The organism is Nocardioides sp. NPDC057767, assembly GCF_042798275.1.
Classification (GTDB): domain Bacteria; phylum Actinomycetota; class Actinomycetes; order Propionibacteriales; family Nocardioidaceae; genus Nocardioides.
This window is the reverse complement of record NZ_JBHVKJ010000048.1, coordinates 1-44,548: the sequence shown is the minus strand read 5'-3', so window position 1 is coordinate 44,548 and position 44,548 is coordinate 1. Positions and strand designations below refer to the sequence as shown.

The 44,548-nt window shown below is 67.8% G+C and carries 42 protein-coding genes and 1 tRNA gene; 11 read left to right on the top strand and 32 right to left on the bottom strand.

Going from position 1 to position 44,548, the window contains the following annotated elements; all coding sequences use genetic code 11:
- Positions 1 to 52: 52 nt before the first annotated feature.
- The 15 genes from ACFVDI_RS21905 to rplJ form a co-directional block, all read right to left on the bottom strand.
- Positions 53 to 3,928, bottom strand: coding sequence for a DNA-directed RNA polymerase subunit beta' (locus ACFVDI_RS21905; protein ID WP_378910140.1), 3,876 nt, complete (start codon positions 3,926 to 3,928; stop codon positions 53 to 55).
- A gap of 86 nt (positions 3,929 to 4,014) precedes the next feature.
- Positions 4,015 to 7,485: a DNA-directed RNA polymerase subunit beta gene (gene rpoB / locus ACFVDI_RS21900; RefSeq protein WP_378910137.1), complete on the bottom strand. Its 3,471-nt coding sequence runs from the start codon at positions 7,483 to 7,485 to the stop codon at positions 4,015 to 4,017.
- 332 nt (positions 7,486 to 7,817) lie between these two features.
- Positions 7,818 to 8,759, bottom strand: a complete 942-nt coding sequence (locus ACFVDI_RS21895) for a J domain-containing protein (protein ID WP_378910135.1) — start codon at positions 8,757 to 8,759, stop codon at positions 7,818 to 7,820.
- Positions 8,756 to 9,376: a hypothetical protein gene (locus ACFVDI_RS21890; RefSeq protein ID WP_378910133.1), complete on the bottom strand. Its 621-nt coding sequence runs from the start codon at positions 9,374 to 9,376 to the stop codon at positions 8,756 to 8,758. The genes ACFVDI_RS21895 and ACFVDI_RS21890 overlap by 4 nt, the downstream gene beginning before the upstream one ends.
- 141 nt (positions 9,377 to 9,517) lie before the next feature.
- Positions 9,518 to 10,786, bottom strand: a complete 1,269-nt coding sequence (locus ACFVDI_RS21885; protein ID WP_378910131.1) for an MCE family protein — start codon at positions 10,784 to 10,786, stop codon at positions 9,518 to 9,520.
- Positions 10,783 to 12,267 carry an MCE family protein gene (locus ACFVDI_RS21880; protein ID WP_378910129.1) on the bottom strand — a complete coding sequence of 495 codons (1,485 nt, stop codon included), beginning with the start codon at positions 12,265 to 12,267 and terminating at the stop codon, positions 10,783 to 10,785. Before ACFVDI_RS21880 ends, ACFVDI_RS21885 begins: the two co-directional genes overlap by 4 nt.
- Positions 12,268 to 12,302: 35 nt before the next feature.
- On the bottom strand, positions 12,303 to 13,445 hold the full coding sequence (locus tag ACFVDI_RS21875; RefSeq protein WP_378910126.1) for an MCE family protein: 1,143 nt from the start codon (positions 13,443 to 13,445) through the stop codon (positions 12,303 to 12,305).
- Positions 13,446 to 13,524: 79 nt separating this feature from the next.
- A complete protein-coding gene (locus ACFVDI_RS21870; RefSeq protein ID WP_378910124.1) occupies positions 13,525 to 14,499 on the bottom strand; it encodes an MCE family protein in 975 nt (324 codons plus the stop codon).
- Positions 14,496 to 15,548, bottom strand: coding sequence for an MCE family protein (locus ACFVDI_RS21865; RefSeq protein WP_378910122.1), 1,053 nt, complete (start codon positions 15,546 to 15,548; stop codon positions 14,496 to 14,498). The genes ACFVDI_RS21870 and ACFVDI_RS21865 overlap by 4 nt, the downstream gene beginning before the upstream one ends.
- Positions 15,545 to 16,906, bottom strand: a complete 1,362-nt coding sequence (locus tag ACFVDI_RS21860) for an MCE family protein (RefSeq protein ID WP_378910120.1) — start codon at positions 16,904 to 16,906, stop codon at positions 15,545 to 15,547. Before ACFVDI_RS21860 ends, ACFVDI_RS21865 begins: the two co-directional genes overlap by 4 nt.
- Positions 16,903 to 17,730, bottom strand: a complete 828-nt coding sequence (locus tag ACFVDI_RS21855) for an MlaE family ABC transporter permease (RefSeq protein WP_378910117.1) — start codon at positions 17,728 to 17,730, stop codon at positions 16,903 to 16,905. Before ACFVDI_RS21855 ends, ACFVDI_RS21860 begins: the two co-directional genes overlap by 4 nt.
- 13 nt (positions 17,731 to 17,743) lie before the next feature.
- Positions 17,744 to 18,529, bottom strand: coding sequence for an MlaE family ABC transporter permease (locus ACFVDI_RS21850; RefSeq protein ID WP_378910114.1), 786 nt, complete (start codon positions 18,527 to 18,529; stop codon positions 17,744 to 17,746).
- A complete protein-coding gene (locus ACFVDI_RS21845) occupies positions 18,529 to 19,512 on the bottom strand; it encodes an ABC transporter ATP-binding protein (protein WP_378910111.1) in 984 nt (327 codons plus the stop codon). Before ACFVDI_RS21845 ends, ACFVDI_RS21850 begins: the two co-directional genes overlap by 1 nt.
- Before the next feature lie 392 nt (positions 19,513 to 19,904).
- Positions 19,905 to 20,291: a 50S ribosomal protein L7/L12 gene (gene rplL / locus ACFVDI_RS21840; protein ID WP_008362878.1), complete on the bottom strand. Its 387-nt coding sequence runs from the start codon at positions 20,289 to 20,291 to the stop codon at positions 19,905 to 19,907.
- Positions 20,292 to 20,384: 93 nt separating this feature from the next.
- A complete protein-coding gene (gene rplJ / locus ACFVDI_RS21835) occupies positions 20,385 to 20,966 on the bottom strand; it encodes a 50S ribosomal protein L10 (RefSeq protein ID WP_165110521.1) in 582 nt (193 codons plus the stop codon).
- A 247-nt stretch (positions 20,967 to 21,213) separates the two neighbouring features.
- Between rplJ and ACFVDI_RS21830 the strand changes: the two genes are divergently transcribed.
- Together ACFVDI_RS21830 and ACFVDI_RS21825 are read left to right on the top strand one after the other, a co-directional pair.
- Positions 21,214 to 22,203: an aldo/keto reductase gene (locus ACFVDI_RS21830; protein ID WP_378910108.1), complete on the top strand. Its 990-nt coding sequence runs from the start codon at positions 21,214 to 21,216 to the stop codon at positions 22,201 to 22,203.
- Positions 22,204 to 22,431: 228 nt separating this feature from the next.
- The gene (locus ACFVDI_RS21825) at positions 22,432 to 23,685 is read left to right on the top strand and encodes an MFS transporter (protein WP_378910105.1); all 1,254 of its coding nucleotides are present in this window, start codon (positions 22,432 to 22,434) and stop codon (positions 23,683 to 23,685) included.
- Here ACFVDI_RS21825 and ACFVDI_RS21820 read toward each other — a convergent pair.
- From ACFVDI_RS21820 to ACFVDI_RS21810, 3 genes are all read right to left on the bottom strand, one after another.
- Positions 23,630 to 24,340 (bottom strand): maleylpyruvate isomerase family mycothiol-dependent enzyme, encoded by a 711-nt coding sequence (locus ACFVDI_RS21820; protein ID WP_378910102.1) that lies wholly within the window; start codon positions 24,338 to 24,340, stop codon positions 23,630 to 23,632. The genes ACFVDI_RS21825 and ACFVDI_RS21820 overlap by 56 nt on opposite strands.
- A gap of 32 nt (positions 24,341 to 24,372) precedes the next feature.
- On the bottom strand, positions 24,373 to 25,251 hold the full coding sequence (locus ACFVDI_RS21815; RefSeq protein ID WP_378910099.1) for a phosphotransferase family protein: 879 nt from the start codon (positions 25,249 to 25,251) through the stop codon (positions 24,373 to 24,375).
- A 74-nt stretch (positions 25,252 to 25,325) separates the two neighbouring features.
- Positions 25,326 to 25,874, bottom strand: a complete 549-nt coding sequence (locus ACFVDI_RS21810; protein WP_378910095.1) for a CGNR zinc finger domain-containing protein — start codon at positions 25,872 to 25,874, stop codon at positions 25,326 to 25,328.
- Positions 25,875 to 25,929: 55 nt separating this feature from the next.
- On the opposite strand from ACFVDI_RS21810, the gene ACFVDI_RS21805 reads away from it, so the two are divergent.
- Entirely contained in the window at positions 25,930 to 27,102 is a 1,173-nt protein-coding gene (locus tag ACFVDI_RS21805) for an MFS transporter (protein ID WP_378910093.1), read from the top strand.
- Positions 27,103 to 27,120: 18 nt separating this feature from the next.
- Here the strand turns inward: ACFVDI_RS21805 and ACFVDI_RS21800 are convergent, their stop codons facing one another.
- From ACFVDI_RS21800 to rplK, 5 genes are all read right to left on the bottom strand, one after another.
- On the bottom strand, positions 27,121 to 27,888 hold the full coding sequence (locus ACFVDI_RS21800; protein ID WP_378910089.1) for an amino acid ABC transporter ATP-binding protein: 768 nt from the start codon (positions 27,886 to 27,888) through the stop codon (positions 27,121 to 27,123).
- On the bottom strand, positions 27,888 to 28,700 hold the full coding sequence (locus tag ACFVDI_RS21795; RefSeq protein ID WP_378910085.1) for an amino acid ABC transporter permease: 813 nt from the start codon (positions 28,698 to 28,700) through the stop codon (positions 27,888 to 27,890). Before ACFVDI_RS21795 ends, ACFVDI_RS21800 begins: the two co-directional genes overlap by 1 nt.
- Positions 28,697 to 29,488, bottom strand: coding sequence for a transporter substrate-binding domain-containing protein (locus ACFVDI_RS21790; RefSeq protein WP_378910081.1), 792 nt, complete (start codon positions 29,486 to 29,488; stop codon positions 28,697 to 28,699). Before ACFVDI_RS21790 ends, ACFVDI_RS21795 begins: the two co-directional genes overlap by 4 nt.
- Positions 29,489 to 29,748: 260 nt before the next feature.
- Entirely contained in the window at positions 29,749 to 30,465 is a 717-nt protein-coding gene (rplA, locus tag ACFVDI_RS21785; protein ID WP_378910078.1) for a 50S ribosomal protein L1, read from the bottom strand.
- Positions 30,466 to 30,527: 62 nt separating this feature from the next.
- The gene (gene rplK / locus ACFVDI_RS21780) at positions 30,528 to 30,956 is read right to left on the bottom strand and encodes a 50S ribosomal protein L11 (protein WP_008362894.1); all 429 of its coding nucleotides are present in this window, start codon (positions 30,954 to 30,956) and stop codon (positions 30,528 to 30,530) included.
- 237 nt (positions 30,957 to 31,193) lie between these two features.
- Between rplK and ACFVDI_RS21775 the strand changes: the two genes are divergently transcribed.
- Entirely contained in the window at positions 31,194 to 32,369 is a 1,176-nt protein-coding gene (locus ACFVDI_RS21775) for a lytic murein transglycosylase (protein WP_378910074.1), read from the top strand.
- A gap of 25 nt (positions 32,370 to 32,394) precedes the next feature.
- Here the strand turns inward: ACFVDI_RS21775 and ACFVDI_RS21770 are convergent, their stop codons facing one another.
- The 5 genes from ACFVDI_RS21770 to ACFVDI_RS21750 form a co-directional block, all read right to left on the bottom strand.
- Entirely contained in the window at positions 32,395 to 33,558 is a 1,164-nt protein-coding gene (locus ACFVDI_RS21770) for a hypothetical protein (RefSeq protein ID WP_378910072.1), read from the bottom strand.
- The gene (locus tag ACFVDI_RS21765) at positions 33,555 to 34,034 is read right to left on the bottom strand and encodes a SigE family RNA polymerase sigma factor (protein WP_378910069.1); all 480 of its coding nucleotides are present in this window, start codon (positions 34,032 to 34,034) and stop codon (positions 33,555 to 33,557) included. The genes ACFVDI_RS21770 and ACFVDI_RS21765 overlap by 4 nt, the downstream gene beginning before the upstream one ends.
- 297 nt (positions 34,035 to 34,331) lie before the next feature.
- The gene (gene nusG, locus ACFVDI_RS21760) at positions 34,332 to 35,126 is read right to left on the bottom strand and encodes a transcription termination/antitermination protein NusG (RefSeq protein WP_378910067.1); all 795 of its coding nucleotides are present in this window, start codon (positions 35,124 to 35,126) and stop codon (positions 34,332 to 34,334) included.
- A 62-nt stretch (positions 35,127 to 35,188) separates the two neighbouring features.
- Positions 35,189 to 35,464 (bottom strand): preprotein translocase subunit SecE, encoded by a 276-nt coding sequence (gene secE, locus ACFVDI_RS21755; RefSeq protein WP_378910062.1) that lies wholly within the window; start codon positions 35,462 to 35,464, stop codon positions 35,189 to 35,191.
- A gap of 16 nt (positions 35,465 to 35,480) precedes the next feature.
- Positions 35,481 to 35,553: transfer RNA gene (locus ACFVDI_RS21750), tRNA-Trp, on the bottom strand.
- A 128-nt stretch (positions 35,554 to 35,681) separates the two neighbouring features.
- Between ACFVDI_RS21750 and ACFVDI_RS21745 the strand changes: the two genes are divergently transcribed.
- The 5 genes from ACFVDI_RS21745 to rlmC are packed head-to-tail and all read left to right on the top strand — an operon-like array spanning position 35,682 to position 40,234.
- Positions 35,682 to 36,965, top strand: coding sequence for an aminotransferase class I/II-fold pyridoxal phosphate-dependent enzyme (locus ACFVDI_RS21745; RefSeq protein WP_378910060.1), 1,284 nt, complete (start codon positions 35,682 to 35,684; stop codon positions 36,963 to 36,965).
- A complete protein-coding gene (locus tag ACFVDI_RS21740) occupies positions 36,962 to 38,026 on the top strand; it encodes an adenosine deaminase (RefSeq protein ID WP_378910057.1) in 1,065 nt (354 codons plus the stop codon). Before ACFVDI_RS21745 ends, ACFVDI_RS21740 begins: the two co-directional genes overlap by 4 nt.
- Positions 38,027 to 38,041: 15 nt before the next feature.
- On the top strand, positions 38,042 to 38,716 hold the full coding sequence (locus ACFVDI_RS21735; protein ID WP_378910054.1) for a DUF4190 domain-containing protein: 675 nt from the start codon (positions 38,042 to 38,044) through the stop codon (positions 38,714 to 38,716).
- A gap of 3 nt (positions 38,717 to 38,719) precedes the next feature.
- A complete protein-coding gene (locus ACFVDI_RS21730) occupies positions 38,720 to 39,118 on the top strand; it encodes a DUF4190 domain-containing protein (protein ID WP_378910051.1) in 399 nt (132 codons plus the stop codon).
- 3 nt (positions 39,119 to 39,121) lie between these two features.
- Positions 39,122 to 40,234, top strand: coding sequence for a 23S rRNA (uracil(747)-C(5))-methyltransferase RlmC (gene rlmC, locus ACFVDI_RS21725; protein ID WP_378910049.1), 1,113 nt, complete (start codon positions 39,122 to 39,124; stop codon positions 40,232 to 40,234).
- A gap of 88 nt (positions 40,235 to 40,322) precedes the next feature.
- On the opposite strand, the gene ACFVDI_RS21720 is transcribed toward rlmC, so the two are convergent.
- Positions 40,323 to 40,697, bottom strand: coding sequence for a DUF6223 family protein (locus tag ACFVDI_RS21720; protein ID WP_378910047.1), 375 nt, complete (start codon positions 40,695 to 40,697; stop codon positions 40,323 to 40,325).
- Between the two features lie 170 nt (positions 40,698 to 40,867).
- On the opposite strand from ACFVDI_RS21720, the gene ACFVDI_RS21715 reads away from it, so the two are divergent.
- Complete coding sequence (locus ACFVDI_RS21715) at positions 40,868 to 41,977, top strand: sensor histidine kinase (protein ID WP_378910044.1); 1,110 nt, start codon at positions 40,868 to 40,870, stop codon at positions 41,975 to 41,977.
- Positions 41,974 to 42,639 (top strand): response regulator, encoded by a 666-nt coding sequence (locus tag ACFVDI_RS21710; RefSeq protein WP_378910040.1) that lies wholly within the window; start codon positions 41,974 to 41,976, stop codon positions 42,637 to 42,639. Before ACFVDI_RS21715 ends, ACFVDI_RS21710 begins: the two co-directional genes overlap by 4 nt.
- On the opposite strand, the gene ACFVDI_RS21705 is transcribed toward ACFVDI_RS21710, so the two are convergent.
- Genes ACFVDI_RS21705 through ACFVDI_RS21695 form a run of 3 tightly spaced genes read right to left on the bottom strand, consistent with a single transcriptional unit; the run spans position 42,617 to position 44,464 of the window.
- Positions 42,617 to 43,645 (bottom strand): UDP-N-acetylmuramate dehydrogenase, encoded by a 1,029-nt coding sequence (locus ACFVDI_RS21705; protein ID WP_378910037.1) that lies wholly within the window; start codon positions 43,643 to 43,645, stop codon positions 42,617 to 42,619. The two genes, ACFVDI_RS21710 and ACFVDI_RS21705, sit on opposite strands and share 23 nt — an antisense overlap.
- Positions 43,638 to 44,057 carry a MaoC/PaaZ C-terminal domain-containing protein gene (locus tag ACFVDI_RS21700; protein WP_378910034.1) on the bottom strand — a complete coding sequence of 140 codons (420 nt, stop codon included), beginning with the start codon at positions 44,055 to 44,057 and terminating at the stop codon, positions 43,638 to 43,640. Before ACFVDI_RS21700 ends, ACFVDI_RS21705 begins: the two co-directional genes overlap by 8 nt.
- Positions 44,057 to 44,464 (bottom strand): MaoC family dehydratase N-terminal domain-containing protein, encoded by a 408-nt coding sequence (locus ACFVDI_RS21695; protein WP_378910031.1) that lies wholly within the window; start codon positions 44,462 to 44,464, stop codon positions 44,057 to 44,059. The genes ACFVDI_RS21700 and ACFVDI_RS21695 overlap by 1 nt, the downstream gene beginning before the upstream one ends.
- Between the last annotated feature and the right edge of the window lie 84 nt (positions 44,465 to 44,548).

Here is a 44,548-nt window from a genome sequence, read left to right as displayed (position 1 = left end):
GGCCTTGTCTTGCTCGATCTGGTTCCCTTAACCAGTCCTGCGGGCTTCGCCCTCAGGACTGGTAGGAACCGAAGTCGAAGTCGTCCAGCGCGACGGCCTGGCCGCCGGTGTTGCCGAACTCGTAGTCGTAGTTGTCGTAACCGGTCACGGAGTACGCCGCGGCACGAGCCTCATCGGTCGGCTCGACCTTGATGTTGCGGTAGCGCTCCAGGCCGGTGCCGGCCGGGATGAGCTTACCGATGATGACGTTCTCCTTCAGACCGCGCAGCGAGTCGGAGCGGCCGTTGATGGCCGCGTCGGTGAGGACGCGGGTGGTCTCCTGGAAGGAGGCCGCCGACAGCCAGGACTCCGTGGCCAGCGAGGCCTTGGTGATACCCATCAGCTCCGGACGACCCGAGGCCGGCTTGCCGCCCTCGGAGACCACGCGCCGGTTCTCCGACTCGAAGTCGATGCGGTCGGCCAGGTCGGACGGCAGCAGGTTGGTGTCACCGGACTCGAGCACCGTGATCCGGCGCAGCATCTGCCGCACGATGATCTCGATGTGCTTGTCGTGGATGGACACACCCTGCGACCGGTAAACGGCCTGGACCTCGTCGACGAGGTGCTGCTGCGTCTTGCGGACACCGAGGATACGGAGGACCTCCTTGGGGTCCGGCGTACCGATGGTCAGCGGCTGGCCGACACCGATGTGGTCGCCGTCGGCGACCCGCAGACGCGAGCGACGGGAGACGACGTACTCCTTGACGTCCGAACCGTCGTCCGGGGTGACCAGGACCTTGCGGGCCTTGTCGGTCTCCTCGATCTCGACGCGACCGGCGACCTCGGAGATCGGCGTGACACCCTTCGGCGTACGCGCCTCGAAGAGCTCGACGACACGCGGCAGACCCTGCGTGATGTCGTCGGCCGAGGCCACACCACCGGTGTGGAACGTACGCATGGTCAGCTGGGTGCCCGGCTCACCGATGGACTGGGCGGCGATGATGCCGACCGCCTCACCGATGTCGACGAGCTTGCCGGTGGCCAGCGAGCGGCCGTAGCACTTGGCACACGTACCGGTGCGGGCCTCACAGGTGAGGACCGACCGGACCTTGACCTCGATGATGCCGGCGCGAACCAGCTCCTCGATCTTGACGTCGCCCAGGTCCTCACCGGCGACCGCGAGAACCTCGCCGGTCTCCGGGTGCTCGATGTCGACGGCAGCCGTGCGAGCGTACGCAGCGGTCTCGGCGTTGTCGTCCTTGACGACGACGCCGCCCTGGTCGACGCCGATGACCTTCGGCAGACCGCGCTCGGTGCCACAGTCGTCCTCACGGATGATGACGTCCTGCGAGACGTCCACCAGACGACGGGTCAGGTAACCCGAGTCGGCGGTACGCAGCGCGGTGTCGGCCAGACCCTTACGAGCACCGTGGGTGGAGATGAAGTACTCCAGGACGGAGAGACCCTCGCGGAAGTTCGACTTGATCGGCCGCGGGATGATCTCGCCCTTCGGGTTGGCCACCAGGCCTCGCATGGCGCCGACCTGGCGGATCTGGTTGAAGTTACCCGACGCACCCGAGGTGACCTGCATGAAGATCGGGTTCTTGCGGTCGAACGCCTGCTCCATCGCAGCACCGACGACCTTGGCGGCCTCGGTCCAGATCTCGACGAGCTCCTGACGGCGCTCCTCGTCGGTGACCAGACCACGCTCGAACTGCTTCTGCACCTTGGCAGCCTGCTTCTCGAACGCCTCCAGGATCTCGGCCTTGTTCGGCGGCGTGGTGACGTCGTCGATGGAGACCGTGACACCCGAACGAGTGGCCCAGTGGAAGCCGTTGTCCTTGAGCGCGTCCAGCGACGCCGCGACCTCGACCTTGGTGTAGCGCTCGGCCAGGTCGTTGATGATCGCGCCGAGCTGCTTCTTACCGACCTCGTAGTTCACGAAGGGGTAGTCGGCGGGGAGGGTGTCGTTGAAGATCACCCGGCCCAGCGTGGTCTCGACCACGAGCGGCTCGCCCAGGGTCCAGCCCTCCGGCACGTCGTAGCCGGTCGGCGGGACGATGTCGTCGAGACGGATCTTGATCTTCGACTGCAGCGTGATCTCGAGGTGGTCGAAGGCCATGATCGCCTCGGCCGGGGACGAGAACGCACGACCCTCGCCGACCTCACCGTCGCGGTCGGAGGTGAGGAAGTAGAGACCGATGATCATGTCCTGGGTCGGCATGGTGACCGGACGACCGTCGGACGGCTTGAGGATGTTGTTGGTCGAGAGCATCAGGATGCGAGCCTCGGCCTGCGCCTCCGCCGACAGCGGCAGGTGGACAGCCATCTGGTCACCGTCGAAGTCCGCGTTGAACGCGGTGCAGACGAGCGGGTGCAGCTGGATGGCCTTACCCTCGATCAGCTGCGGCTCGAAGGCCTGGATGCCGAGGCGGTGCAGGGTCGGCGCACGGTTCAGCAGAACCGGGTGCTCGGTGATGACCTCTTCGAGGACGTCCCACACGACCGGACGGGCACGCTCGACCATCCGCTTGGCCGACTTGATGTTCTGAGCGTGGCTCAGGTCCACCAGGCGCTTCATCACGAACGGCTTGAACAGCTCCAGGGCCATCTGCTTCGGCAGACCGCACTGGTGCAGCTTCAGCTGCGGACCCGACACGATGACCGAACGACCGGAGTAGTCGACGCGCTTACCGAGCAGGTTCTGACGGAAGCGACCCTGCTTGCCCTTGAGCATGTCGGAGAGCGACTTCAGCGGACGGTTGCCCGGCCCGGTGACCGGACGGCCACGACGGCCGTTGTCGAACAGCGAGTCGACGGCCTCCTGCAGCATCCGCTTCTCGTTGTTCACGATGATCTCGGGGGCACCGAGGTCGAGGAGACGCTTGAGGCGGTTGTTGCGGTTGATCACACGACGGTAGAGGTCGTTGAGGTCGGAGGTCGCGAAGCGGCCACCGTCGAGCTGCACCATCGGGCGCAGGTCCGGCGGGATGACCGGGACGGCGTCGAGCACCATGCCGGTCGGCTGGTTGCCGGTCTTGCGGAAGGCGTCGACGACCTTGAGGCGCTTGAGCGCACGGACCTTGCGCTGACCCTTGCCGGTGGCGATGGTCTCGCGCAGGTTCTCGACCTCGGCGTCGATGTCGAAGTTCTCGAGGCGCTTCTGGATCGCCGTGGCGCCCATGTGGCCCTCGAAGTACTTGCCGAACCAGGTCTTCATCTCGCGGTAGAGCAGCTCGTCGCCCATGAGGTCCTGGACCTTCAGGTTCTTGAAGGTGTCCCACACCTCGTCGAGACGGTTGACCTCACGCTCGGTGCGGTCGCGCAGCTGCTTCATCTCGCGCTCGGCGCCGTCCTTGACCTTGCGCTTGGCGTCGGACTTGGCGCCCTCGGCCTCGAGCGCGGCCAGGTCGGTCTCGAGCTTCTTGGCGCGGTCGTTGATCGCCACGTCGAGCCGGCCGGTCAGCATCTTGCGCTGCTGGTCGACCTTGGCCTCGAGCGAGGACAGGTCGCGGTGACGCGCGTCCTCGTCGACCGAGGTGATCATGTACGCAGCGAAGTAGATGACCTTCTCCAGGTCCTTCGGGGCGAGGTCGAGCAGGTAGCCCAGCCGCGACGGAACGCCCTTGAAGTACCAGATGTGGGTCACCGGAGCGGCGAGCTCGATGTGGCCCATGCGCTCGCGGCGTACCTTGGAGCGGGTGACCTCGACGCCACAGCGCTCACAGATGATGCCCTTGAAGCGCACGCGCTTGTACTTGCCGCAGTAGCACTCCCAGTCCCGGGTGGGACCGAAGATCTTCTCGCAGAAGAGGCCGTCACGCTCGGGCTTGAGCGTGCGGTAGTTGATGGTCTCAGGCTTCTTGACCTCGCCGTGGCTCCACGCGCGGATCTCGTCCGCGGTGGCCAGGCCGATCTTGAGCTGATCGAAGAAGTTGACGTCGAGCACGGTGGCTTCCAGTTCCTTCGTTAGTTCTTGGAAAGTTAAAGGGGACTGAGGGAGGGAGGTGCGCCCGCAGGCGCACCTCCCGCTCGTCAGACTTCCTCTACGGAAGAGGGCTCGCGGCGGGACAGGTCGATGCCGAGCTCCTCGGCGGCGCGGAAGACGTCCTCCTCCGCGTCACGGAGCTCGATCGCCGAACCGTCCTGGCTCAGAACCTCGACGTTCAGGCACAGCGACTGCATCTCCTTGACGAGAACCTTGAACGACTCCGGGATACCCGAGTCGGGGATGTTCTCGCCCTTGACGATCGCCTCGTACACCTTCACGCGGCCAGGCACGTCGTCCGACTTGATGGTCAGGAGCTCCTGCAGGGCGTAGGCGGCGCCGTACGCCTCCATCGCCCAGACCTCCATCTCACCGAAGCGCTGGCCACCGAACTGGGCCTTACCGCCGAGCGGCTGCTGGGTGATCATCGAGTACGGACCGGTCGAACGCGCGTGGATCTTGTCGTCGACCAGGTGGTGCAGCTTCAGGATGTACATGTAGCCCACGGCCACCGGCTCCGGGAACGGCTCGCCGGAGCGGCCGTCGAAGAGGCGGGCCTTGCCGTCGGTGCCGACCACACGCCGACCGTCCCGGTTCGGGAGGGTCGCGCTGAGCAGACCGGTGATCTCGTCCTCACGCGCACCGTCGAAGACCGGCGTGGCCACCTTGGTGCCCGGCTCGGCCTTGTCGGCGTGGATCTTGATCAGGCGCTGCTTCCAGGCGCTGTCCTCGGGGTCGTCGGAGAGGTTGAGGTCCCAACCCTGCTTGGCGAGCCAGCCGAGGTGGAGCTCCAGGACCTGTCCGATGTTCATACGACGCGGAACACCGAGCGGGTTGAGCAGGACGTCGACCGGGGTGCCGTCCTCCATGAACGGCATGTCCTCGACCGGCAGGATCTTCGCGATGACACCCTTGTTGCCGTGACGGCCGGCGAGCTTGTCACCCACGGAGATCTTGCGCTTCTGCGCCACGTAGACCCGAACCAGCTGGTTCACGCCCGGGGGCAGCTCGTCGCCCTCCTCACGGTCGAAGACCCGGACACCGATGACGGTGCCCTCCTCGCCGTGCGGAACCTTCATCGAGGTGTCGCGGACCTCGCGCGCCTTCTCACCGAAGATCGCGCGGAGCAGACGCTCCTCCGGGGTGAGCTCGGTCTCGCCCTTCGGGGTGACCTTGCCGACCAGGATGTCGCCGGTGGTGACCTCGGCGCCGATGCGGATGATGCCGCGCTCGTCGAGGTCGGCCAGCATCTCCTCGGAGACGTTCGGGATGTCCCGGGTGATCTCCTCCGGACCCAGCTTGGTGTCGCGGGCGTCGACCTCGTGCTCCTCGATGTGGATCGAGGTGAGGTAGTCCTGCTGCACCAGACGCTGGGAGAGGATGATCGCGTCCTCGTAGTTGTGGCCCTGCCACGACTGGAAGGCGACCAGCAGGTTGGCACCCAGCGCCATCTCGGCACCCTGGGTCGCCGGACCGTCGGCCAGCGGGGAGCCGACCTCGACCCGGGCGCCCTCGTCGACCAGTGGCTGCTGGTTGACGCAGTTGCCCTGGTTGGAGCGCTCGAACTTCGCGAGCTTGTAGGTGGTGTAGGTGCCGTCGTCGTTGAGGGTCTCGATGACGTCGGCGGAGACCTCCTTGACGACACCGGCCTTCTTCGCGACGAGCACGTCACCGGCGTCGACCGCGGCCCGGTACTCGATGCCGGTGCCGACCAGCGGCGAGTCGCTGCGGACCAGCGGAACGGCCTGACGCTGCATGTTGGCGCCCATGAGCGCACGGTTGGCGTCGTCGTGCTCGAGGAACGGGATCAGCGCGGTCGCGACCGACACCATCTGGCGCGGCGAGACGTCGATGTAGTCGACCTCGTCGGCCAGGAGCTCGGAGACCTCACCGTCGCGCTGGCGGACCAGGACGCGCTCGGTGGCGAACCGCATGTTCTCGTCGACGGCCGCGTTGGCCTGCGCGATGACGTACCTGTCCTCGTCGTCGGCGGTCAGGTAGTCGATCTTGTCGGTGACGACGCCGTTCTCGACCTTGCGGTAGGGCGTCTCGACGAAACCGAACGGGTTGATCCGGCCGAAGGAGGCCAGCGAGCCGATCAGACCGATGTTGGGACCTTCAGGGGTCTCGATCGGGCACATCCGGCCGTAGTGCGACGGGTGGACGTCTCGGACCTCCATGCCGGCGCGGTCACGGGAGAGACCACCCGGGCCGAGGGCCGACAGACGACGCTTGTGCGTCAGGCCCGCGAGCGGGTTGTTCTGGTCCATGAACTGCGACAGCTGCGAGGTGCCGAAGAACTCCTTCAGCGCAGCGACCACGGGACGGATGTTGATCAGCGACTGCGGGGTGATCGCCTCGACGTCCTGGGTCGTCATCCGCTCGCGCACGACGCGCTCCATACGAGCCAGGCCCGTACGCAGCTGGTTCTGGATCAGCTCGCCGACCGTCCGCATCCGGCGGTTGCCGAAGTGGTCGATGTCGTCGGCGGCGATGTCGATCGTGCCCTGCGGGGTCTCGAGCTGCGTACGCCCGTCGTGCAGCGCCACCACGTACTTGATCGTCGCGACGATGTCGTCGACGGTCAGGGTCTGCTGGTCGAAGGCCTCGGTCAGACCGAGCTTCTTGTTGACCTTGTAGCGGCCGACCTTGGCGGTGTCGTAGCGCTTCGGGTTGAAGTAGTAGTTGTTCAGCAGCGTCTGCGCGGCCTCACGCGTCGGCGGCTCGCCCGGGCGCAGCTTGCGGTAGATGTCGAGCAGCGCGTCGTCCTGGGCGGTGGTGCTGTCCTTCTCCAGGGTCAGCATCATCGACTCGTACTCGCCGAACTCCTCGCGGATCTGCTCGTTGGTCCAGCCGAGGGCCTTGAGCAGAACGGTGACGTTCTGCTTGCGCTTGCGGTCGAGTCGAACGCCGACCAGGTCGCGCTTGTCGATCTCGAACTCGAGCCAGGCACCGCGGCTCGGGATCAGCTTGGCGGTGTAGATGTCCTTGTCGGACGTCTTGTCGGCGGTGCGCTCGAAGTAGACGCCCGGGGACCGGACGAGCTGGGAGACGACCACACGCTCGGTGCCGTTGATGACGAAGGTGCCCTGGTCGGTCATGAGCGGGAAGTCACCCATGAAGACCGTCTGGCCCTTGATCTCACCAGTGTCGTTGTTGGTGAACTCCGCCGAGACGTAGAGCGGCGCGGAGTAGGTGAAGTCCTTCTCCTTGCACTCCTCGACGGTGTACTTGGGGTCGTAGAAGACAGGGCTCTCGAAGGAGAGGGACATCGTCTCCGAGAAGTCCTCGATCGGGGAGATCTCTTCGAAGATCTCCTGTAGACCGGACTTGTGAGACACGTCCTCACCCGCGGCTTCGCGGGCGGCAACCTGCTCCTGCCAGCGCTCGTTGCCGATCAGCCAGTCAAAGCTTTCGGTCTGGAGGGCGAGGAGCTGAGGGAGCTCGAGAGGCTCTGAGATCTTTGCGAAAGAGATGCGGCGAGGGGTGGAGTCACCCGACGAGGTGCGCGCGGCCAAGAGGAATCCTTCGACAAGGTTCGCAGGTGGATTCGCGCTGCCGACCACCGAACAGCCACCGGGCAGGCTGAGGGGCATATGAAGGCATGCGCAAAGCGCCATAGTACGGCACAAAAGCGCACTTCACAACACCGGGCCCGATTTCGAAGTCCGGCGTTCCTTCATTCACACCTTCGGCGCCCGAGGGTCGGCGTTGTGGTTCGTTGCCTTGTCGAGCATCGCGGATGATCATGCGCCTCTTCGGCACTCCGGGTCAAGCATCCGCGCCAATCGGTCCGTCCTCCGGGAAGGTTGATCCGATCACTTGACAGGTAGAAATCGACCCTGTGGGCCTAGTCCTGGCTGGGCTTCGTCTCGACCTTGTCCACGAGCCAGTCGTCACCGACCTTGGCCATGGTGAGCATCGCGTACTCCTGGTAGCCGATCGGAGTGCTCCGCTGGGCGTTGGTCACCTGACGGTCGACCAGCACCAGGATCTGCACGGTGTCCTCGGAGACCCGGATGACGCCGGCGTCGACCGGGGCGAGCGTCTTCACCACGGTCTTCGTCTCGGGGACGTTGTCGACGAGCACCGCGAAGAGGCGGTCGTAGTCCTCGCGGTAGTCCTTCGTCATCACGTCGTGAGCCTTGCTCTTCGACTCGTCCATCTTGCTGTAGTCGTAGGACAGCAGCGGAACCACGGCCTTCTTGGCCGCCTCGAGGGCATCCGCGCCCTGCTCCTCGACGAGGAGCTTGTGGTTGCGGGTGATCTGCTTGCCCACCGCGCCCTCGACCGTGCTGGTCGTGACGTTGTTGTTGGAGACGGTCTCAACCTTCTCCTGCCCGAAGAAGACCACACCGGCAGCGACGACCGCGGCCAGCGCGAGGGCACCGGCGGCGATCAGGCCCCATGTCGGGAGCATCGGGAGCGTACGACCGCCGGACTCCTCGGCCTCCTCGACGGCCTCAACGTCGTCCTCCGGAGCGTCCGGCGCGCCCTCGGCCTCCGTGCCGACGACGGCAGCGGTCTCCTCGACGGCCTCGTGGTCGTCGTCCTCGTCGCCCTCCTGCTCGGCTGCGGCCTCCTCGAGCGCGGCGAGCTCGGCGTCGTACGCAGCCCGCTTGTCAGCGTCCAGCAGCACGGCGGCGGCCTCGTTGAGGGTGCGGAAGCGACGGTCGGTCGGGTCCAGGTCGGCGATCGCCGACTTCCACGCCGCCCGGATGTCGTCGGTGGCGGCATCGGGCTCGACGTCGAGCAGGTCGTACCAGGTCGGAGAAGTCATCGTGGAACTCATGGTGTCACCCCTTCGCTGCTTTCCGAAGCAGGAGCCTCCTCGGCGGGGTACCAGTCGTCGACCAGCCACTTCCCGTTCTGCTTCACGAGCTCCACCTCCGTCCGCGCGAGCTGGCGGGCCGCCTCGAGGCGCTCCTCGGAGCCCTCGGACTTCGGGTAGCTGATCGCGAGCTCGGCGACGACCAGCACGGTCGCGCTGTCCTCGTCGAGACCGGCGACCGCCGTGCTGTGGACGTCGCTGGTGCGACCGACGCCCTGCTGGACGACGGTGGCCTCGGCGAAAGCCACGTTGCCCAGGAAGCTCTTCTCGAACTTCGGGGTCAGCAGCGCGCCGACCTCCTTGCGGTAGTCCGGCATCGTCTTCTTGTCGCTGCCGATGTCTTCGGGACTGTAGGTGTTGACCCGCCCGACGAACTTGTCGGCGGCCGCCATCACCTGCTCGCGCTGGCTCACCACCGAGTCATCGGCGCCGCGGGTCAACTGCCAGCCGACATAGCCGACGGCAGCGACGATGACGGCGATCAGCAGGGCCAGGATGCCCCACCGGAGCAGACTCCCCCGCTCGTCGGTCGCGGCGCTCGACTTCGCGTCGGGGCCGGGATCGGTCGTGGTGCTCAAAGGATCACTTTCCTCGTGTCGTCATCGGCTCGACGGAGAGCCATTCCAAGCGTCATCACCGTACGTCGCCTCGGCGACCGCTGACACCGCGGCCGCCGCCCGAACCCTGTCGGCTCCCGCTGGGGCGGGGTGGCGTCGCGGCTACTCGGCCCTCATCGGCTGGAGGTAGAGCCACTTCCAGGCGTCGTCCCCGTAGGAGGCCGGGGCCGCGGTGGACACCGAGGTGTTCTGGGGCTCACCCCAGGTGAGCTCGCCGGTGTCCGGGTCGAAGGTGGCTACCGAGGACGGTGCGCCGACCGCAGCCCGCGGCACCTGGCTGGAGCCGCGTGCGTTGGACTTCGTCGGAGGCTCGGTGCAGCGGACGCTGGTGTCGTACGGACGGCTCTGCAGGTCGAGCGGGCTGCGCTTCTTGGTGCCCTCATAGCCTTGCTTGCACGGTGGCTGGGTGGTGATGGCCAGTCCGAAGTGCGCCTGCGACAGGCCCGGGTGGCCGACGTCGACGACGGCAAAGCTGCCTTCGACCACGGTCGGGAAGATCGAGAGCAGATGCTTGACACCAGGCAGGTTCTTCCGCACGACCTTGCCCGTGACCAGCACTTCGTTGAGGAGCTCGCTGATCTCGACCTTGTTCTGCTCCAGGAACAGGCGCAGCTCGGTGGCACCCGCCGAGCCGCTCTCGATCAGCTTGATCAGGTCCTTGTTGGACGCGGCGAGAGTACCTGTGAACAGCTCCAGGTCGGTCGCGAACGACCGGATCGCCGAGGAACTGTCGAGCTGCCCCTGCAGAACCGTGTTGCTGTCCCTGATCAGCCGAGTCGTCAGCTCGAAGTTCTGGTCTGCCGTCTCCACGAACGCGGTGCCGGTGTCGATGATGGTCTGCAGGTCCCGACCAGTGCCCGCGAAACCCTTGCCGAGCTCGTCGACGGTCGTCGTGAGCGCTTGTCGGTCGACCGAGTTCACCGTGACCGTGATGTCCTCGAGGAGCTTCTCGGTAGGCAGCGGCGTGGCTGTAGCGGCCCGGGCGATCTCGGAGCCCTCCTCGAGGTAGGGCGCGCCCTTGGACTGCGGCTGCAGCTCGACGTACTGCTCGCCGACGGCCGATCGGTTGCCGACCACGGCGAGGGTGTCGGCCGGGATCTTGTCCTTCCACTCGTTGTCGATCTTCAGCGTGACGTCGACACCATCGCGGTTGAGCACCAGATCGCCGACCTGGCCGATCTTGACGCCGCGGTAATCGACCTCGGCGTCCTCGTAGATGCCACCGGACTGCGAGAAGTGGGCCACCACGGCGTAGTGGTCCTTGATGAACAGGGACCCCAGGCGCGCGTAGCGCGCGCCGACGAAGCTGACTCCGACGAGGGTGATCAGCAGGAAGACCATGAGCTGGACCTTCGTACGGCGGGTGATCATGAGACGCCCTCCTGGTGAGTGTTGCCCGAGGTGCTCAGTGCGGGGATCATCAGCGAGGTCAGCCCCGGGTCGAGCTCCTTGCTCAGCTCCTCGTACGTCACCGCATGCGTGCCGGGGGACGCGCCGGCTCGACAGAAGAGGAGCAGGACACAGCCCGAACCGTCACCTCCGGACGATCCGCCGCTCGTGCTCGGGGTCAGATCGAGGTCGAGCCCGAGGAGGCCGGTCAGCGTGCTGACCAACCCGGACGGCAGTGCGTTGCAGGCGCTCCGCACCTCGCTGGTGGTGCCGCTTCCCGAGAGCGCCCCGGTCAGCACCTCCTGGCATGCGGACAGGGACTTCGCGAAGGGACCGTCGCAGACCTTGTCCAACGCTCCGTTCAGCGCGTCGAGCAGCTCCTGACCTTCCTGACCCTGGAGGTGCCTGACGACCTCATCCTTCGCCCAGCACACGGTGGCGGGGACATCGGGGGCGTTGTCGAGCAGGGTGTCGAGGTTGAGATCGAGCGTGACGTCGAGATTGACGAAGTCACCCATGTGCAGGTTGCGGGCAGCCTGCGGCGACCCACCGACGGCTTCGTCGACGAACGGGTAGGTGAGGATCGTGTTGAACGCTCGGACGAACTTGTCACCCGCATCAGCCAAGTTGCTCAGGATCGGGCGAAGGTCCTTCACGATGCCGATCGTGTTCTCCTTGGAGGCCGCGATGACACGTACGCCGGTGTCGCTGAGGTCCTCGAGCGCTTGGAGCATCTTGACCAGGTCGGCGCGCTGCGAGTCGATGCTCTTCAACGCCGATGGCAACTCGTCGAGAGCTGCGTCGATGGACCCCATCTGCTCGTTGGTGGCCTTCGCCAGCGCATCGAGCGCCTCGATGGCCGCCACGATCTTCTCCTTGTTGTTGTCGAGCTCCCTCGCCAGCTTCTCCACCTGACGGAGCACGGAGCGGGCGGAGTCCTCGCGACCGGCCAGCGCCTTGTTGAGCTCGGTCGAGATGGTCTTCAGCTGAGCGACACCGCCACCGTTGAGCAGCAGGCTGAGCGCACCGAAGACCTCTTCGATCTCCGGGTTGCGACCGGTCTGGGACAGCGGAATCGTGGCGCCGTCGGCAAGCTTCGTCGCGGCGGGTTCTGCCGGGCGCTCCAAGGAGACGAACTTCTCGCCGAGCAGGGAGGTCTGCTGGATCGAGGCCCGCACGTTGGTCGGCAGGTTGACGTCCTTCTTCAGCTGCATCTCCACGGTCGCGACGCCGTCGTCGAGGCGGATCTCATTGATCTTGCCGACGTCGATGTCCTCGAGCTTGACCGTCGACTGGGGCACCAGGTCGAGGACATCTTGGAACTGCACCGTTACCGACATCGCGTCGTCGCCGGGGTCGACACCGCCGGGGAGCGGCAGATCGTAGACGGAGAACGTTCCGCACCCGGTCAGCAACAGAGCACCGGTGACCACGCCGACAAGAGCTTGGACGGCGCGTTTCATGGTCGTCATCGTTTGCCTCGGAATCCGCTTCGGCATTACTCCCTCACCTCCACGAGCCCGCCCAGCGACATGTCGTACGGCACGCCGACGGAGGATCCGGTGCCGGGACCGATCGCAGCCGAGCGGTTCAGCCCCGGCATCTGCCGGATCTGCGAGCAGATCTCGGCGCCGCTCCCGTCGGTGGCCTGGTCCACGATGGAGCACAGGAACGCTGCCGGGTTCTGGACGATCTCGTCGACCACCATCGACACGTTGGCGTTGGTGTCGAGGGTGCCGGTCTCGGGGTTGTAGGCGGCACCCAGGTTGTTGAGCGCCAGCGGCGCGGTCCGCAGGCTCTCGTCGAGCGCCTTGCGCTGACGCACGATCACCTTGGCCACCCGGTTGAGGCCCTGGATGTCCTCGCGCAGGATCGCCTTGTTCTCGCGGACGAACTGGGTCACCTTGGTGAGCGCGACCGAGAGGTTCTTCATCGAGGCGGCGAGTTCCTCACGCTCCCCCTCGAGCATCGAGGAGACCTCGGCGAGCGCCTGGGCGAAGTCACGTACGGTCTGATCGTTCTCGGCGAGCGTGCCGATGAACCCTTCGAGCTGCTCGGCCGAGTTGAAGAACTGCTCGTCGCGCCTGTCGAGCGTCCTGGTCAGCTTGCCGAGGTCACCGATGGTCGAGTTCATCTTCTCGCCCTGGCCACCGAGGTTCTTCGCCGTCTGCTGCAGCAGATCGGTGAGAGCGCCGTTCTTGTTGGCGCCCTCGGGACCGATGGCAACCACGAGGTCGTCGATGCTGGAGTAGATCTGGTCGAGCTCGACCGGCACCGAGGTCTTGTCGGTGCCCAGCACGGCGCCGTCCTCGAGCCTCTTGCCGCCGTCATAGGCGGGCGTGACCTGGACGTAGCGGTCGCCGACGATCGACGGCGAGATGACCACGGCCTTCGCATCCGCCGGCAGGTCGACGTCGTTCTTGTAGGTCAACGTGACCTTGACGTCGGAGCCGTTCGGCTCCACCTCGGTGACCTTGCCGACGGGCACACCGAGAACGCGCAGATCGCTGCCCTCGTAGAGCGACACCGTGCGCGGGAAGTGCGCGACGAGCGTCTTCTCGCCGGTGTCACGGACCAGGGCCCAGGCACCGATGCCGAGGACGAGCGCGCCGATGATGATCGGGACGATGAGCTTGTTCATGCCGCCACCTCCGTAGCGCAGGCGCCGGAATACGTACGTGGCGCCATGTTGTCCCTTTGGTTCACTCGCTGACGCTCGCTCATGGGGTCCCTCCCGTGACAGCCGGAACAGGAGGCATGTTCTGGACGTAGGTGTCCCACCAGGGACCGTTACCGAGGGTGTTGTTGAAGATCCGGTAGAACGGCGCCATCAGCTCCAGGGACTTCTCCAGGTTCTCCTCGTTCTTCGTGAACACGTCGAGGATCACGTCGAGGCTCTCCAGGGCAGGCTTGAGGTCGGCCCGGCTGTCGTCGACCAGCTGGGAGAGCTCCTTCGAGAGCTGCTGGGTCGAGACGAGCAGGTTGTGAACCGCCTCGCGACGCTCGACCAGCGCAGCGAACAGCTGGTTGGACTGGTTCATCAGAGTGATCAGGTCGCCGTCGCGCTCATCGAGCACCTTGGTCACCCGGTCGAGCTGGGTCAGCAGCGACTCGATGCGCTCGTCCTTGGCAGCCAGGTTGCGTGACAGGTCCGAGACCCCGGTGAGGGCGGCCTGGAACTCCTCCGGCGTCGACCGGGTCAGGTCGGCGAGCGTGGTGAGCGCCGCGGCGAGCTGGTCCTTGTCGATGTTGGCGGAGGTGTCGGCCAGGCCCTCGAAGGCCTGGACCACGTCGTAGGGAGACTCGGTGCGGTCCACCGGGATGGTGGCTCCCGCCTTCATCTGACCCTCACCGGCGGGCTGCAGCTCGAGGAACATGTCGCCGAGCAGCGTCTTCACGCGTACGCCGGCTCCGGAGTTCTCACCGAAGTTGACCTTTTCGCGGATCTTGAAGCTGACCTTGACCTGGTTGCCGTCGAGCTCGATCGAGTCGACCTTGCCGACTCGGACACCAGCCACCCGGACCTCGTCGCCTGCCTTCAGGCCACCGGCCTCCGAGAAGTTCGCGTAGTAGGTGGTGCCGCCACCGATCAGCGGCAGGCTGTCGGCCTTGAACGCCATCGCCAACAGCATGACGAGGACAGCGATCGAGACCGCGCCGATCTTGACAGGGTTGCGTTCGCGGAAGGGAATCATCCGAGGTTGCACCTCGCTTGGCCAGGCGCGAACAGCGGGATGTCGAGATCTTTGCCGTCAGCGTCTCGAATCGTGCCGCGGAAACCGCACAGGTAGAAGTTGAACCAACCGCCATAGCTCGCGGTCGCACCGATCTTGTCGAGCTTGATCGGCTGGATCTGCAGTGCATCGTCGAGCTTCTTCTTGTCCTTGACGAGCTCGTCGGTGTAGCGCTTCGACTCGCGCAGGTCGGCGAGGAGCGGGTCCTTGGCCTCGTGCACGAGATCCGCCGTCTCGACGGAGAGAGCCGAGATCTCGTCGAGCGAGCCGAGGATGGCCTCGCGGTCCTTGTTGAGGCCACCGACGAAGTCACGGAAGGTCACGATCAGGCTGGAGAGCTCCTTCTCGCGGTCACCCACGTGCTCGAGCACCTCGGTGAGGTTGTCGATCAAGGCGTTGATGATCTCGTCCTTCTCGGCCAGCGTCGAGGTCAGCGACGCGGTGTGGGAGAGCAGGCTCTCCAGCGTGCCGCCCTCACCCTGGAAGACCTGGACGATCTCGTAGGACAGCGTGTTGACGTCGTTGGGAGACAGCGCCTGGAACAGTGGCTTGAAGCCGTTGAAGAGCACCGTCAGGTCGAGCGCCGGGTGGGTCTGCCCGACGGGGATCGTCTGTCCCTCCTGCATCGCCGACGCGTCTCCCACCAGCTGGTTGGTCAGCGCGAGGTAGCGCTGGCCGATCAGGTTGCGGTACTTGATCGTCGCCTCGGTCGTGGTCGCGAGCTGCTGGGCGCTGTCGACGGTGAAGGTGACCACCGCGCTGCGGGCGTCCTCGGAGATCTCGACGCCCTTGACCGAGCCGACCTTGACCCCGGAGATACGTACGTCGTCGCCCTTGTTCACGCCGGTGACGTCGGTGAAGACGGCCTTGTACTCATCGGTCCGACCGAAGGTCACGTTGCCGATGGTGATCGCCAGCAGGCCGGTGGCCACCGTCGTGACGACCACGAAGACGACCAGCTTCCAGAACGCCTGGAGCGTCTTCGCGTCGAAGAGGTTCAGGGCACTCATCGGTAGGACACCTCCGCTCCGCGCGCGGCCGGCCCGAGCAGCAGCGCGCCCAGGTCGGGGACCTCGTCGGCACTCATGCCCATGCCCGGCGCGAAGAGCTCGTTGATCACGTCGGCTTCTGCGGCCGTACCGACGTAGGACAGGGCGGAGTAACCGGTCGCCCCGGCGGCTGCACGCATGGTGCCCTTTCCGTTGGGCTCGTCGATGCCGTCGTCGTAGTTCGGGACGTCGGTGAAGGGGTTCTTCTGGGTCCACGGCGGACTCGGCAGGTTGCCGCACTGAGCTCCGGTGTCCGCACCGTAGCGCGGCTTGTCCTTGGTGGAGTAGGGAGCACTCTGGTGCGGGATGGTCTCCAGCGTGATGTGGACCGTGTAGTTGCGGAACACCTCGTTGTACTCATCGGTCAACGTGTCCATGGCACCGACCAGGCAGGGGAAGATCGGCGCATAGCGGGCCAGCGCCGCGGTCACCGGCTTGTTGACCTCACCGACCTGGATCAGCGTGTCGGCGTTGTCTTCGAGGAAATCGTCGGTCGTGTCGGAGAACGCGGTGACGTCGGTCAGCATCTTGTTGAGCTGCGCCTCACGGTCCTCGAGGGTCGTGGCGGTGATGATGGTGTTGCGGAGGATCTGCCCCAGCTCCGGCAGCACGGCCTGGTAGGTGCCGGAGACCTGCGTGGCGAGCTCGAGGTCCTCGATCAGCGCCGGGATCTCGGGGTTGAGCCGCTTCAGGTAGGAGTCGAGCGTGTCGAGGGACTCGCCGAGCTTCTCACCGCGCCCCTCGAGGGCGGTGGCCATCGCGTTGAGCGTCATGTTGAGGTCGGCCGGCTGGATCGTGCGCAGCAGCGGGTAGAGGTCACGCAGCACCTCTTGGACCTCGGTGGCCATCTTCGTCTTCTCGATCACGGCGCCCGGCTGGATCGGTTCGGTGAAGTCGGTGTCGGGCGGGATCAGCGAGACGTACTTCTGCCCGAACAGCGTCTTGGGGAGGATGGCACCGGTCACGTCGGGGTGGACCTTGCCGGCCTCCTCCGGGAACAGTCCCAGGGTCAGCTCGGCACCCTCGTCGGTCGCCTTCATCTCCAGGACCTCACCGACGATCAGGCCACGGACCTTGACATCGGCGCGCGCCGGGAGCTGCAGACCTACGCGGTCCGCCTTGAGAGTGATCTGCTCGTAGTCCGCGAACTTGTTGGTGAACTGGGCCCACGTCAGCCCGAGCGCGGCGACCAGCAGCGCCAGGAAGACGATCCCGAGGATCTTCCCCTTCTGCCTGCCCCAGGCGAGCGCGATCGCGCTCCGCTTGTGCGGAGCGGGCACGGTGTGCTGGATCTCCTGGCGTGGAAGTGTCTGAGTCATCCCGCCAACCTCACTGTCGTCGTGCTGCCCCAGATCGCCATCGAGAGCATCAGGTCGAGCACGTTGACGGCCACGATGCTCGTACGCACCGCCTTGCCGACCGCGACACCGACGCCGGCAGGGCCGCCGGAGGCGTGGTAGCCGTGGTAGCAGTGGATCAGAATCACCACGACCGCGAAGATCAGCACCTTGCCGAAGGACCACAGCACGTCGACGGGTGGCAGGAAGGTGTTGAAGTAGTGGTCGTAGGTGCCGGCGCTCTGGCCGTAGAAGAGGACCACGGTGAACCGGGTGGCGACGTAGGAGGAGAGCAGACCGACCACGTAGAGCGGCACGATCGCGATCAGACCGCCGATCATCCGGGTCGTGACCAGGAACGGCAGCGACGGCACCGCCATGACCTCGAGTGCGTCGACCTCCTCGGAGATCCGCATCGCACCGAGCTGCGCGGTGAAGCCACACCCGACGGTCGCGGCGAGCGCGATGCCGGCGACCAGCGGCGCGATCTCACGCGTGTTGAAGTAGGCCGACACGAAGCCCGAGAACGCGCTGGTGCCGAGCTGGTCGAGGGCGGTGTAGCCCGAGAGGCCCACCTGGGCCCCGGTGAAGAAGGTCATCGCCAGGATCACGCCGACGGTGCCGCCGATGACGGCCAGCGCACCGGAGCCGAGGGTGACCTCGGCGAGGATCCGGAGGATCTCCTTCTTGTAGCGCCTCAGCGTGCGCGGGAACCACGCGACCGCGCTCACGTAGAAGCCGAGCTCGTCACCGAGGTGGTCGAGGCTCTTGGCAGGCTTTTCGTAGACCGACTTGATGTTCGCCATTCGTCTCGCCCTCCTAACCGGCCTTGCTCGGGATGATCTGCAGGAAGATCGCGCTCATCACGAAGTTCACGATGAACAGCAGCAGGAACGTGATCACGACCGACTCGTTCACGGCGTCACCGACACCCTTCGGTCCTCCGCCCGCGTTCATGCCCTTGTAGGAGGCCACGATCGCCGCGATCAGACCGAACACGAGGGCCTTGGCCAGGCCCTGCCACAGGTCCGCCATCTGCGCCAACGCGGTGAAGCTGGCCAGGTAGGCGCCCGGGGTGCCTCCCTGGATGACGACGTTGAAGAAGTAGCCGCCCATGACGCCGACGATCGAGACCAGACCGTTGAGGAAGACCGCGACCAGCATCGCGGCGAGCACACGCGGAACCACCAGACGCTGGATCGGGTCGATGCCCAGAACCATCATCGCGTCGAGCTCTTCACGGATCTTTCGCGCGCCGAGATCCGCCGCGATCGCCGACCCGCCGGCCCCCGCGACCAACAGTGCGGTCGCGATCGGGGCAGCCTGCTGCACGACCGCGAGGACCGCGGCCGAACCGACGAACGACTGCGCACCGAACTGTGCCACGAGTCCACCGACCTGCAGGGCGATGACGGCCCCGAAGGGGATCGCGACCAACGCGGTCGGGACGATCGTCACCGACGCGATGAACCACGCCTGTTGGATGAACTCGCGGAACTGGAAGGGGCGCCGGAACACGGCGCGCCCCACGTCCAGCCCGAACGCGAAGAGCGTGCCAGCGGTCCCGATCGGTTTCAGGACTCTGGCGGTGGTGAGAGAAGACATCAGTGAGGAGCCTCTGTGGGGTTAGCTTTCACGCCGCCGGGGGCCATGGCCGCGTCCGGGCGGAACGACCCGGGCGGCGGGGTGACACCGTTCTCGCGGCACCAGGCACCCGGAGGACGCTGGTACTTGCGGGGAATGCCGTTGGACGGCTCGAGCTGCATCGGGATCGGAGGAAGCGGCGGCAGGCCCATGTCCTTCTCGGCGGCCAGCTCGTCGGCGTCCTTCTCCTCCGACATGCCGATCGGACCGATCGTCTGGGCGTTGAGGAACTGCCGCACGACGGGCTCCTCGGAGCTGAGCAGCATCTCGCGGGGCCCGTACATGGCCAGGTGCTTGTGGTAGAGCAGGCCGATGTTGTCCGGCACCGTACGCGTCGAGTTGATGTCGTGGGTCACGATCAGGAACGTCGCGTCGATCTGCGCGTTGAGATCGATGAAGAGCTGGTTGATGAACGCCGTACGCACCGGGTCCAGACCGGAGTCGGGCTCGTCGATGAGCAGGATCTCCGGGTCGAGGACGAGAGCACGCGCCAGGCCGGCACGCTTGCGCATACCGCCGGAGATCTCACCGGGGAGCTTGTTCTCGGCGCCGATGAGACCGACCAGGTCCATCTTCTCCATGACGATGTTGCGGATCTCGGACTCGCTCTTCTTCGTGTGCTCACGAAGCGGGAACGCGACGTTGTCGAACAGGTCCATCGAGCCGAACATGGCGCCGTCCTGGAACAGCACGCCGAAGAGCTTGCGGACCTCGTAGAGGTCCCTCTCCGAGCAGCTGGCGATGTCGACGCCTTCGATGACCACGGATCCCTGATCGGGCTTGATCAGACCGATCAGGGTCTTGAGGAGCACCGACTTACCGGTGCCGGACGGCCCGAGCATCACGCTGATCTCGCCCGCGGGCAGCGTCAGCGTGACGTCCTTCCAGATGAGCTGCTTACCAAAGCTCTTGGTCAGCCCTTCGATCTTTACGTCTACACCCATCCGGGCCGGCTCCCTTCCTGTTCGCGGAGGTCTCCCTCAAGTCCCCACTGCCCGACTAACGGCAGACTGTGACGGGGGTTACGCACTTCCTGCGACACGCGTCACACTTTTGTAAACCATATTGGTCTGCGACCGGCGATGATGATCACCACCCGAGACGAGCTCCCCCTGCGAACACGTCGACGGTCGGATCGCGACCGCCGCGCTCGGCGTGTGTTCAAGATAACGAAACAAACCGCGGGAGGCTACTCCCGAGTAGCCTCCCGCGGTTGGAACGATCGGAGCGCTGCGCTGCAGCTTGACCGATCTGTGGCGGAACTGTTTCCGCGATGTAGAAAGCCCGGGCCCGGCGGAAACCGCCGAACCCGGGCTCAAGGGCCGAAGCCCTCAGATCACTTGACGGTGACCGTGGCGCCGGCGGCCTCGAGGGCCTCCTTCGCCTTGTCAGCGGTCTCCTTGTTGGCGGCCTCGAGGACGGCCTTGGGGGCACCCTCGACGAGCTCCTTGGCCTCCTTCAGACCGAGGGAGGTCAGGGCGCGCACCTCCTTGATGACGTTGATCTTCTTGTCGCCGGCGGACTCGAGGATGACGTCGAACTCGTCCTTCTCCTCGGCAGCGGCGGCGGCCGGGGCGCCCGGGGCGCCGGCAGCGGCAACGGCGACCGGAGCGGCAGCGGTGACACCGAAGGTGTCCTCGAAGGCCTTGACGAACTCGGAGAGCTCGATGAGGGTGAGCTCCTTGAAAGCGTCGAGCAGCTCGTCGGTGGAGAGCTTCGCCATGATGGCATTTCCTTTCGTGGTGGCCCTGTGCGTATTTCTTTGAGTACGCGGCAGAGCCGGGTTACAGGTGGTGGTTAGTTACGACCGGGGCGATCACGCCTCGGCCGGAGCCTCCTCGGCGGCAGCCGGCTCAGCGGCACCACCTGCGAGGATCGAGGGGTCCTCCGCGGCCTTGGCCTCGAGAGCGGCAGCGAGCTGCGCGGTCTTCGAGGGCAGAGCGTTGAAGGCGTACAGAGCCTGGGACATCGTCGCGGTGAACGCGCCCGCAAGCTTGGCGAGCAGGACCTCGCGCGACTCGAGGTCGGCAAGCTTGCCGACCTCAGCAGCGTCGATGGCCTTGCCGTCGAGGTACCCGCCCTTGATGACAAGGTTGGGGTTGGCCTTGGCAAAGTCACGCAGACCCTTGGCCGCCTCGACGACGTCACCCTTGATGAAGGCGATCGCGGTCGGGCCGGTCAGCAGGTCATCGAAGCCTTCGATGCCGCTCTGGGAGGCAGCGATCTTGGCCAGCGTGTTCTTGACCACGGCGTAGTTAGCGCTCTCACCGAGCGAGCGACGAAGAGTCTTCAGCTCGCCAACGGTGAGACCACGGTACTCGGTCAGCACGACGCCGCTCGAGGCGCTGAACTCGTCAGCGATCTCGGCAACGGCAGCCTGCTTGTCAGCCCGCGCCATGGGTCTCCTTCTTCCGGGAATCGATCCCACCGGCGAGGGCCCGTGAATGACAAACGCCCCGAGCGCAGGCTCAGGGCGTGACGTACGATCTCGTCTTGCTCTTCACCTACGCTGGCCGTCCGCATCCTGCGGAACCTTCGATCGGGTGCATGCACACCTGACAACCGGCGGTCTCTGGTTTCAGACGACAATTATGCGTACGCCGCGGGGTGCCGCCAAATCGGCGGTGAGCGCTACGTTTGCAGCCATGGAGAGCCACACCTTCGGAAGGATCGGGCGCACGGCGTCGGTCATCGGTCTCGGCACCTGGCAGCTCGGCGCCGACTGGGGCGAGGTCAGCGAGTCGGACGCCCTGGCGGTCCTCGAAGCGGCAGTCGGCGACGGGGTCACCTTCCTCGACACCGCCGACGTCTACGGCGACGGTCGCAGCGAGCAGGTCATCGGACGGTTCCTGCGGTCGCACGACGACATCTTCGTCGCGACGAAGATGGGACGCCGGGTGGATCAGGTCCCGTCCAACTACACTCCGGCCGCGTTCCGCGAGTGGCTGGACCGCTCGCGCACCAACCTCGGCGTCGACACGATCGACCTGGTGCAGCTGCACTGTCCGCCGTCGGAGACCATCGAGTCCACGGCCACCTACGACGCGCTGGACACCCTGGTCGAGGAAGGCGTGATCGCGGCGTACGGCGTCAGCGTCGAGACCTGCGACCAGGCCCTGGCCGCCATCGCGCGGCCCCACGTGGCCTCCGTCCAGATCATCCTTAACGCGTTCCGACTCAAGCCGCTGGACCGCGTGCTCCCCGCCGCCGCGGAGGCTGGTGTCGGGGTCATCGCCCGGGTGCCGCTGGCATCCGGGCTGCTGTCCGGGCGCTACTCGGAGTCGACGACGTTCGCCGCCGACGACCACCGCACCTACAACCGCCACGGCGAGGCCTTCGACGTCGGCGAGACCTTCTCCGGCGTCGACTTCGCGACCGGCGTCGAGGCGGCCCAGGAGTTCGCCGCGCTGGTCTCCTCGCACGGCCCGGAAGGCGCCACCCCCGCGCAGGTCGCTCTCGCCTGGGTCGCCCAGCAGCCCGGCGTCACCACCGTCATCCCCGGCGCCCGCAACACCTCGCAGGCCCATGCGAACTCCGCCGCCGGCTCGCTCCCGGCGCTCTCGGACGAGCTGCTCTCCGGCGTACGCCGGATCTACGACACGCACTTCCGCGAGGCCGTCCACTCCCGCTGGTGACGATCCCCGCCGAGGCGTCAGCCGCGTCGGTCGAGTGGGCATCGCGGTGCCCACTCGACCGACCGGAGTGACGTCTCGGTCGACGGGGGTGACGTCTCGGCGCTTCGCGCGGTCACTCCCTCGCTCGGCGCGAGCGGACGAGCAAGCTCGCCGCTCGACCTCGCTCCGGTCGTCTCGCGCTGCCATAAAAATAGTGAGCCTTGGTAACGAATAGGGCAGAGTAAAGGCGTGACGACGGAGACGACGACCCAGGAGTTCCGCTTCCGAGACATCGCGGTGGTGGCGTACGCGCCCTCGATCGTCAGCTCCATGGGGCACGGTGCGGTGATGCCCGTCCTCGCGCTCCGGGCCTCCGACCTGGGCGCGGACGCGTCCGCGGCTGCGTTCGTGGTCGCGCTCCTCGGGATCGGGTCGCTGGCCACCTCGCTGCCCGCCGGGTCGCTGGTCGCGAGGATCGGCGAGCGGCGGACGCTGATGGGAGCAGGTGCGCTCGACGCGGTCGCGATGACGGTGGCGTTCCTCAGCAGCTCGGTCGCCGTGCTCGCCATCGCCGTCTTCGTGAGCGGGATGAGCTGGACGGCGTTCCTGATCGCACGGCAGGGCTTCCTCATCGACGCGACCCCGCCCTCTCACCGGGCGCGGGCGATGTCGCTGCTCGGCGGTTCGTTCCGGCTCGGGGTCTTCGTCGGGCCGCTGCTCGGCGCCGGCCTCATCCATCTCTTCGGGCTCTCCGCGGTCTTCCTGTTCGCGGCCACGATGTCGCTGTGCTCGGCGGTGATCGGCGGCTGGATGCCCGAGCTCGGCCGGACCCGCGCGCGCGAGCAGGGGCACCTGAGCGTACGCAGCGTGCTGTGGACCCACCGCCGGACCTTCGCCACCCTGGGCATCGCGGTGGTGATCATCGGGATCTCACGGTCCGTACGCACCGGTCTGCTCCCCCTCTGGGCCGACCACATCCATCTCGAGGCCTCGGTGGTGTCGCTCCTCTTCGCCGGGGCGGCGCTGGTCGACATCGCGCTCACCATCCCGGGCGGCTGGCTGCTCGACCACCGCGGGCGTCAGATCGTGGCGATCCCAGTGGTGTTCGCCGTCGGCCTCGGCTGCCTGCTGCTCCCCCTCACCCACGACGCGCTCAGCCTGGGCGCGGTGATGGCGCTGATCGCCATCGGCAACGGCCTCGGCTCGGGGATCGTGATGACGCTCGGCGCCGATGCGGCGCCGGCCGACGGACGCGCGCAGTTCCTCGGCGGCTGGCGGCTGTGCGGCGACCTCGGCGGCACCGGCGGGCCGCTCCTGGTCTCGGGCCTGGCCGCGGTCTTCTCGATCGCGGCCGCACCGGTCGCGCTCGGCCTGTTCTCGCTCGCCGGGGCGGTCTGGGTCGGCTACTGGACCGGCCGCGCCGACCGTGCCCGCCTCTCGGGCGCGGCTACGGAACGAGCGCTCGAGACAGTGCCTCAGCCAGGGCTGCCTCGTCGCCGGTGACGGTCAGCTCGGCGGCGGTGGGCGGCGTACGCCCCCAGAGAAGGAGCGCGAGGTCACGAGCCGTGCCGGTGACCGACACCTTCTGCACCGCGTTCGGCGCCCCGATCGCCCAGGTCTGGTCGATGTCGGTGGCGGTGAGCTCGATGCGGGTGACGACCTTTCGCGTGCGCTTCAGGGCGATCTGTCGCGGGTACATCACGGTCAGCACCTCGTCGACGGTGTCGGCCCAGAGTTCCGGGGTCGCCTCGGGGGCCGCGAGCCCGAGAGCCGAGCGGATGTCCCAGAGGTGGACCAGGGTCTCGTGCACCTGGCGCCGGAACCAGAAAGAGACCGGCCCGAGGCCGTCGTCGGTCAGCCCGTTGAGGATCCGGCCGGTCGCCTCCGGACCGAGCGTCGAGAGCGTCTCGCGCAGCTCGGCGGCCTGCTCCTGGTAGGCCGCGACCAGGTCCAACGGGACCGGCAGAGGCACCTCGTCCTCGTCCCGCGCCATCGCTGCCGCCCAATGGTGCACCCCGGCCAGATGGTCGGCCAGGTCCCCGACCGACCAGTCGTCGCAGGACGGGACCGGCAGGTCCGGGTCGGCCTGCTTCAGCGCGGCAGCGAACTCGGTCTGCAGCTCACCGAGAGTCACGAAGTAGTCGTCAGGCGTGGGCACGACGCCGACCCTACTGGCAACGGCGGCCGGCCTCAGCGGCATCTCGTCAGGACCACGGCAAGCCGTTCCTCGAGGCGGGCCAGCTCGGCCGGATCGGTGATGAACGACGCCCTGCCCGGTGGCGGGAGGAAGCCGACGACGTCCATCACGTCGAAGTACGGCTGTCGCGGGCGGCCGGTCGTCGTGGCGTACGCATCGGCGAACCGGTCGGCGACCTCACTGCCGTGGGTGAGCGCGAGATTGGTCGCGCAGTGGGCCACGTCCAGCCAGGCCGGCCCGACCGACGTCTCGACCCAATCCACGATCCCGGTGATCTCACCGCGATCCCACAGCACGTTGCGCGGCTGGAAGTCACGGTGGATGAAGCAGGGGTCGTACGCCGGTGGCTCGCCGCGCAGCAGCGCGAACGCGTCCTGCCACAGGCCTGCGTCGGTGGCCCACGCCGGCACGACGTACTTCGCCTCCCACGCCCACGACTGGTAGCTGCGTACGTCGATCGTCGGCTCGACCGCGTGGATGCCGGCCAGCATCTCCGCGAGCCGCAGGAGGGAGGTCTCGTCCGTCCGCCCCGGCTCGATCGCCCCGGGAAGCAGCGTCATCAGGTGGGCCGGGTGGCCGCAGTGCTCACCTGTCGCATCGAGCGCGAGCGACCGGGGCGCCGGCACCTCGGTGGTCGCGAGCATCCGCTGGATCTCGCTCTCCCGGGTCGTGAGCAGCTCGCCGTGCGTACGCCACGGCTCATTGGTCATCAGCCGAAGCACCGCCGGCTCGTGGCCGTCGCCCGAGATCGCCAACATCGTCGAGGTCCAGCCGCCGGACAGGCGTCGTACGTCACCGGCCGGATCGCCCAGCCTCTCCTGGGCCCACTCGAGCGCCGCAGACCAGTCCACCGTCCCGGGATCTGTTCGCACGCCGCCACCCTAGCCAGGTAGTCCGGGACGTTCCTGTCCATTACCCGCCGGTAGATGGACGGAAACGCCCCGGACTACCTCTGGCGCGCGCGGTGTGCGGCCGCCTTCACGCGGCTCTGGCATCGCGTGGAGCAGAAGCGGCGGCCGGCGTTTTTGGAGGTGTCGACGAAGACGCGGTCACAGGGAGGCGCCTGGCAGACGCCCAGCCGGCCGGCGAGATCCGAGCCGATCGCCAATGCGAGCCCGGCGGCGATGCCCGCGCCCCAGCCGATGACGAGGCCGGGGTCGCGACCGTGGAAGTGCAGCGCCCAGCCGCCCCCTCGGGCCCGGTCGAGCTGCGGGACCGAGCCCATCTCCCGCATGAGCGCGTTGACCGCGGTGGCAGCGGTGTCGAGGTCGCCGCCGGCCGCAGCCTCGAACACGACCCGCAGCGACTCGGCGAGCGCGACCATCCCGTCGGCATCGGCTTCCTCGACCTGGGGCCGGTAGTCGGGACGGGCCAGCAGGTCGCTCACGACCTGCGCCCGCCTGCCAGACGGAGGCGGCTGCACCGGGCGGGTGCCGTCGTGCCCCGGGGTCAGCGCGTTGACGAGCTTGCACGCCTGCTCGGTCACGGTACGCACGTGACTGTCGAAATGTATTTGACCAGTCACCAACTCAGGCCCTACCGTCTCAGTCATGACCGTCATTCAACCATTGACCAGTCACCAAGACACACGGTGGCCGCGATCCCTCGTCGTGCTGGTCATCGCCCGGGCGGTGAACCGGCTGGGTTCCTTCGCCATGGCCTTCCTGGCGGTCACCCTGGTCGAGGTCCACGGAGCCTCCCTCGCCACGGCCGGTGCGGTGGTGACGGCCTTTGGTGTCGCCACCATCCCGTCGAGGCTGCTCGGCGGGTGGATGGCCGACACGGTGGGCCGACGACCGACGATCGTCGCAGGACTGGTCGCCTGCGCGGTGGCCCAGGTGGTCATAGCCGCATCTGCCGGAGTCGCCGGCGCGCTGGTGGGCGCGACACTGCTCGGGTTGGCGTACGAGATCTACGAGCCCGCCTCCCAGGCGCTGATCGCGGAGTCTGTGGAGGTCGAGCGGCGGCCACAGGCCTACGGACTCTACGGCGCCGCGATGGCGGTCGCCGGCGTCGCAGCAGGTGCACTGGCGGCGATCATCGGCGACATCGACCTCCGACTTCTCTTCGTCGCCGACGCCCTCACCTGCTTGTGTGCAGCGGCGCTGGTCCTAGCGCTCGTACGCGACACGAGCAGTCCGCGCTCGTCCCGGGAGGGGTTTGGCGCAAGCCCCTGGCGTGACCGCCGGCTCCTGACGATGCTCGCGCTCGGCACCGGCTTCGCGACCGCATGGATCCTGAGCACGGTCGCCCTCCCCCTCACCGTCTCCGCTCGCGGACACGACGCCGCAGCCACCGGCTGGCTGCTCCTGGTCGCAGCGCTGGTCACGATCGCCGGCCAACGACTGCTCCGCGGCGCCGCCGGGCGGCCGTTCTCGCTGATGCGCGCAGGACTGGTCCTGATGGCGGCCGGCTTCGCCGTGATCGCGTACGCAGCACCGTTCCCACTGCTGACCCTCGGCTGCGCGATCGTCGCCCTCGGCGAGGTGCTCCTGCTCGGCCCGCCGATCGCCCTCGTGGCCGGTCTGGCGACCGACGGCTCGAGGGCGGGCTACCTGGCGGCGTACGGAACCTGTTGGGGCATCGCACAGACGATCGGGCCGATGCTCGCGACCGGACTGATGTCTCTCGGGACACCGATCGTCTGGCTCGCGGGCGCGGGCCTCTGCCTCGTTCTCGCTGCGGTCACCGCTCCGGTCGCCCGTTTCTGTTCACCGAGGTAGCTCGGTGAACATCAAGCCTCAGAGCACCCGGGCAAGGAACGCCTGAGTGCGCTCGTGCTGGGGGTTGCCGAGCACGTCGGCAGGAAGGCCCTCCTCGACGATCACGCCACCGTCCATGAAGACGACCTTGTCGGCGACCTCGCGGGCGAAGCCCATCTCGTGGGTCACCACCATCATGGTCATACCCTCGGCAGCCAGGTCCTTCATGACCGCCAGAACGTCCCCGACGAGCTCAGGGTCCAGCGCCGAGGTCGGCTCGTCGAAGAGCATCATGTCCGGGTTCATCGACAGCGCCCGCGCGATGGCGACGCGCTGCTGCTGGCCACCGGAGAGGTGAGCCGGGTAGGCATCGGCCTTGTCCGAGAGTCCGACCTTCTCCAGGTTGGCCCGAGCGATCTCCAGCGACTCCGCCTTTCCGCGCTTCAGGACCTTCTCCTGCGCGACCGTCAGGTTGCGCAGCACGGTCATGTGCGGGAACAGGTTGAACTGCTGAAAGACCATCCCGATCCGTGCTCGCAGCGCGTCCACGTCGGCGTCGGGGTCGGTGATCTCCTCGCCGTCGACCAGGATCGTGCCGCTGGTCGGCTCCTCGAGCAGGTTGACGCAGCGCAGCAGCGTCGACTTCCCGGAGCCCGAGGGCCCGATCACACAGACGACCTCTCCCCGCGCGATGTGGAAGTCGATGCCCTTGAGCACCTCGTTGTCGCCGAAGTACTTGTGCAGGTTCTGTACGTCGATCACCGCCGCGCCGCGCTCGGCAGCCGGTGTCGTCTCCGTCTGGGTCATCAGCGGGCCTTCCCGGACTTGGCTTCCATGCGGCGTACGACGATCGAGAGCGGCACCGTGATCAGCAGGTAGCACAGCGCGATCGTGACCATCGGGGTCAGGTTGGCGAAGGCGTTCATGTTCTCCCGGCCGAACGCGGTCAGCTCGTACTCCTCCAACGACAGACCGAGGATGTAGACCAGCGAGGAGTCCTTGGTGAGCAGGATCAGCTCGTTGGTCAACGGCGGCAGGATGATGCGGAACGCCTGCGGGATCACGATGGTGACCATCGCCCGGGTGTGGGTCATGCCCAGGGTGCGGGCCGCTTCGTACTGCCCCTTCGGCACCGCCTGGATGCCCGCGCGGATCGTCTCGGCCATGTAGGCGCCGCCGACCAGACCGAGCGCCAGCGTCACCGTGGCGATGTTGCCGAGGTTCACACCGAAGGCGATTGGCAAGCCGAGGCCGAGCACCAGGAAGACGACCAGCGCCGGCAGCCCACGGAAGAGCTCGATGATGCCGGTGGAGATCCACCGGTACGGACCCACGCTCGAGAGCCGCATCAGCGCCAAGACCAGTCCCAGCGCCAGACCGAAGGCGAAGCCGCAGGCGGTGTAGATGATCGTGTTCTTGAGCGCGATCAGGATGACATCGGGAAACAGCTGCGAGGCGATGTCGATGTCGAAGAACGCCCGCCTGATCTCACCCCAGTCGGCGATCAGGGCTAGGACGACGACCAGCAGCACCAAGATGGCGTACTGGATGTAGCGGACGAGCGCCGCGCGTTTGCGCGGCGACATCCGCTTCTTGGGAACCACTGCCGCGTTGGTCACTGCGCGGCAGCCTCCCCGAACCACTTCTTGTAGACCTCGTCATAGGCGGCCTTGTCGTTGATGCCCTTGTTGAGCACCTCGAGCAGCTTGTCGTTGCCGCCCTTCTTGACCGTGAAGCCGTACGCCTCACCGGTCTGGAACTCGCTGGTGATCTCCATCTCCGAGTTGTCCTTGACGAAGTCGTAGAGCAGACCGTTGTCGTTGACGCCGGCGTCGGCCTTGCCGGACTTGACCGCCTGCATCATCAGCGCCGAGTCCTCGAGCGTGATGATCTTGGTGTCCTCGGGGGCGTTCTCCTTGACGTAGTCGGCACCGGTGGTGGCCTCCTGGACCGCGACGGTCTTGCCACCGAGGTCCTCGAGCGCCGTGTAGCCCGCGCCCTTCTTGGTCATCAGGGCCTGGGTCGCCTCGAAGTAGGGCTCGGTGAAGTCCATGACCTTCTCGCGCTCCTCGGTGATCGTCATCGCACCCGCGGCGACGTCACACTTGCCGGAGTTGAGCGCCTCGCCGGAGACGATGGTCTCCCAGCCGATGTTGACGACCTCGGTCTCGAGCTTCTCCGCATCGGCCGCGATCTTGAGCACGTCGATGTCGAAGCCGACGACCTCGCCGCCCTCGTTGAACTCGAACGGCTTGTAAGGAAGGTGCGTGCAGATGGTCAGGGTGTCGGCCTTGACCAGCTTCGCACCCGACGGGGAGGTGCCACCTTCGTCGCCGCCACCGCAGGCGGCGAGCGCCAGGCCGAGGGCTGGAACGGTCAGGGCAGCAGCGAGCTTCCGCAGATTCATGCGGGGCACTCTACGTGTCTTTGGACACCGACGGCCCGCTACCCCTTGAGGTGGCGAACCATCGTGATGAGATCGTGCACCAATCGAGAACGGCGGCCCACAAGTCACAGTGGCTCTTCGCGGCCGTGTCCACCGGGCGTTCGGGCGGTCGGCCGGGGCGGCGGTGACGGAAGAACCGAAACAGGCCGTACGCAGCGCCCACATGCGACGAGCGCCGCCGCCCGAAACCGGGCAGCGGCGCTCGTGTGTTCGGTCGAGGCTCAGGCCTCGTCCTCAGCCGCCACGTTCTTGATGCGGTTGGGGTCGACCTGGACGCCGGGGCCCATGGTGGTCGAGAGGGTGACCTTCTTCAGGTAGCGGCCCTTGGAGGAGGACGGCTTCAGACGAAGCACCTCCTCGAGAGCAGCGGCGTAGTTCTCAGCGAGCTGAGCCTCGGAGAAGGAGGCCTTGCCGATGATGAAGTGAAGGTTGGCGTGACGGTCGACCCGGAAGTCGATCTTGCCGCCCTTGATGTCGGTCACGGCCTTGGCCGGGTCCGGGGTGACGGTGCCGGTCTTCGGGTTCGGCATGAGGCCACGCGGGCCGAGCACGCGGCCGAGGCGACCGACCTTGCCCATCATGTCGGGGGTCGCGACGACGGCGTCGAAGTCGAGCCAGCCACCGGAGACCTTCTCGATGAGGTCGTCGGCACCGACGACGTCAGCACCGGCCTCGCGAGCGGCCTCGGCCTTGTCCGGAGCAGCGGCGAAGACGATGACGCGCATCGTCTTACCGGTGCCGTGGGGCAGGCTGACGGTGCCGCGCACCATCTGGTCGGCCTTACGGGGGTCGACGCCGAGACGCATGACGACGTCAACGGTCTCGTCGAACTTCTTCTTGCTGGAGCCCTTGGCGATCTTGATCGCGGCCAGCGGGGCGTAGAGCTCGTTCTTGTCGAACGTCTCCGACGCCGCGCGGTAGGTCTTGCTGCGCTGCATGGTGATTCCTTCGGTAGTTAAGAGGAGATGTGGTTAGCGAGCCAGCGCGGCTCTCCCACGTATCAGTCGGTGGTGACGCCCATGGAGCGGGCGGTGCCCTCGACGATCTTCATCGCGGCGTCGATGTCCTCCGCGTTGAGGTCGGGCATCTTGGTGGTCGCGATCTCGCGCACCTGGTCCTTGGTCAGCTTGCCGACCTTGTCCTTGTGCGGGACGGACGAGCCCTTCTTGAGGCCGGCGGCCTTCTTGATCAGCTCAGCGGCCGGCGGGGTCTTCGTGATGAAGGTGAACGAGCGGTCCTCGTAGATGGTGATCTCGACGGGGACGACGTTGCCGCGCATGGACTCGGTCTGGGCGTTGTACGCCTTGCAGAACTCCATGATGTTGACGCCGTGCGGACCGAGCGCGGTACCGACCGGCGGGGCCGGGGTCGCGGAGCCGGCCTGCAGCTGCACCTTGACGAGCGCTGCGATCTTCTTCTTCGGAGGCATTCTTGAGATCTCTTCCTTCTCGTGGTCATGACGAAGCCGTTTGTACGTTTCGGCCTCTGCCACCTGCTGTGTTGCTCTCGCAACTGGTCAATTGTCCGTGATCCGTTCGGGTTCGCGAAATCAGCGCAGGGCGGCCCACTGAGTGAGACCCCCTGAGTGACGGCCACCACTCCCCTTGGCATACTCCCCCGGGGATTTACAAAGGGAGCTCAATTGTTCAATCGACGTCGTCTCTCCATGTTCGCCGCACTCGTGCCGCTGGCCGCGCTCTCGGCCGCGTGGACCGCCGCCGCCACCGGAACGGCGTTCGATCCCGTCGGACCCGTGACGCTGCCCGGCGGAGAGACCATGGCGACCTCCGTCATCGACCAGCCCGCGAGCGTCACCGAGCCCGCGTCGGCTCAGGGTGCTCGCAAGGGCGCCCGGACCGGAACGATCGCCGTCGCGATGGCGCGGGGAAGCGACATCCCGATGACCGCCCTGGCCGCCTACCAGCGCGCGGCCGCCGTGGTGACGACCGCCGACCGGGCCTGCGCCCTCGACTGGACGCTGCTCGCCGCCGTCGGGATGGTCGAGTCCGACCACGGCCGCCTGAAGAGCAGCCGCCTCGACGACGCGGGCAAGGCCACCCCGCCGATCTACGGTCCCGCGCTGACCACTTCCGCGGGCGACCCTTCCCCCGACACCGACGGAGGCACCGTCGACAAGCTCTCCAGCGGCGACCGCGCCGTCGGGCCGATGCAGTTCATCCCCACGACCTGGCCGTTGGTCGCCGTCGACGGGGATGGTGACGGCGTACGCGACCCGCAGGACATCGACGACGCCGCCCTCGCCGCCGCGGTCTACCTCTGCTCGGGCGACGAGGACGTCTCCACCGAAGCGGGCAAGCACGCCGCGCTCAGTCGCTACAACCAGAGCCAGGCGTACGTCACCACCGTCCTGAAGATCGCCAAGGGCTATGCCGACAGCCCCTATGGCGGTGACGACGTCGAGCTCGCCGCCGCCGCTCCCGCCCACTCCGAGTCCAGCCCCTCCGGCCGCGGACCGAACGCGACGAAGAAGACCGACAAGAAGCCCACCGAGAAGAAGCCGGCGACGACCGCTCCGAAGCCGACCCCCGGCGCCCAGCCGACAGCGAAGCCGAGCTCGAGCCCCTCGACCGCCCCCAGCCCCAGCCCGACACCCACCGATGACGGCAGCTGGGCCTCGATCTCCGAACGCCGCGGGATCTGTGCCGCCGAGCTCGCCTCCCGCTTCCCCGACCTCGCCGAGGGCTGGGACACCAACCGCGCCGTCGACGCCTGCAGCATCCGGCTGCTCGGCAAGACCGTCACCCAGGCCAACGCCGCCGTACCCGGTGTCGTCACCGACATCACCGGGTACGTCGAGTGGCTGATCAAGACACTGCCGTGACCCCGTCAGCGATCACTGCTCCCCGCTACTGCTGAACCGATAGGGACGGCTCCCACGTGCGGCCGCCGTCGGTGGAGGCCAGCACCTCCCCGCCCGGGGCGAGATAGAGCGTGTCACCGACCCGGGCGGCGTCCCAGACCTCTGCACCCTCGCCGAGACCGGTGTCGACCTTCTGTGCGCCGGCCTCGGTGAGCAGGGTCTCGCGCTCGCCACGCAGCAGGATCGCGTCGTCGGTGAGGGCCACCCGATCGTTCAGGTGACCTTGCACGCTGCCGAACTCCTGCCACGAGCTCAGGTCGGTCGATCGGTACACGGTCGCAGCAGCCTCGTCTGCTCGGCAGAGCGAGAAGACCGCGGTGCCGGCAGGCATCAGACTGTTCTCGCCACTGCACGGGAACGGCAGCTCGGACCACGTCCGACCACCGTCGCGGGTGACCTTCGGCACGGAGGTCACGTTGCCCTCACCCTCGGGGCTCGGCGTGACCACGAGCGCGTCGCCGACCTGGATCAGATCCTGGGCAGCTCCGATCTCGTCGTACGACACCGATGCGAAGCGGTCGCCGTCGAACCGCCACATCGCGCCGGTCGTCGCATCGACCGCCCACGCCGGCCACGCCGGGTCGCCGGTGGCGGCCAGCAGATAGCTGTGCTCGCCCGGGTCCTCACCCGTCATGGCGGCCTGCTCCCAGGTCACGCCGCCGTCACCGGTGGTCCAGATCCTCCCGCCGGCGGCAGCCCAGCCGCTCCGGCCGTCGGGTGCCATGGCGAGCCGGTCGACGTACTCCTCGGTGAAATCATGCAGCCGCTCCCAGGTCTCGCCGTCGTAGCGCCACAGCACGCTGCAACCACAGTCCTCCTCGTTGGACGTCACGAGCACCCGGTCAAGGGCGACCTCGACGGTGAGGGCGTGCGTCGGCCGCACCGGGTCGCCTGTCGCCGAGGAGGACTCCGTCGGTGACGGGGCCGGTGGTGCCGGTTCAGGTGCGGAGCCGTCGCGGGTGCCGAGCAGTGAGCCGCCGACGGCGACCCCAGCGACCAGCACGGCGGCCGCGCCGACCACCCCTGCGGTGCGGCGGACCCGGCGTCGCTGCGCGCCGCGTCGTACCTTGGCCAGCATCTGCTCGGCCGGCTGTTCCGCGAGGATGTCGCGGTCGATCGCGTGGCGGACCTCGTCCTCGAACTGGTTCATCGCTCTTCCTCCCGGTCGGCGAAGGCGGATCGTTGCGCGCGGAGCGTGGTCATCGCTCGGTGGGCCTGGCTCTTGACCGTGCCCACCGAGCAGCCCAGCACCTCCGCGACCTGTGCCTCCGTGAGATCTTCGTAGTAGCGCAGCGCGATCACGGCACGCTGCCTCGGTGGCAGCCGTTTGACCGCCGCCAGCAGCTCGTGGTCGGCCGGCCGGTCGGTGCCGACCGGCTCGCGCATCTCCGCGAGCGGCCGTTCCCGGTGCAGCTTGCGCCACACCGACACGCTGCGGTTGGCCATGGTGCGCCGTACGAACGCCTCGGGGTCCTGCACCTTCGACCAGTTCAAGAGGGTTCGCTCCAGCGCGTCCTGGACCAGGTCGGCCCCACGTTGGTCGTCGCCGGCCAGCACCCGCCCGAGCTTGAGCAGATGTGACAGCCGGGCGGTCACGAACTCGGTGAACGCTGCATCGTCTCGCACACGTGCGCCGGACGCCCGGGGTCGGGTCATCGCACCCCCGCCGGGTATGTGACTTGGCTCCATGACCTGGGGACGCACCAGCGGCGCAGATGGTTGTACTGGGCGAGGATCGTGGGGCGAGGATGTGTAGCGAAATCGCGGAACGCCCGGGCTTCGTGCCCCGGGCGTTCGGCGTACTGATGCTTCTCACGACTGGATCTCGACCCGCCCGTCGCTACTGCTCGCAGGCTCGCAGTAGCGGGGCTCGCTCGATCTTTTCGCGTTATGACCCTGCGACTTCGTCGCAGGGTCATAGGCTCAAACCTTCTCGATCTGGTTGAACGAGAGCTCGACCGGGGTCTCACGACCGAAGATCTCGACCAGCGCCTTGACGCGCTGGGACTCGGCGTTGAGCTCGGTGATGGTCGCGTGCAGCGTGGCGAAGGGGCCGTCCACGACGGTGACCGAGTCGCCCTCGGCGAAGTCGACGACCTCGACGGGCTTCTTGGCGGTGCCGGTGGCACCCGCGGAGGCGGTGGCGGCCTCACCGGCGGCGGCAGCCTCGGCCTCGGCCTGGGCGACGACGGCGGGGGCGAGCATGTTCTCGACCTCGGTCATCGACAGCGGCACCGGCTGGTGGCTGTGACCGACGAAGCCGGTCACGGACGGGGTGTGGCGTACGGCGGCCCAGGACTCGTCGGTGAGGTCCATCCGGACCAGCACGTAGCCGGGGAGAACGGTGCGCTTGACCATCTTGCGCTGGCCGTTCTTGATCTCCGGGACCTCCTCGGTGGGGACCACGATCTCGTGGATGTAGTCCTCCATGTTGAGGGAGACGATGCGGTTCTCCAGGTTGGACTTCACCCGGTTCTCCATGCCGGAGTAGGTGTGGATCACGAACCAGTCGCCCGGCTTGGCCCACAGCTCACGGCGGAACGCCTCGAGCGGGTCGTCAGCGGCCTCGGGGGCCTCGCCCTCGACGATCTCGTCGAACGACGACTCGTCATCGCCGGCGTCGCCGGACTCGTCGAACTCGGCCTCTGCAGGCACGTCGGAGGCGGCCTCGGCCGTCTCGAGGACCTCGGTCTCCTCGGTGTAGTCCTGCTCAGACACGTCCTGCTCCAAACCGTTGAATGTGTATTTCGGGTGTGCTCCGCGGGCCGGGGCCCACGCGATCACGCGTCGCGGCCGCCGAACACCCAGAACATCAACTTGCCGAACCCGAGGTCAAGGCCCGCGGTGATTGCCATCATCACCAGGACGAAGACCAGAACCACGACGAAGTACGTCGTGAGCTGGTTCTGCGTCGGCCAGACGACCTTGCGGAGCTCGGCCACGACCTGGCGGTAGAACGTCGGGAGACTGGTGCGCTTCTCCGTCTTCTTGTCGTTCGGAGTCGGGACCGCCTTGCTGTCCGTCACGCCGCCACCTTCTCTCGAAAACGTTTCCATCGCTGGTCCGGCTTTGCAGGGCACGAGGGACTTGAACCCCCAACCTTCGGTTTTGGAGACCGATGCTCTGCCAGTTGAGCTAGTGCCCTACGGAGGTCTGCATCAGACGCGCGGTTGAGGGCGCGGCTAACCATGTGGGAAGACCACCAACGGTGAGTCTACGCACTCGGGTTAACGCGTTCCAAACCGGGGCCTCCTGACCCATAGGATTGCTGGCATGACCTCAGATCCCCGTCCCCTCGCCGAGCTCTCGCGCGAGGAACTCGAAGCGTTCGCAGCGGAGCAGCGCACGGCGTACGACAACTTGGTGGCCAAGGGCCTGAAGCTGGACCTGACCCGGGGGAAGCCCTCCGCGGACCAGCTCAACCTCTCCGACGGCCTGCTCCATCTCCCCAAGTCGACGACGGCTCCGGACGGCACCGACACGCGCAACTACGGCGGTCTGGCGGGCGGCATCGAGATCCGTGAGATCTACGCAGAGCTGCTCGGTCTGGAGACCGACCAGCTCATCGCCGGGGGCAACTCGAGCCTCACCATGATGCGCGACACGCTGATGTACCTGTGGCTTCACGGCGGCGTCGACAGCGAGCGTCCCTGGGGCCGCGAGGAGACGGTGAAGTTCATCTGCCCGGTGCCCGGCTACGACCGCCACTTCACGCTGCTGGAGTGGTTCGGGATCGAGATGGTGACCGTGGCGATGCACGCCGACGGACCCGACGTCGAGGCCGTCGCCGCCCTGGTCAAGGACGACCCGACGATCAAGGGCATGTGGCTGGTGCCGACCTACGCCAACCCGACCGGTGACACCACCTCGCAGGAGATCGCCGAGCGGCTCGCCTCGATGCCGACCGCCGCGCCCGACTTCAAGATCTTCTGGGACAACGCCTACGCGCTGCACCACCTGACCCCGGCCGAGACCAAGACCGCCGACGTCGTCTCGCTGGCCAACGCGGCCGGCAACCCTCATCGCCCGCTGGTCTTCGCCTCGACCTCCAAGGTCACCTACGCGGGCGCCGGCGTCGGCTTCTTCGGTGGCTCGAAGGAGAACGTCGCCTGGTGGCTCGACCACCTGAGCCACGGTGCGATCGGCCCGGACAAGGTCAACCACCTGCGGCACGCGGAGTTCTTCGGCTCGGCGGCGGGCGTACGCGAGCACATGGCCAAGCACCGCGAGCTCCTCGCGCCGCGGTTCGCGGCGGTCGAGGACGCGCTCACCGACGAGCTCGGCGCGCTCGGTGTGGCGACCTGGACCAAGCCCGCGGGCGGCTACTTCGTCAGCCTCGACGTGCTCCCGGGCACCGCGACCCGGGTGATCGAGCTGGCCAAGGGCGCAGGCGTCGCGCTCACCCCGGCCGGGTCGGCCTTCCCGGGGAAGCACGACCCGGAGGACACCAACATCCGCCTCGCCCCGTCCTTCCCGCCGTTGGAGCAGGTCAGCGGGGCCATGGAGGTCGTCACGGTGTGCGTGAAGCTGGCTGCCGCGGAGAAGCTGCTCGCGTGAGTCCTGTACCTGTCCCTGCAGACCGACGCGACCTACGTACGCTGCCGAAGGCGCATCTGCACCTGCACTTCACCGGTGCGATGCGCCACGAGACCCTGCTCGAGCTGGCCGCCCGCGACGGGATCCGGCTGCCCGAGCAGCTGGTCTCGGAGTGGCCGCCGGCGCTGAGCGCGGCCGACGAGAAGGGCTGGTTCCGGTTCCAACGGCTCTACGACGTGGCCCGGTCGGTGCTGCGTACGGAGGCGGACATCCGGCGGCTCGTCATGGAGGTCGCCGAGGACGACGTACGCGACGGCGGCAGGTGGCTCGAGATCCAGGTCGACCCGTCGGGCTATGCGGCGAAGTTCGGCGGGATCACGGCCTTCACGGACCTGGTGCTGGACGCCGTCGGCGAGGCCGAGCGGGCGACCGGGCTCGGGATCGCGGTGATCATCGCGTCCAACCGCACCCGGCACCCGATGGACGCGCGCACGCTGGCGCGCCTGGCCGGGCAGTACGTCGACCACGGTGTGGTCGGGTTCGGGCTCTCCAACGACGAGCGGCGCGGCCGGACCGAGGAGTTCGACCACGCCTTCCGGATCGCCGAGCGTGCCGGGCTCCGGCTGATGCCGCACGGCGGTGAGCTGCGCGGGCCCGAGCACATCCGCACCGTGCTGCGGTCGCTGCACGCCACCCGGCTGGGTCATGGCGTACGCGCTGCGGAGGACCCGGTGCTGCTCGACGAGATCGTGCGTGCGGGCGTCGCGTTGGAGGTCTGCCCGACCTCCAACGTGTCGCTCGGCGTCTACTCCGATCTCACCTCGGTGCCGCTGCCGCAGCTGCTCGACGCAGGCGCGACGGTGGCGCTGGGTGCCGACGACCCGCTGCTGTTCGGGTCCCGGCTGGCGGCGCAGTACGCCACGATGCGGGCCGCTCACGAGCTCACCGACGAGACCCTCGCCGACCTGGCGCGGATGTCGATCTCAGCCTCCACGGCGCCCGAGTCGACCAAGAAGGGTCTGCTCGCCGAGATCGACGACTGGCTCAAAACGCCCTCGCAACCCACGGATCCGCCGAGTTAAGACAGAATGTCGGCCATGACGAACCCGTCCGACGACCAGCCCGATCCCAACAAGCCGGCCGACGCCTCCACGCCGCCCCCGCCGAGCCCGTCCGAGCCGGCTCAGCCCGGGCACGACCAGTCCGACGTGACTCAGGTGGCGAATCCGCCTGCCTCGACGCCGCCCGCGCCGACCCAGCCGATGTACGGCCAGACCTACGGTGAGCAGCCGTCGAACCCCTACGGCGGGGCGACCTTCGACCAGAAGCCGCCGGTCCCGCCTGCGCCGGCAGCGGGCTACGGACAGACACCGCCGGCCTATGGCGGTCAGCCGGGCTACGGCTACGGCCAGGCGCCCTACGGCTCCCCGGCTGCGTACTCGGCTCCCGCCGGCGCCCCGGACTCGGGCGCGACCACGGCGATGGTCCTGGGCATCATCGGCCTCGCGGGCGGGTTCCTCTGCGGCCTCCCGATCGTGCTCTCCCCCTTCGCCCTGTTCATGGGTCTGTCCGCGAAGAAGCGGATCGATGCGGCCGCCGGGGCCCTGACCGGCCGCGGCAACGCGCAGGCCGGCTTCATCCTCGGCATCATCGGCACCGTCCTGCTGGTCCTGAGCATCCTCGTCGTCGCCATCGTCATCATCATCGGCGTCAGCGGCGGGTTCGACTCGGGCTACGACGACGGCTACGAGCCGTACGACAGCGAGTTCTGAGAGATGACGAACACGCCGCCGCCTGGCTATCAGCCGGCGCCCTACGGGTTCCCGCAGCCACCTCCTCACCCCGAGGCCAACTCGGCGATGGTCTTCGGGATCGTGGGCCTGTGCCTGTCGGTCATGTGCGGCGGGATCGGTGTCTTCATCGCACCGTTCGGATGGATCAAGGGCAAGCGGGTGATGGCCGAGATCGATGCCAACCCCGCGGCCTACAGCGGGCGAGGGAACGCGCAGGCCGGCTTCATCACCGGCCTCATCGGAACGATCTTCGGGGCGCTCTACCTGCTCTTCTGGGTCGCCTACGTCATCTTCATCATCGTGATGATCTTCGTGGCTGCGGAGACCGAATCCACAACGACGTACGACAGCATCAACGCGATGCTGAGCAGCCGCATCTGACCGATGGACTGCGGCTACTTCACCTCCGGTGCCTGCCGCTCCTGCCGCTGGCTGGAGATGGCGTACGCCGACCAGCTCGCGCAGAAGCAGCAGCGGGTCGCCGAGGCACTGGGCGACGTACGTTGGGAGGAACCGGTCTCCAGCCCGGAGGCCGGTTTTCGCAACAAGGCGAAGATGGTCGTCGCCGGGTCGGTGGAGGCACCGACGCTGGGGATCCTGTCCCACGACGGTCTCGGCGTGGACCTGCTCGCGTGCGGGCTCCACACGCCGGGGCTGCAGGCCGCGCTGCCGGTCCTGTCCCGGTTCGTCACGGCAGCGCGGCTGACCCCCTACTCGGTGCCCGAGCGGCGTGGCGAGCTCAAGCACGTGATCGTCACCGAGGCTCCGAGCGGTGAGCTGATGGTGCGCTGGGTGCTGCGGTCGACCGAGGCGCTGGCTCGGTTGCGCAAGCATCTTCCGGCGCTGCTCGACGAGCTGCCGGTCGCGGTGGCCTCGGTCAACATCCAGCCGGAGCACAAGGCCGTCATCGAGGGGCCCGAGGAGATCTTCCTGACCTCCCGCGAGGCGCTCACGATGGAGGTCAACGGGATCGGCCTGCGGCTGCGCCCGCACTCGTTCTTCCAGACCAACACCGCTGTCGCGGCGGCCCTCTACCGCCACGCCCGCGACCTGATCTCCTCGGTGTCGCCGGGCTCGGTCTGGGATCTCTACTGCGGCGTCGGCGGCTTCGGGCTGCACGTCGCCGCGCCCGGTCGCGAGGTGCTCGGGGTCGAGTCCAGCGAGCAGGCGGTCGAGGCCGCCGCCTCGACCGCCGCCGACCTCGGGCTGCCGGGCACCAGCTGGGTGGCCGGGGACGCGACGGCGTACGCCCTCTCGGCAGGCGCCGCGCCCGACCTGGTCATCGTCAACCCGCCGCGGCGCGGGATCGGTTCCTCGCTCTCCGGGTGGCTCGAGGAGTCGGGTGTCGAGCACGTCGTCTACTCCTCGTGCAACGTCGACACCCTCGCCCGCGACCTGGGTGACATGCCCTCGTTGCGGCCGGTGTCGGCACGACTGCTTGACATGTTCCCCAACACCGACCACCACGAGGTCCTGGTGCACCTGAAGCGCGCCTGACGCCGACTCGGCGCTGATGTCCCGGAAATTCACGCCGAGTCGGCGCATCTGTCCCGGGATTCTGGGACAGATGCGCCGACTCGACCTTTCAGCGTGGGACATTTGCGCCGACTCGGCGCGCTCTGCGCAGGGTGAGGGTGCCCAGGGTCAGAGCGGCGAGGCCCAGGACGATCGCCATCCCGCCGCCGACGACGCCGTTGCCGGTGCCCGGCCCGCCGTCGGCGACCAGCAGGTTGACCACGCCCGCCACCAGGGCGATCGCACCGCAGCCGAGCGCCACGACGGCGCCGTTGCGGCCGCTGTTGCCGACCCCGCGGACGGCGCGGGTCAGCGCCGCGGCACCGGCCACCGCTCCGCCGAACCCGACGAACGCGGCAAGCGTCGCCCAGAGCCGGGCGGTGGTCAGTGTGTAGGCGCCGACATCCGTGCCGGCGGCGTTGACGATCACGTCGTTCAGGAACATGTGAGACTCCTTCGTCGAGTTCCATCGGATGACTCGATCGTCTCGTCGGCGCGCTGCTGAGTCGTCCTGCCGGCGTGGACTCTTCGGCGCGGTCACTACTGCGTACGTGGTAGCCGGAAGTCCTACGGGAGACGGACTCGCGAGCGGCGCCGCGGGCATATCCTGCTCGCATGGCCAGGCGGCGGATCACCCTCGGGGACGCAGGTATAGCCGCAGGAGTGGCCGTGGCCCAGCTGGCCGCTGCGCTGAGCGACGGCCACCCGGTTTCCGGCAGCGAGCTGCTCGGCTACGCCGCGCTGGTCGCGAGCGCTCTGGTCCTCCTCGTCCGGCGCCGGGCGCCGGTCACCGTGCTGGTGGTCAGCGGCGCGTGCGGGCTCGCCTTTCAGGCGCTCGGGTTCGACGTCGCGGTGATCGCGTTCCTGGTCGCGGTCTACGCGGCGGTGCGCGAGGGCCATCGGCTGGTCACCGTGATCGCCGCGGTGGTGATGCAGAGCGGACTGTTCCTGGTGGCGTACGCCGCCACGGGCGACTTCGGCGCCGCGTCCGAGCAGGCGCGAGGAGCCCTCGAGATCGCCTGGCTGATCGCGGCGGGCGCGGCCGGCGAGGCGCTTCGCCAGGCCGAGCGGCGTGCCGACGAGGCGGAACGCACCCGCGAGGCCGCCGCCCAGCGCCGGGCCGACGACGAGCGGCTCCACATCGCCCGCGAGCTGCACGACTCCCTCACCCACCAGATCTCGGTGATCAAGGTGCAGTCCGAGGCCGCGGTCCACGTGGCCCAGCGACGCGGCGAGGAGGTCCCCGAGTCGCTGCTGGCGATCCGGGAGGCCGGGCGCGAGGCGGCCCGCGAGCTCCGGGCGACGTTGACGGCACTGCGTGACGACGATCCGAACCCGCCGCGGGGGCTCGAGGACGTACGCGATCTGGTGGGGTCCGCCGGGGCGACCGGGCTGGAGGTCACGCTGACCGTCGACGGGCAGCCCGGCACGGTGACCGCGGCGGTGGGCCGGACGGCCTACCGGATCGTCCAGGAGTCGCTGACCAACGTGAGCCGTCATGCAGCGGCCACCACCGCGTCGGTCCACATCGACCATCGGCCCGATTCCATCGGCATCCGGGTCGAGGACAACGGCACCGGGGCATCGGCCGCGACCGTCCCCGGCGTCGGTCTGCTCGGGATGCGAGAGCGGGTCGCCGCCCTCGGAGGTCAGCTGCGGGCACAGCCCCGCGAGGAGGGTGGTTTCATGGTCGAGGCGCGGCTTCCGGTGGAGCGTACGTCGTGATCCGGGTGCTCCTGGTCGACGACCAGCCGCTCATCCGGAGCGGGTTCCGGGCCTTTCTCAACATCGAGGACGACATCGAGGTGGTCGCCGAGGCGGGCAACGGTCTCGAGGCGGTGGCGCTCGCCCGTGAGCACCTGCCCGACGTGGCGATGGTCGACATCCAGATGCCCGTGGCCGACGGCCTCGAGGCCACCCGGCGCATCGCCGCCGACCCTTCTCTGGGCGGCGTGCACGTGGTGATCCTGACCAACTACGGGATGGACGAGTACGTCCTCGAGGCCCTGCGTGCCGGCGCTGCCGGGTTCCTCGTCAAGGACATCCAGCCGGAGGACTTCGTCCACGGGGTCCGGGTCGCCGCGCGAGGCGACGCGCTGCTGGCGCCGTCGGTCACCCGAGCTCTGATCGACCAGTACATCGCCCAGCCCTCGCCCGCGGCGGCTCCCCTCGGGCTCGCCGAGCTCACCAACCGGGAGCGCGAGGCGGTCGCCCTGGTCGCCCGGGGCATGACCAACGACGAGGTCGCCGAGGCCATGGTGATCAGCGTGCTGACCGCGAAGACCCACATCAACCGGGCCATGACGAAGCTGCACGCGCGTGACCGCGCCCAGCTCGTCGTCATCGCCTACGAGACGGGGCTGGTCAGAGCTCCACGCCGAGCATGACGGGCTCGTTGACGAGCACGATCCCGTAGGCCGCCTCGACCCCGTCACGAACCTCTCTGGCAAGGACGAGCAGGTCCTCGGTCGTGCCTTCGCCGCGGTTGGTGAGCGCGAGGGTGTGCTTCGTGGAGAGCGAGACCCTGCCCGCCAGACCCTCGGGCGTGTGGCCCTTCTTGAAACCGGCGTGGTCGATGAGCCAGGCGGCGGAGGTCTTCACGGTGCCGTCGGGCTGCGGGTAGGCCGGAGCACCCTCGGGCACGTCCTCGGGCGCGACCACGGGGTTGGTGAAGAACGAGCCCGCCGACCAGGTGTCGTGGTCGGCCTCGTCGATGACCATGCCCTTGCTGCGGCGCAGTGCCAGGACGGCCTCACGGATCTGCTTGGACGGCACCCGGGTGCCCTGCGCGACGCCGAGGGCGCCGGCCAGCTGGGCGTACGCGATCGGCGAGCCGGTCTCACCATCGGTGCCGAGCCGGAAGGTGACCCCGAGCACCACGTACCGCCCGGGAGCGTCCTTGAACCGCGACCAGCGGTAGCCGAACCCGCACTCCTCGGCGGTGAAGCTGCGCACCTCGCGCAGCTCACGGTCGAGCACCCTGACCGAGGTGATGGTCTGGGAGACGTCCTGGCCGTACGCCCCGACGTTCTGGATCGGGGTCGCGCCCACGCTGCCGGGGATGCCGGAGAGAGCCTCGACCCCGCTCCAGCCCTTGCCGACCGCGGTCGTCACGAAGTCGTCCCAGGTCTCTCCCGCCGCCACCGTGACGAGTACGCCACCCTCGACCGTCTCCACCGCGACGCCCGTGGTCGCCAGCTTGATGACGGTGCCCGGGAAACCGGCGTCGGACACGACCAGGTTGCTGCCGCCACCGAGGACGAGCACGTCCGTGCCCACCGTGTCGGCGGCGGTCACTGCCTCGATGATCTCCGCCTCGGTGGTCGCGGTGACGAACTCCGCCGCCGGGCCGCCGAGATGGAAGGTGGTGTGGCGCGAGAGGTGTTCAGACACGTACGGAGACCTTCGGCATGCCAAGCACCTTCTGGGCTTCCCCGGTGGTCGAGCTTGTCGAGACCACGGTCAGGGCGATCGTCGCCAGCCCGTCCTCGACCGACTTGACCGTGCCGGAGACGGTGACGGTCGTCCCCTCGTCGTCGTCCGGCACCACGACCGGGTTGGTGAACTTCGCACCGAAGTCGACGACCTCGGCGCCGTCGGTCCACTCCGAGACCGCTCGGGCGACGAGCGCCATGGTGAACATGCCGTGGGCGATCACACCGGGGAGACCGACGGCGGTGGCGATCCGGTCGGACCAGTGGATCGGGTTGAAGTCACCACTCGCGCCCGCGTAGCGGACCAGCGACGCCCGGGTCACCGGGTAGGTCTTCGGGGCCAGGTCAGCGCCTGCTTCGATCGTCGTCATCAGGCGACCTCCGCCGCTCGGTGGACCAGTGTGGCGGACGTGGTGCACACGACCGCACCGGAGTCGTCGGTGATCTCCGAGACCGTGCCGATGATGTCGTTGCCACCGATCTGGCGCAGCGAGGCGACGCTGAGGGTCGCGGTCAGCACGTCACCCGGCGCGATCGGCCGGGCGAAGGAGAACTTCTGCTCGCCGTGCACGATCCGCGACAGCTCCACCTCGACGTCGTCGAGGAAGGCGTTCATCGCGTCGAAGGCGAGCACGATCGGGAACGTCGCGGGGACCGGATCACCGCTCTCCCAGCCCGCTCCGGTGGCGGCAGCGAACTCCCGCACCTTCTCGTCGGTGACCCGATAGGGCCTGGTCGGAGGAAACGCGCGCCCTACGAGCGACCCATCAACTGCCATGCGGGCAACTCTAGTGGCCTGTCGAGAAGTCACCCACGTCGGCCGAGGCGTCACGTACGTCGGTCGAGTCGGCATGGGCGCGCC

Bases quoted from the DNA above. Each gene is read 5' to 3' on its own strand.
- secE (WP_378910062.1), bottom strand. From the start codon at position 35,464: ATGGAAACGTTTTCGAGAGAAGGTGGCGGCGTGACGGACAGCAAGGCG.
- ACFVDI_RS21845 (WP_378910111.1), bottom strand. From the start codon at position 19,512: ATGGGTGTAGACGTAAAGATCGAAGGGCTGACCAAGAGCTTTGGTAAG.
- ACFVDI_RS21860 (WP_378910120.1), bottom strand. From the start codon at position 16,906: ATGACTCAGACACTTCCACGCCAGGAGATCCAGCACACCGTGCCCGCT.
- ACFVDI_RS21880 (WP_378910129.1), bottom strand. From the start codon at position 12,267: ATGAAACGCGCCGTCCAAGCTCTTGTCGGCGTGGTCACCGGTGCTCTG.
- ACFVDI_RS21700 (WP_378910034.1), bottom strand. From the start codon at position 44,057: ATGACGACGATCGAAGCAGGCGCTGACCTGGCCCCGAAGACCTACCCG.
- rplA (WP_378910078.1), bottom strand. From the start codon at position 30,465: ATGCAGCGCAGCAAGACCTACCGCGCGGCGTCGGAGACGTTCGACAAG.
- ACFVDI_RS21895 (WP_378910135.1), bottom strand. From the start codon at position 8,759: ATGAGTTCCACGATGACTTCTCCGACCTGGTACGACCTGCTCGACGTC.
- ACFVDI_RS21695 (WP_378910031.1), bottom strand. From the start codon at position 44,464: ATGGCAGTTGATGGGTCGCTCGTAGGGCGCGCGTTTCCTCCGACCAGG.
- ACFVDI_RS21745 (WP_378910060.1), top strand. From the start codon at position 35,682: ATGACCTCAGATCCCCGTCCCCTCGCCGAGCTCTCGCGCGAGGAACTC.
- rplL (WP_008362878.1), bottom strand. From the start codon at position 20,291: ATGGCGAAGCTCTCCACCGACGAGCTGCTCGACGCTTTCAAGGAGCTC.
- ACFVDI_RS21790 (WP_378910081.1), bottom strand. From the start codon at position 29,488: ATGAATCTGCGGAAGCTCGCTGCTGCCCTGACCGTTCCAGCCCTCGGC.
- ACFVDI_RS21735 (WP_378910054.1), top strand. From the start codon at position 38,042: ATGACGAACCCGTCCGACGACCAGCCCGATCCCAACAAGCCGGCCGAC.
- ACFVDI_RS21720 (WP_378910047.1), bottom strand. From the start codon at position 40,697: ATGTTCCTGAACGACGTGATCGTCAACGCCGCCGGCACGGATGTCGGC.
- ACFVDI_RS21870 (WP_378910124.1), bottom strand. From the start codon at position 14,499: ATGATTCCCTTCCGCGAACGCAACCCTGTCAAGATCGGCGCGGTCTCG.
- ACFVDI_RS21830 (WP_378910108.1), top strand. From the start codon at position 21,214: ATGGAGAGCCACACCTTCGGAAGGATCGGGCGCACGGCGTCGGTCATC.
- ACFVDI_RS21730 (WP_378910051.1), top strand. From the start codon at position 38,720: ATGACGAACACGCCGCCGCCTGGCTATCAGCCGGCGCCCTACGGGTTC.
- ACFVDI_RS21805 (WP_378910093.1), top strand. From the start codon at position 25,930: ATGACCGTCATTCAACCATTGACCAGTCACCAAGACACACGGTGGCCG.
- ACFVDI_RS21850 (WP_378910114.1), bottom strand. From the start codon at position 18,529: ATGTCTTCTCTCACCACCGCCAGAGTCCTGAAACCGATCGGGACCGCT.
- ACFVDI_RS21715 (WP_378910044.1), top strand. From the start codon at position 40,868: ATGGCCAGGCGGCGGATCACCCTCGGGGACGCAGGTATAGCCGCAGGA.
- rplJ (WP_165110521.1), bottom strand. From the start codon at position 20,966: ATGGCGCGGGCTGACAAGCAGGCTGCCGTTGCCGAGATCGCTGACGAG.
- ACFVDI_RS21875 (WP_378910126.1), bottom strand. From the start codon at position 13,445: ATGAACAAGCTCATCGTCCCGATCATCATCGGCGCGCTCGTCCTCGGC.
- ACFVDI_RS21855 (WP_378910117.1), bottom strand. From the start codon at position 17,730: ATGGCGAACATCAAGTCGGTCTACGAAAAGCCTGCCAAGAGCCTCGAC.
- rplK (WP_008362894.1), bottom strand. From the start codon at position 30,956: ATGCCTCCGAAGAAGAAGATCGCAGCGCTCGTCAAGGTGCAGCTGCAG.
- ACFVDI_RS21800 (WP_378910089.1), bottom strand. From the start codon at position 27,888: ATGACCCAGACGGAGACGACACCGGCTGCCGAGCGCGGCGCGGCGGTG.
- ACFVDI_RS21775 (WP_378910074.1), top strand. From the start codon at position 31,194: ATGTTCGCCGCACTCGTGCCGCTGGCCGCGCTCTCGGCCGCGTGGACC.
- ACFVDI_RS21865 (WP_378910122.1), bottom strand. From the start codon at position 15,548: ATGAGTGCCCTGAACCTCTTCGACGCGAAGACGCTCCAGGCGTTCTGG.
- ACFVDI_RS21770 (WP_378910072.1), bottom strand. From the start codon at position 33,558: ATGAACCAGTTCGAGGACGAGGTCCGCCACGCGATCGACCGCGACATC.
- rlmC (WP_378910049.1), top strand. From the start codon at position 39,122: ATGGACTGCGGCTACTTCACCTCCGGTGCCTGCCGCTCCTGCCGCTGG.
- ACFVDI_RS21885 (WP_378910131.1), bottom strand. From the start codon at position 10,786: ATGATCACCCGCCGTACGAAGGTCCAGCTCATGGTCTTCCTGCTGATC.